At 36.1% G+C, this 57,671-nt stretch carries 38 protein-coding genes and 2 riboswitches (2 of these 40 cut by a window edge); of the genes, 13 read left to right on the top strand and 25 right to left on the bottom strand.

Going from position 1 to position 57,671, the window contains the following annotated elements:
• Positions 1 to 199: the beginning of a porin family protein gene (locus ACQKCJ_RS14265; protein WP_271336135.1), read on the bottom strand. Its footprint begins 368 nt before the window's first position; 199 of the gene's 567 nt are visible here — the first part of the coding sequence; the start codon lies at positions 197 to 199; the stop codon falls past the left edge of the window.
• A gap of 88 nt (positions 200 to 287) precedes the next feature.
• The gene (locus tag ACQKCJ_RS14260) at positions 288 to 1,043 is read right to left on the bottom strand and encodes a hypothetical protein (RefSeq protein ID WP_271336134.1); all 756 of its coding nucleotides are present in this window, start codon (positions 1,041 to 1,043) and stop codon (positions 288 to 290) included.
• A 303-nt stretch (positions 1,044 to 1,346) separates the two neighbouring features.
• Between ACQKCJ_RS14260 and ACQKCJ_RS14255 the strand changes: the two genes are divergently transcribed.
• The 3 genes from ACQKCJ_RS14255 to ACQKCJ_RS14245 all read left to right on the top strand — a co-directional run bounded on the left by ACQKCJ_RS14255 (position 1,347) and on the right by ACQKCJ_RS14245 (position 4,955).
• On the top strand, positions 1,347 to 2,444 hold the full coding sequence (locus ACQKCJ_RS14255) for a sensor histidine kinase (protein ID WP_427402259.1): 1,098 nt from the start codon (positions 1,347 to 1,349) through the stop codon (positions 2,442 to 2,444).
• Entirely contained in the window at positions 2,444 to 3,211 is a 768-nt protein-coding gene (locus ACQKCJ_RS14250) for a LytR/AlgR family response regulator transcription factor (protein WP_271336132.1), read from the top strand. The genes ACQKCJ_RS14255 and ACQKCJ_RS14250 overlap by 1 nt, the downstream gene beginning before the upstream one ends.
• A gap of 277 nt (positions 3,212 to 3,488) precedes the next feature.
• The gene (locus ACQKCJ_RS14245; RefSeq protein WP_271336131.1) at positions 3,489 to 4,955 is read left to right on the top strand and encodes a glycoside hydrolase family 130 protein; all 1,467 of its coding nucleotides are present in this window, start codon (positions 3,489 to 3,491) and stop codon (positions 4,953 to 4,955) included.
• Positions 4,956 to 5,030: 75 nt separating this feature from the next.
• Here ACQKCJ_RS14245 and ACQKCJ_RS14240 read toward each other — a convergent pair whose 3' ends face one another.
• The 3 genes from ACQKCJ_RS14240 to ACQKCJ_RS14230 form a co-directional block, all read right to left on the bottom strand.
• On the bottom strand, positions 5,031 to 6,365 hold the full coding sequence (locus tag ACQKCJ_RS14240; RefSeq protein ID WP_271336130.1) for an anaerobic C4-dicarboxylate transporter family protein: 1,335 nt from the start codon (positions 6,363 to 6,365) through the stop codon (positions 5,031 to 5,033).
• A 157-nt stretch (positions 6,366 to 6,522) separates the two neighbouring features.
• On the bottom strand, positions 6,523 to 7,572 hold the full coding sequence (locus ACQKCJ_RS14235; protein ID WP_427402258.1) for a type II asparaginase: 1,050 nt from the start codon (positions 7,570 to 7,572) through the stop codon (positions 6,523 to 6,525).
• A 31-nt stretch (positions 7,573 to 7,603) separates the two neighbouring features.
• Entirely contained in the window at positions 7,604 to 8,845 is a 1,242-nt protein-coding gene (locus ACQKCJ_RS14230) for a DcaP family trimeric outer membrane transporter (protein ID WP_271336128.1), read from the bottom strand.
• A 661-nt stretch (positions 8,846 to 9,506) separates the two neighbouring features.
• Here ACQKCJ_RS14230 and ACQKCJ_RS14225 point away from each other — a divergent pair.
• Positions 9,507 to 10,895: a S41 family peptidase gene (locus tag ACQKCJ_RS14225; RefSeq protein WP_271336127.1), complete on the top strand. Its 1,389-nt coding sequence runs from the start codon at positions 9,507 to 9,509 to the stop codon at positions 10,893 to 10,895.
• A gap of 67 nt (positions 10,896 to 10,962) precedes the next feature.
• Here ACQKCJ_RS14225 and ACQKCJ_RS14220 read toward each other — a convergent pair whose 3' ends face one another.
• Both ACQKCJ_RS14220 and ACQKCJ_RS14215 read right to left on the bottom strand, forming a co-directional pair.
• Positions 10,963 to 12,060, bottom strand: a complete 1,098-nt coding sequence (locus tag ACQKCJ_RS14220) for an SDR family oxidoreductase (RefSeq protein WP_271336126.1) — start codon at positions 12,058 to 12,060, stop codon at positions 10,963 to 10,965.
• A 95-nt stretch (positions 12,061 to 12,155) separates the two neighbouring features.
• Positions 12,156 to 12,728, bottom strand: a complete 573-nt coding sequence (locus ACQKCJ_RS14215; protein WP_427402257.1) for a Crp/Fnr family transcriptional regulator — start codon at positions 12,726 to 12,728, stop codon at positions 12,156 to 12,158.
• Between the two features lie 285 nt (positions 12,729 to 13,013).
• On the opposite strand from ACQKCJ_RS14215, the gene ACQKCJ_RS14210 reads away from it, so the two are divergent.
• The 5 genes from ACQKCJ_RS14210 (at position 13,014) to ACQKCJ_RS14190 (ending at position 22,463) form a co-directional block, all read left to right on the top strand.
• Entirely contained in the window at positions 13,014 to 15,122 is a 2,109-nt protein-coding gene (locus tag ACQKCJ_RS14210) for a M13 family metallopeptidase (RefSeq protein ID WP_427402256.1), read from the top strand.
• A 339-nt stretch (positions 15,123 to 15,461) separates the two neighbouring features.
• A complete protein-coding gene (locus ACQKCJ_RS14205) occupies positions 15,462 to 18,140 on the top strand; it encodes a T9SS type A sorting domain-containing protein (RefSeq protein ID WP_427402255.1) in 2,679 nt (892 codons plus the stop codon).
• 212 nt (positions 18,141 to 18,352) lie between these two features.
• Positions 18,353 to 18,946: a hypothetical protein gene (locus tag ACQKCJ_RS14200; protein WP_271336122.1), complete on the top strand. Its 594-nt coding sequence runs from the start codon at positions 18,353 to 18,355 to the stop codon at positions 18,944 to 18,946.
• A gap of 334 nt (positions 18,947 to 19,280) precedes the next feature.
• Complete coding sequence (locus ACQKCJ_RS14195) at positions 19,281 to 21,665, top strand: TonB-dependent receptor domain-containing protein (protein WP_427402254.1); 2,385 nt, start codon at positions 19,281 to 19,283, stop codon at positions 21,663 to 21,665.
• 60 nt (positions 21,666 to 21,725) lie between these two features.
• Positions 21,726 to 22,463, top strand: a complete 738-nt coding sequence (locus ACQKCJ_RS14190) for a hypothetical protein (protein WP_271336120.1) — start codon at positions 21,726 to 21,728, stop codon at positions 22,461 to 22,463.
• 127 nt (positions 22,464 to 22,590) lie between these two features.
• Here the strand turns inward: ACQKCJ_RS14190 and ACQKCJ_RS14185 are convergent, their stop codons facing one another.
• Positions 22,591 to 23,037: a VOC family protein gene (locus ACQKCJ_RS14185; protein WP_427402253.1), complete on the bottom strand. Its 447-nt coding sequence runs from the start codon at positions 23,035 to 23,037 to the stop codon at positions 22,591 to 22,593.
• Positions 23,038 to 23,108: 71 nt separating this feature from the next.
• Between ACQKCJ_RS14185 and ACQKCJ_RS14180 the strand changes: the two genes are divergently transcribed.
• Positions 23,109 to 23,438, top strand: coding sequence for a winged helix-turn-helix transcriptional regulator (locus ACQKCJ_RS14180; RefSeq protein ID WP_271336117.1), 330 nt, complete (start codon positions 23,109 to 23,111; stop codon positions 23,436 to 23,438).
• A gap of 168 nt (positions 23,439 to 23,606) precedes the next feature.
• On the opposite strand, the gene ACQKCJ_RS14175 is transcribed toward ACQKCJ_RS14180, so the two are convergent.
• The 7 genes from ACQKCJ_RS14175 to ACQKCJ_RS14145 form a co-directional block, all read right to left on the bottom strand.
• A complete protein-coding gene (locus ACQKCJ_RS14175) occupies positions 23,607 to 25,103 on the bottom strand; it encodes an aminotransferase class V-fold PLP-dependent enzyme (RefSeq protein WP_427402252.1) in 1,497 nt (498 codons plus the stop codon).
• A 14-nt stretch (positions 25,104 to 25,117) separates the two neighbouring features.
• Positions 25,118 to 26,578, bottom strand: coding sequence for an amino acid permease (locus ACQKCJ_RS14170; RefSeq protein WP_271336115.1), 1,461 nt, complete (start codon positions 26,576 to 26,578; stop codon positions 25,118 to 25,120).
• Positions 26,579 to 26,993: 415 nt separating this feature from the next.
• Positions 26,994 to 29,159, bottom strand: a complete 2,166-nt coding sequence (locus tag ACQKCJ_RS14165) for a S9 family peptidase (protein WP_427402251.1) — start codon at positions 29,157 to 29,159, stop codon at positions 26,994 to 26,996.
• Between the two features lie 18 nt (positions 29,160 to 29,177).
• Positions 29,178 to 30,419: a M14 family metallopeptidase gene (locus ACQKCJ_RS14160; RefSeq protein ID WP_271336113.1), complete on the bottom strand. Its 1,242-nt coding sequence runs from the start codon at positions 30,417 to 30,419 to the stop codon at positions 29,178 to 29,180.
• Between the two features lie 639 nt (positions 30,420 to 31,058).
• Complete coding sequence (locus ACQKCJ_RS14155) at positions 31,059 to 32,048, bottom strand: redoxin domain-containing protein (RefSeq protein ID WP_427402250.1); 990 nt, start codon at positions 32,046 to 32,048, stop codon at positions 31,059 to 31,061.
• Positions 32,049 to 32,127: 79 nt separating this feature from the next.
• Positions 32,128 to 33,585, bottom strand: coding sequence for a RagB/SusD family nutrient uptake outer membrane protein (locus tag ACQKCJ_RS14150; RefSeq protein ID WP_427402249.1), 1,458 nt, complete (start codon positions 33,583 to 33,585; stop codon positions 32,128 to 32,130).
• Positions 33,586 to 33,603: 18 nt separating this feature from the next.
• Positions 33,604 to 36,774 (bottom strand): SusC/RagA family TonB-linked outer membrane protein, encoded by a 3,171-nt coding sequence (locus ACQKCJ_RS14145; RefSeq protein ID WP_271336110.1) that lies wholly within the window; start codon positions 36,772 to 36,774, stop codon positions 33,604 to 33,606.
• A gap of 256 nt (positions 36,775 to 37,030) precedes the next feature.
• A riboswitch (SAM riboswitch) is annotated at positions 37,031 to 37,130 on the bottom strand.
• Between the two features lie 654 nt (positions 37,131 to 37,784).
• On the opposite strand from ACQKCJ_RS14145, the gene ACQKCJ_RS14140 reads away from it, so the two are divergent.
• On the top strand, positions 37,785 to 38,861 hold the full coding sequence (locus tag ACQKCJ_RS14140; RefSeq protein WP_427402248.1) for a BamA/TamA family outer membrane protein: 1,077 nt from the start codon (positions 37,785 to 37,787) through the stop codon (positions 38,859 to 38,861).
• 210 nt (positions 38,862 to 39,071) lie between these two features.
• On the opposite strand, the gene ACQKCJ_RS14135 is transcribed toward ACQKCJ_RS14140, so the two are convergent.
• The 7 genes from ACQKCJ_RS14135 to ACQKCJ_RS14105 all read right to left on the bottom strand — a co-directional run bounded on the left by ACQKCJ_RS14135 (position 39,072) and on the right by ACQKCJ_RS14105 (position 47,912).
• Positions 39,072 to 39,494, bottom strand: coding sequence for an MgtC/SapB family protein (locus ACQKCJ_RS14135; RefSeq protein ID WP_427402247.1), 423 nt, complete (start codon positions 39,492 to 39,494; stop codon positions 39,072 to 39,074).
• Between the two features lie 271 nt (positions 39,495 to 39,765).
• A complete protein-coding gene (locus ACQKCJ_RS14130; protein ID WP_271336107.1) occupies positions 39,766 to 40,986 on the bottom strand; it encodes an ABC transporter permease in 1,221 nt (406 codons plus the stop codon).
• Positions 40,973 to 41,734 (bottom strand): ABC transporter ATP-binding protein, encoded by a 762-nt coding sequence (locus tag ACQKCJ_RS14125; RefSeq protein WP_271336106.1) that lies wholly within the window; start codon positions 41,732 to 41,734, stop codon positions 40,973 to 40,975. The genes ACQKCJ_RS14130 and ACQKCJ_RS14125 overlap by 14 nt, the downstream gene beginning before the upstream one ends.
• Before the next feature lie 94 nt (positions 41,735 to 41,828).
• Positions 41,829 to 43,106 (bottom strand): efflux RND transporter periplasmic adaptor subunit, encoded by a 1,278-nt coding sequence (locus tag ACQKCJ_RS14120; RefSeq protein ID WP_427402246.1) that lies wholly within the window; start codon positions 43,104 to 43,106, stop codon positions 41,829 to 41,831.
• A gap of 10 nt (positions 43,107 to 43,116) precedes the next feature.
• On the bottom strand, positions 43,117 to 44,457 hold the full coding sequence (locus ACQKCJ_RS14115) for a TolC family protein (RefSeq protein ID WP_271336104.1): 1,341 nt from the start codon (positions 44,455 to 44,457) through the stop codon (positions 43,117 to 43,119).
• 455 nt (positions 44,458 to 44,912) lie between these two features.
• Complete coding sequence (gene mgtA / locus ACQKCJ_RS14110; RefSeq protein ID WP_427402245.1) at positions 44,913 to 47,465, bottom strand: magnesium-translocating P-type ATPase; 2,553 nt, start codon at positions 47,463 to 47,465, stop codon at positions 44,913 to 44,915.
• Positions 47,466 to 47,558: 93 nt separating this feature from the next.
• Positions 47,559 to 47,912, bottom strand: a complete 354-nt coding sequence (locus ACQKCJ_RS14105; protein WP_271336102.1) for a winged helix-turn-helix transcriptional regulator — start codon at positions 47,910 to 47,912, stop codon at positions 47,559 to 47,561.
• Between the two features lie 159 nt (positions 47,913 to 48,071).
• Here ACQKCJ_RS14105 and ACQKCJ_RS14100 point away from each other — a divergent pair, with 159 nt between their 5' ends.
• Positions 48,072 to 48,602: an NAD(P)H-dependent oxidoreductase gene (locus tag ACQKCJ_RS14100; protein WP_271336101.1), complete on the top strand. Its 531-nt coding sequence runs from the start codon at positions 48,072 to 48,074 to the stop codon at positions 48,600 to 48,602.
• A 427-nt stretch (positions 48,603 to 49,029) separates the two neighbouring features.
• Here ACQKCJ_RS14100 and ACQKCJ_RS14095 read toward each other — a convergent pair whose 3' ends face one another.
• From ACQKCJ_RS14095 to ACQKCJ_RS14085, 3 genes are all read right to left on the bottom strand, one after another.
• A complete protein-coding gene (locus ACQKCJ_RS14095; protein ID WP_271336100.1) occupies positions 49,030 to 50,241 on the bottom strand; it encodes a cell surface protein in 1,212 nt (403 codons plus the stop codon).
• A gap of 78 nt (positions 50,242 to 50,319) precedes the next feature.
• Complete coding sequence (locus ACQKCJ_RS14090) at positions 50,320 to 51,465, bottom strand: YncE family protein (RefSeq protein WP_427402244.1); 1,146 nt, start codon at positions 51,463 to 51,465, stop codon at positions 50,320 to 50,322.
• The gene (locus ACQKCJ_RS14085; RefSeq protein WP_427402243.1) at positions 51,462 to 53,510 is read right to left on the bottom strand and encodes a TonB-dependent receptor; all 2,049 of its coding nucleotides are present in this window, start codon (positions 53,508 to 53,510) and stop codon (positions 51,462 to 51,464) included. The genes ACQKCJ_RS14090 and ACQKCJ_RS14085 overlap by 4 nt, the downstream gene beginning before the upstream one ends.
• A gap of 110 nt (positions 53,511 to 53,620) precedes the next feature.
• Positions 53,621 to 53,824, bottom strand: a riboswitch (cobalamin riboswitch).
• Positions 53,825 to 54,109: 285 nt separating this feature from the next.
• Between ACQKCJ_RS14085 and ACQKCJ_RS14080 the strand changes: the two genes are divergently transcribed.
• Positions 54,110 to 57,671, top strand: partial view of a gliding motility-associated C-terminal domain-containing protein gene (locus ACQKCJ_RS14080; protein ID WP_427402242.1) — the 5' portion only. The gene runs 662 nt beyond the window's last position; the window shows 3,562 of its 4,224 coding nt (coding positions 1-3,562); its start codon is at positions 54,110 to 54,112; its stop codon lies off the right edge, out of view.

The raw sequence follows: 57,671 nt of genomic DNA, 5'->3' as shown, positions 1-57,671 counted from the left end.
ACACTTCTCCCTGAACACCTAAAAAATCACTAAAGTTCACATATGCGAAACCACCCAACTGATAACCCAATTCGAAATTACTATTAAAATTTTCACCATCAAGTTTATTCATATTAACCCCTGCTTTTGCCCCAATATGTACCTGACTATAACCAAACACAGACATACATAGCGCTGCTATAACAATTATTTTTTTCATGTTTTTAATTTTTAATTTTAAACTAAATATTCTTTTTTTATGCAAACAGCGGGTTTTAGTAACCCACTACTTTGCAAGAAGTCAGTGATTATTTTTTAGTATAATTAGAATATTCAGTAATCGTTTCTACATTGGCAGCCTGCCCAATAAATTTAGCTTCCATTGTAAGTTTTTCATGCACAGGAAGGTATTGTTTTGCCTGATCATCCCATTTGTATTTTACAACAAGATCAAACTTATCAGCGGTAAGAATAGCCACTTTTACCGGTTTCTCGTTAAGCGTTTGTATTTGATCCATTTTTTTAGATTTAACATTAATTGTCATATAAAATCGGCAATCTTTTATAAAACCATTTTCCTTATTAAGTGACGAAGGATCGAGTTTGTAACTAATAACAAGTTGATCTGCAGTCTCCTTTTCTATTCTAAAACTTGCATCCTCTGCCTTCAAAGCTGGAGACTCTTTACTCTGGTTCTTTCTAAAAGTATTTACGGCAGATTTAGAAGGATTTTTTCCGTCTACTGAAACAACCGTCCAGCGTTCTGCTCCTGAATTAGCAGGGTCGAATTTAGCAATTGTAACCGCCTCACTTGCGCTGGTTATTATAGTTTGCTTAAAATCGAATGCATAGTTATCCGGTCTTTTAGTTTTTTCAGGATTAAGAATACCAGAATCGATTCCGTATTTAAAAAAAGCATCCATTACCTTCGATTTCTGTGCAGAAACAGTAGCTGTAAATAGCACCAAAAAGAAAAGAATCAATGTATTTGTTCTATTCTGTGCTTCATTATTTGTTTTCGAATTATTAAAATCTGTCCGTGCCATTACTTTTGTTTTTTCCATTTTTAGATATAGTATTTGTTATTATTATGGCGCAAAATTATTGTTAACATCTCTTTTGCAGAGAAATTATTCAGTGAAGCGACGAATCTGTATGGTGAATTGTCAATTTGAGGTATTGAACTGAATTTGCATTGGCTGTTTTTACTAAAACCCCTTATAAATAGCACGTTCACATAGAAATAAATAAAAATTAGATTTTATAAAACTTACCCAATTTTAATTAAAACTGCTTCAAAATTCTTTTATTTGTACCCTCAAAAAGAAATAGAACCAATACTTGGTATCCAATAAAAAACAAATCTTGTGAATCGTCCCGAAGAAATAACTGTTCAGGTAAAAAAGAGTAAACTAAAAACGCTATTATTAATTACGTTTGTCTTTATAGGCTCTTATGCCAGTATATTTATCATATATCCTTCTTCATACTGGAATGCTTACATAAATATGCCACATCAAAATATCATTATAGATATATTGGCGAATCTCTTTTTTTGTGTCACCATATTGATGTTAAGTCTTTTTATCGACAGAATCCTGGAAAAAAAAATATCATGGATGATACATCCTCTAAGACGTTTATTGATTCAAATAATTTTTCAAATCTTAGGTGCCTTATTTATTATTATTAGTCTGGCTGTAATATATTATCTATTAGGAAAACCTTCAGTCACACCACATGCGAACGTAGGGCTTCGACAAGCCTTATATACAATGATTTCGATCATCCTTTGGTCCTTGATGATAAGTGCCTTGAATACAGGTGATTTTTTATTAAGAAACTGGAAAAATGCCACCATAAAAGCTGCTGAATACAAAGTAAATGCTGCCGAAAATAAGCAGTTAGCCGCCGAAATTGAATTGCAATCCCTTAAATTACAGCTTGATCCTCATTTTGTTTTCAATAATCTGAGTGTCCTTTCTGAATTGATCCTAAAAGACCAACAATTAGGATATGATTTTACAGAAAACTTCGCAAAAGTATACCGTTATCTATTGGTAAATTCAAAAAAACAACTGGTACAACTACACGAAGAACTCCAATTTCTGGATGCATATCTCTTTCTAATAAAAAACCGAATTGGTGACGGATGTACTTTCCTGATTGATATTGATAAATCGAAACTTAATATGTCGATCCCTCCTATTACACTTCAGCTTTTTATCGAAAATGCTTTAAAACATAACCGCACAGAAGAAGAAAATCCGTTGATTATTCATGTCTTTTCTAATGAGAATGATGAGTTAGTAATATCTAATAACCTTTTGCCACGTATAAAAAAAGCACCTTCTACAGGAATTGGACTCAAAAACATTATCAGTCGCTATGCTTTATTAAGTGACAGGAAAGTATCAGTAGAAGAGAACGATCAAACTTTCACTGTAAAAGTACCCCTTATATAATGAATACAATAAAAAAAATACTGATCCTCGAGGACGAAAAATTAAACTCAGAAAGAATAAAACGTTTGATTCTCAAAATAAGACCTGAAACAGAAATTCTTGATGTTTTGCCAAGCGTAAAAAAGACAGTATCCTGGTTGTCTGAAAATAAATGTCCGGACCTGATCCTGATGGATGTACAGTTGGCAGATGGTTTATGCTTTGAGATTTTTAATCTCGCTGAAGTAACTTGTCCTGTTATATTCACTACAGCTTATGATGAATACGCCATTAAAGCATTTAAGTACAACAGCATAGATTATCTCCTTAAACCTATTGAAAAAGAAGAACTTGAAACTGCTATAATCAAATTCGAAAATTCCTCAAAGAAACCTGCGGGCCAACAACCACAAATAGAAGAGCTTCTTGCTTATATACAGCCAAAAGAATATCGAAAACGCTTTTTGATTCCTTATCGCGATGGTTACAGAAAAATTAATACAGAAGATGTCGCTTATTTTTATTCGAATATGAATATTAATTATGCAAAACTGTTTAACAATGAAGAAGTTGTCGTATCACAAACCTTAGAGACGCTGGAACAGGAACTAGACCCGAAAAATTTCTTCAGGGCAAATCGCCAGTATATTATACATGTAAATTCGATAGAAAATCTACATAATTTTTTTAATGGTAAATTAAAACTCAAAATAAAACATAATAAAGAAGAAGATATTATTGTGAGCAGAACAAAAGCTCCTGCTTTTAAATTATGGTTAGATTACTGACAAATATTGTATTATAATTCTTGTCATAGTCTACATCAAAATACAATTAAAAGACCGGTATCGTTGGTATTTAGTGATTTAAAGCAAGTAATTATTTGAGCAACTAAAAATAAAAAGTTTTTTTTTCGTTAACAAAAATCACTAACTTGTATAGAATTAGTATTAAAATACAACCTTAATCCTACACTAAACAGGTAATAATGTGCGTTTTTCTAAAAAGAACATAACATAAAATTCCTGAAGTAACTTTTTCTAACACATAAAAAATATACTTATTATGCGAGTACCGGTCATCCGAAAAAATATAAAATTTACCCCAGATTCCAAAAGAGTTGTTGCCCGATATTTTATAAATGGTGATGAGCGAACCCAACAAATGGTTGCCCGAATAATGATGCTTGATGAAAAGCAGGTATTAGAAACACTGGAACAAACTCTACGCGAGTTTGCGAGACGCCATCGAAATATTTCGGCTATATTTTTTAGACACTGCGAAAAAATAAGACCCGTAATAGAAGGAATGCAAATAGATTATGAAGCCATTTCTCTGGATCGAAAAATGCTGATTGGTTCTTATTGTACAATGGAATATGCAATAGAATCTGCTGCAATTTTTAATCCCTCTATTATAGAAGATTTTGATCAGTCTGGTTTAGAATTGGGAGAAAAACGCGTTATAATTTCGTTTCGCGCAACCGGAGAAGGTCATATCTCATCAATTGTTTTTAGAAGAGGGATTCTTGACAAAGACAATAACCTTCAGGTAATGAAAATTGGTCATAACATTGATAAGGCCGAGATTGAGCATAAAACCTTATTTAATAAAGAGCGATTTCTATTGAAATTGTCTGAAATGCATACTCAGGATAAATACATCGCGCAAATCATGCAGGATCTGCCCGATGAATTTGAGTTTGCAGTATTAAAAAGTATGGTCAATACAACCCTAAGCGATCCATCGATTCGTCAGGAAAGAAGAACAGCGCTCGAAGAAATCATCTGGTTAGCCGATTCGTTTTATGACCTGCAATTCAAACATGATTCTGATATTACAGAACGTGTTATATTTCCGATATCAGACTCTGAAAGCCGTGGTATCGAAGATGCCCGTTTTGTACGTTTTACAGATGATGATAATTCGTCTCGTGTTATGGCGACCTATACGGCTTATAATGGTCATACAATATTACCCAAACTTATTTCTACCGAAGATTTTTACACCTTTAGAGTCATGCCACTACATGGTATTGGGGCACAAAATAAAAATCTTGCTTTGTTTCCCCGAAAAATAAAAGGCAAATATGCAATGCTTGCCAGAATAGATGGCGTAAACAATTATATTATGTACTCTGACAGAGTTACCCAATGGAATACGCCAATTCTTCTGCAAGAACCACGTTATACCTGGGAGTTTACACAAATAGGAAACTGCGGATCTCCACTATGGACCACAGAAGGATGGCTTGTTATTACTCATGGTGTGGGTACAATGAGACGTTATTGTATTGGCGCATCATTGTTTGATCTTGACGATCCGTCTAAAGAAATTGGAAGACTTGAAGAACCGTTGCTTTCACCGCTGGAAGATGAACGAGAAGGTTATGTGCCTAATGTGGTCTATTCCTGTGGTGCCATTATTCATAATAACAGCTTGATATTACCTTATGCCGTATCTGATTATTCCTCTACTTATGCTATAGTCGATATGGTGGATCTTATCGATGCTTTGAAAAAAAGCAAGTAATTAAATCACAAACAATAATAATTTGTTCTCCTGAAATTTACAGTTCAATTCAGGAAAAAAAATTATTAATTGATATTATAAAAACATACTTAGAAAAAAACCTGAAGCAATTGTAACAGCAACAGTAACAATACCGGGAATCATGAAACTATGATTCACTACATATTTGCCAATACGGGTTGTACCTGTACGATCAAAGTCCATGGCAGCAACCAAAGTAGGATAACCCGGTAAAATAAAATCTGAATTAACAGCAGGAAACATTGCGATAAGATGTGGCTGTCCAATTCCCAAAGACAATCCTATTGGCATCATGATCCTCGTAGTAGCGGCCTGACTAAAAGTCAATGCGCCCATAATAACTAATGCAAAGGTAAAAGTAAAAGGATACTCTGATGTAATATCCCTGAAAGTACTTTCTATCAAAGCTTCATTCGCGCCCATAAAAGTAGCACTCATCCATACGACACCAAGCACGGATACAATTGCGGTAGCCATTGAGGTAAACAAGCTCATTTTTGATACTAATACAGCAGATGTTTTTGTTATAATCATTATCAATGCCGAAGCTGAAAGTGTGATTATTATTATTAATGCCGTAAGATTAATTGCGCCATCTGCTCCTACTGCAAATCCTGCCGCGCCTGGACCAACATTTGGAAGAAATTGCGGAAAACCGCCAAAGAATATAATTAGTAATATGGCGCCTGCAAAAATAAAAACAGCCGTTTTGGCCCCGGGTTTTAATTCCCTGTTTGATTCTGATGTTTTGTCTATACTTTCTGCAAATTCAGGATCCTTCATTTTTTCGATAAATCCCGGATCTTCATCAAGCTCCCTGCCTTTCTTCCATACAGAAATTACACCGGCAATTATTCCTATCAAACAAGCAGGAATACATATTTTCATTATATCTACAACAGCTGTAGAATAAGCAAGTATCGCAGCCAATGATGCTGTTGCTGCGCTCATAGGACTTCCTGTAAGCGCCATATGAGATGCAATAACAGATATGCTCAACGGTCGTTCCGGTCGTATTCGTTTCTTGGCAGATACTTCGGCAATGATAGGAAGCAGCGAATATACAATGTGTGCCGTACCCGCAAATAAACATAAAAAATAAACCGTAAAAGGCGCTATAAATGTGATATACTTAGGATTGCGACGAATAATTTTTTCGGCAATGCTCACCAAATAATCCAAACCGCCTGCAGCCTGTAATGTAGCGGCTGTGGTAACAATGGCTAAAATAATAAGTAGTACTGCTATAGGCGGCTCTGCCGGACGCATATGAAAAAACAAAACAAAAATAAGCAACCCTACCATTCCCATAACCCCCAAACCTATTCCTTTAAGTCGCGACCCAATAAGGATCATTGCCATAAGTATTGCAAACTGTAATAGTATCATGAAGTGATAATTTAGGATTAATACGCTTTTTTTATAGGCTAAATAAGTAAAGTTGCTGATGCTGTACTACTGCCAATTGTACTTAAAACCTCTTTGGCCTGTATTCAGAAAAGTCATTTTGTTTACAATATTTACTCCACTGTTATTTATTAAATGATTAAAAACGGAAGAAATAATCTTGTATCTCTTTTTGATTTTTTGTTTTGGTAAGCCCAAGCATCAGTAATATTCTTGCTTTCTGCGGACTTAGATTGTCTGAAACTACAGTTCCTAATTCATTGTCATTCGTTTCGCCATCCAGCACCACTCTGCCTTCGATACAACGACTCGCACGACATACTGCAATATTCGCTTTAGTGGCTTTTTTTATAGCTTCAGTAAAAGCTTTCGAAAAATTTCCGTTGCCAACACCAGCAATTACAATACCGTCAACTTTTTGTTTCACCAGATAATCAATATAAGCAGGAGATGCATCAGCATACATATAAACGATTTCTACTTTAGGCAATTTTGTACTTGCATTTACCCCAAAAGGTCCTTCTTTAGCAATTTCTCTCACTGATGATTTATAATATACCACACGTCCGTCATATACCTCACCAAGCGGGCCAGAATCCGGAGACTTAAAAGCATTTACTTTTGTAGTGCTCGTTTTGGTAACTTCTCTCGAATCATAAATAGATTCATTAAAAGATACTAATACGCCACGTCCTTTACTTTTAGGATCAGCAGCAACCGTAATGGCATCAAAAAGATTTTTAGGCCCATCTGCACTAATAGCTGTTGCAGGGCGCATAGAACCTGTAATTACTACAGGCAATTCATGCGGTAAAACCAAATCAAGAAAATAAGCACTTTCTTCCTGAGTATCTGTACCATGAGTTATAACAACACCATCGGCCTCATTTTTACTAAATATTTCATTAATACGTACAGCTAGTTTTTTCCAAATTTCAAGACTCATATCCTGACTGCCTACAGATGATATTTGTTCCCCGCTAATATCTGCAATAGCATTTACGCTTGGGATACTGCCTATAAGATCTGACACAGGAATTTTACCAGCTGTGTATCCCGCTCTATCCGAAGATTTTCCTTCGCCGGCAATAGTTCCGCCCGTTGCAAGAATTATAATTCTTGGCTTTTGTTGGGCAAAAACCAGAGATGTTGCAATACACAACAAAAATACAAGTAGTAATTTTTTCATTTTTTCAATATTTATAAAGTTAATCCTGTTATTAGAAATTAAAAAGTATTCCAAAATTGATCCGGACAGCATTCGCTCCCTGCGTGCTGCCATTATCATACTGCAGTTCTTTGTAGCCAATTTGCGGCTCCAGCCCTATCGTGAGATAATCAAAGAAATCATAAGAGGCATTAAGTGTAAATTGGTAGTTGGTCATTTGATCCCAACCCGCCTGAGTACCTGCTCCTTCATAAAAATGATTATAAGATGTCATTATCATTGAGTGAAACTTTGTATTCCAATATTTCTGATAAGAAATAAATCCCGCATGTACCGGCAGAAGATTCAGTTTTCCTGAAAAATCAGATTTTGCGAAACCATCCAGACCCGAACCTCCTACGGCTAGAAAGTAGTCACTTATCCCCTTACCAATCGTCCATTGTGCTTGTAGATTATTTACTAAACCTGATTTTTTTCTAAAAAATATACTAGTAATAGCGGTAACCCCACCACCGTTTTTAGAAGCAAAATCAAAATCAGTTTCTCCTGTGGCAATATCCTGCGAATCATAAGCTACACTGCGATAAAGTCCCGCAAGTTTCATAAATCCAGCATTATCAAAAGTATATCGTATCCCTGCTACAGCATCAGGCGCCCTTGAAGGTGCATAATCAACCCCATAACCTGGGCTCAAAGTATAATCATACAAACGTCGCGGTTCCATGTACTCTGCCGAAAGTTCAAAAGAAGTATGACCATTTTTCCTGAAATTTGCTGTATATCGAACCTGAATCCTTCTGGAAAGTACCATTCCCGTAGGTCCATCCCAGTCTAATAATGATGCCGGCCATAATGAATAATCCCCAAAATTTGACCAGTTCTGACCAATCATCCAATGATCGTACTGAATCCAGGCGTGACGAAGCCTAAACTGAGAAGTATTGTTTGCACCCTCAAAATCAGCTTCTAACATTGATTTTAATTCTTTACCGTTACTTAATTGTATAGTGCTTACAAAACGCAATTGCGATTGTCTCATATCCATACTAAAAGCAGGTATATCAAGACCGGAAACATCGTTTTTATGAATAAGAAAAGAACTATTACCATTCAGACTTCCCTTAATATCGTAAATACCATTTAGTTTAAGCCTGCCTATAAGTCTTGCTGTAACTTTTGGTTTTCCATTCAGCGTATCTTTAGATTCAACCGCCATTAATTGCGCATTAACAGTATTGGATAATAAGATGCAGGAACAAAAAATGATCAACAGTAAAATTTTGTTTTGTTTCATAATCAATAAAAATTGAAGAAATAGATTAAATGACAGCTTACTGAAATTGATGGTAATTATAACGTCACTGCAAATTCAGAATATGACGCAGTATGAAGCTTATAAAGATTAAATTATTAGAATCGTAGAAGTGTAGATGTCACGCGGTACGAAGAATCTAATACGAATGCTGACCGAAGATTTAATACATTCAAAAGGAATGAATTTTATTTCCATTACTAAACGATTAGCGAAGACTAATGAAAACTGCCGATAAAATGATATCTTATTCATATAATTTCTAGTATTAGAATTTATTTTATAAAATCACTGATTACACAAATATAAAAAAAATACCGCAAAATCTTACAAAATATCATTTGTTTATTCTCAAATAATTGCGTACTATATAATTTATCCCTAGTTAAATTTCAAATAATTCATTTTTATTAAAAAAATTGAGTTAAAATTAAACATTTAAATAATCCAATCATTTAAAGTTGTTTTTGAAACTTGTCTATAATTGAAGCTAAATTTTTCTTTACTGTAACATCTTCTTTTATTTTATGTCTCTTTAAAAAAGAATATTCAATTACTTTTTTCAAATCACGATGATATTACTCTTTCGTTTTTCTTGTGATTTTAATAAAATAGTAATCATCTAATAATCAAAAAAGAATCTATGTCCTATTTCAAAAGAATTTTAGCTATTTCTACTTTATTATGCGGAGTTTCCGGATTTTCACAGCAAATCAATGTTGTACAAAATAGTTTCTGGCTGCAAGAAGGTTACGATCGTACCCTGACCATAAAAGATGCCGATTATGCTTATTATAATATCGACAATGCAAACTGCAAAGCATTTGTTGAAGGAAATTTTGCCGGTAGATTTTCCGTTGTTTCTGCAACAGACAGCTTGTTGGTACTAAATCCGGGCGGCATTGTAGATTATCGTTTTAGACGTATTAATAAACTGCCTGCTCTTTGTACAGAAACTGCAGTAAAAGACCCTTCTTTCGAAAAAAACTTTAAAATTTTCTGGCTTACTTTCAATGACAATTATGCCTTTTTTAAAGAGAGAAATATCAAATGGCAACAGGTTTACAAAGACTATTTGCCAAAAGTTGAAAAAGTTGAAACAGAACAGAAGTTTGCTGCAATACTTCGCGAAATTGTCCAGGAGATGAATGACGGACATATTCGTCTTGAAATCCCGAAAGCCTTAAATCCAAAAGTTACCCAGACCGTTACCAAACCTTCAAAATCCAAGAAAGAAGTCATTGCAGATTTACAGCAAAAATATGCTGAGAATATGAAATCCTATAATGATGGAGTTATACAATGGGGATTTTTGAAGAGTAGTAAGACAGGATATATAATCATTAACGACATGAATAATTTTGCAGATTATGTTCCTGCTTCAGAACAAAATTCTAAAGACTTTATCAAAAAATACGAAACAATTAGCACAACTAAAGTTCCCTTGAAAATGTTTGAAGATGAACTTAATGGTGTCGAAAAAATAATGAAGATTATTCTTGATGATTTAAAAAATACAGAATCGGTGGTGATTGATCTTAGATTTAATGGCGGTGGATATGAAACTGTTGCGCTTAAACTGTTAGGTCATTTTGTTTCGGACAACAAAACCATACTTTCAGTAAAGGCAAAAACTCGTCTGGGTTTCTCCGCCAGTCAGCACTACAATTTAGTTCCTGCACAAAATCCTTACCGTAAAAAAGTATATGTACTAACAAGTCATAATACGGCCAGTGCAGCAGAAATCTTTACACTGGGTACTTTAAGTTATCCTGAAATCGTGCGAATTGGCTCTCCGACAGCAGGAATATTTTCAGAGTTATTATGGAAAGAACTTCCTAACGGCTGGGAATTCAGTTTGTCTAATGAAGTCTATTCAGATAGTAAAAATAAAAGTTATGAGAGCGTTGGTATTCCTGCCAACTATGAAATAAATTACCCAAAAGAACGTACAGCTCTTTATGATAGTTTTTACTCAAGCAATGGTTTTACAGACAAAGCGCTTGAAAAAGTGTTTCTTTTAGAAAAGTAGTTTTTTTGTTTTTTTATAATTTTAAATACGAAACGCTCCATATTGTGGAGCGTTTTGTATTTAAAATTTACGGTATGATTTTATCGTTTCTTAATTGTGTAAACAACTCAAAAAACGAATCTTTTGTACTTTTATAGGCTGTAAATCCAAGTTTTCGGCTTTTCGACATATCTGTCATAACTTCTAACGGACGTCCCAGATCAAGATCGGTATGCCATGCAGAGGCTAACTTATTCAGATTTTTTTCCGTTAATTCATTCTCTTGCACAATTTCTGTCCAGATTGATTGTTTATCATTTAATACACTTTCAAGCGGCCTTATGGTTCCATTGTAACCTTCAAAATCAATTTCGAACCATTGCGCTATTTGTGGCCACAACCATTTCCAGCGAAAAACATCTCCATTTGTTATATTAAATGCCTCATTGTGCGCTTCGGGTGTTGTTGCTGCCCATATTAGCTGTTCTGCCAAAATTTTAGCATCCGTAACATCTGAGATTCCGTTCCATTGTTCAGCAGATCCCGGCCAGATCAAGGGTAAACCTTCACGCTTGCAAATACTTGCATACACCGCGAGTGTAGTCCCCATATTCATCGCATTGCCAACAGTTTTACCAATAATAGTATGTGGGCGATGTACATTCCAGGTAAAACCGTACAATGCAGCAGCTTCATAAACTTCGTCTTCCTGAGCATAGTAAAAATTTTCAAGGTCCAATCGGGGCATTTCCTCTCTCAGTGGTGTTTCCGGCAAAGTTCCTTTAGCATAAGAATCAAAAGGTCCCAGATAATGTTTTAAGCCCGTTACCAGCGAAACATGTTTAATACATTTTTTAGCAGATAAAACTTGTAATAAGTTACGAATCATGGCACTATTTACCCTGATATTTTCTTCTTCAGTATCATTTCGCATCCACGTAGTAAAAAATATATGTGTAGGAAAAACATCTTTTAATGCTGAAGATAATGGGTTACTGTCCAATAGATCAGCGGCGATTGGGGATAATCCCTCAATATCACTTTTTGGATTTCTGGCAAGACCATAAACTTTCCATCCTTTTTCTATCAATTTTGAGGCAAGATTACTTCCTGCAATTCCGGTTGCTCCAACTACCAGGGCTATGTTGTCATCTGTAGAAGGTGTAGCTAATTTTTGAGTATTCATAATTTAAATTTTTATCAAAATTACTTCTAAAACAACGCTCGGAAAGATGACCTAAAACAAGAAATTCGATTGATCTAAATCAAGTATTGTTGTCCCTACATTACATTCTTTTTTAAACGGCTTAAGGTTTCAGGAGAAAGTCCCAGATAAGAAGCCAGTAAATTTTGTGGTACACGCCTGATCAGATCGGGATTCTTTTCTACCATATGCTTGTATTTCTCTTCGGCAGTATGTGTATGAGAACTTATTAACCTTCTTTCTTTTGTAATTAAGCTGTTTTGAAAAAGCAAGCGGAAATACCGGTCCATGACAGGAACCTGCAACGTTAGGTTCTCAAAATCTTCACTGGTGATCACCAGCACTTCTGAGTCCTCCATTGCATCAATACTGTAAAATGAAATTTCTCCCCTGAAAAAACTATTCATATCTGATGTCCACCAACCTTCAGGCGTAAACTGATTGATGTGTTCATTGCCTTTTTCATCTGTATTATACGCTTTTAAAAGACCTTTTGTAACAAAACTTAAATATTTGCAAACATGCCCTTCCACAACCAAAAATTGTCTCCTTTTTAGTTTTTTAGGCGTAAAGAAGCTGGCTACAAGTTCTTTTTCGCCTGAAGTTAAGCTCACTTTTTCTTCAAGATGTTTGAAAAGTATATCGTACATACGGGATATTGTCTAATTGATTACTATAATAAACAAATGTAAGATATTTATTTTTCAGCTTTTTGTGATTACTAGCCTATACCACCTTGCCTCATACTTTTGAAATCACTATCATTTTCAATCAGTTATAACATTATTAACTTTTAAATAATATTTTTACATCAGTCGTAAGTTCAATTTCAGGCTTTCAACACAATAGATTAGTTAATTAAAAAAAATCTATTCGCATTTATACAATCATAATTCAAAATCGAAAGCTAGCTTTGGCGCGTTAAAAATCGTAAAATGAAATATAAGACCAAATTTTTAAAATTGTTTACTGCATCTAAATTCCAAAAAACTCCAGCTATAAAACTGATAGGGAAATTTAGTATTATTGTCTTCCTTTTTTCTAATCCCTATACTATAAAAGCCCAAACAACAGATGCTACAAATGGTAAAGCAACTTTTGGAGATTGGGGAATCGAAACTCAGTTCATAAGTAAGAAAGTATTACCGGGAAATGATTTTTATAAATACGTTAACGAAGGCTGGCTGGAGTCTAAAACGATCCCGGCAGGTGCTTCAGGATTTAGTAATTATAGCGAAGCTAAAAATAGAATTGACGAAAGAATAGCTTATATTATTCATGACGGCGCAGCCAAAATCAAGACGAGCAAAGGTGCAATAAAACAAGTAGGAGCGCTTTATCTGGGGTATACCGATACTGACAACATCGAAAAACTGGGACTTAAAACAATTCAGCAGGATTTAGAACAAATACTTGCTTTAAAAAGTTACGAAGACGTTGCTAAGTGGATGGCAAATCCAAAGTCTTTTTCGATTATCTCTATTCACACAGCTCCTGATATCAATAACAGAAGCCGATTTCTTGTTGCATTGGGTGATAGCGGTATAGGACTTCCCTCGCCGCAATGGTACGAAAAGCAAGATGGTCTTTATCCGGGATATCGCAAGGCATATAAAGAATATATTGCACGTACTTTTGAACTTGCCGGTATTTCTAATGCTGAAAAACGCGCTAATGATATTCTTGAAATTGAAACTCAGTTGGCAGCAGTACAATGGACACCTGCACAAATGCGTGACAGCAAGATTAATTCACGCTTGTTGCCCACATCAGAACTCTCTACTTATGCTCCGGGTTTTCCCTGGAAAGTTTTTTTGGCCAGCAGACAGGTAGACCATGTAAGTGAAATAATCTTGCAGGCCGACTCCGCAATAAAGGCAAAGGCGGCCTTATTTGCAAATACATCAACAGACATTTGGTCCTCTTATCTTGCGTTTCACTGGATTGTGAATCATTCTACTCTTTTACCCGAGCAATTCCGCAAAAATCAATTTGATTTTTATTCCGGTACTTTAAGTGGAATTACAAATGATGCTTCAAGAGAAAAAAAATCAATTTTATACGTAAACAATCGTCTGGGGCAAGTCGTTGGGAAGCTCTATGTCGAAAAATACTTTTCTTCTGAATACCTGAAAAATACTAAGGATTTGGTCGATTACATCCGAAAGGCATTTTCTATCAGACTGCAAAAACTGGACTGGCTGGACGACAGCAGCAGAAAAGAAGCAATAGCAAAACTAGACGCTGTGACGGTAAGAATAGGATATCCTGAAGTTTGGCGCGATTACTCCTCGTTAAAATTTGATATCAAAAATCCTATTGGTAATGAGCAGCTTATTGCACAATCGAACTGGGAGAATGAACGCTCGATGCTGCAAAAGGTTTACACTAGTAAAAATTGGTATCAGGTTCCGCAAACTGTAGATGCGACAAGCAGTAAACTATACAATTCGATCGAATTTCCTGCTGGTATTTTGCAGGCTCCATTCTTTGATCCCTTTGCTGATCCTGCAGTAAACTTTGGTGCGATAGGTGCAATAATCGGACATGAATTAGGGCATTGTTTTGATGACGAAGGCTCTAAGTTTGATGGTAATGGTATAATGCGTGACTGGTGGACTCAACAAACCCGAAAATCATTTGAAGAACGTACCACGAAACTTGTTGATCAATATAACGCTTTTTCGTCTGATGGAATTCATGTTAACGGAAAACAAACGCTTGGAGAAAACATTGGCGATCTGACCGGAGTAGTCGTTGCTTATGAGGCTTACCAACTTTATCGTGCCGATCATCAAAATATTCCCTCAGTTTTAAATGACTACACAGATGACCAACGCTACTTTTTATCTTTTGCCCAAACCAATCGGAGTCTTTACACTCCGGAAGCATACCGTATAACGTTATCGCAGGATTATCACGCACCTGCAGATTATCGTGTAAATGGTGTTGTTCGTAATGTTGATGCCTGGTACAAGGCTTTTAATATAAAACCGGAAGACAAACTTTATTTGTCACCGGAGGAACGGGTACGCATTTGGTAATGATAACAAAGTTCAACTCTACAGTCCTCACTCTAAAAATATAACCTGATAGAATATGTATCAAAAATTACAATCTTGTACCTGTCAGGCTACAACAAATTGTCTTGTTTTAAAGTTTGAAAGCTACTTCTGACTGATTTCACAGCCTGTCACAATTTAAAATGACAAAACAATAATTTTATTTTCATCAAAATTTCCATAAATAATAAACACAAAAATCAAACAAACCGATTCAAAATAATTAAATCGATTATTTTTTAACGTTATATTAATATTTTTCTTATCATTGTAGCACAGTATAGAATAGTACTGCATCTTAACTAATTATAATGAATTATTATGCAAGAAAAAATTACAAAAGAAAAATTATCATTTAAAATCTTCCTTACCACATTATTGCTGTTATTCGCAATATATGGCTCTGCTCAAACTTATGAATTCGAAAATGGTGTCCGCACTAATAGTGCCGATATACAAAACTGTGATTCCTGTTCAGGCAAAATAGTAGGCAATTTGGGCGGTACAAGCAGTGTTTCGGTAAACGTGAATGTTACGGCGAAAGGCTGGCACAATCTGCAATTATTCTATTGCACGGGCGACCCCAGAACTATTCGCTTAACAGCCGGATCAGCTACAACCATTGCTATTCCGTGTGAACCAAGTGGCGGATGGAGTACTGCTGCTTCAAAAAATATAAGTGTTTATCTTAACAGCGGAACCACTACCCTTCTCTGGGACAATACGAGTTCATGGGCTCCAAATCTGGACAAATTTGTTTTAACACCAATGGGTTCTTCCAATCTAAAAACAGTGCCTTTTGGTAATAATAATGCTATTGTCTATAACTTTAGCAATAAAACGTACAACATAAAATTCAATGGCAGTACGGTAATTACCAATGCGTCAGCGTATGCTTATAGCGATCAAAAATATGCGAGTGGTAACTTCGCCTCGGCAACTTACACCTCAGAATCTTTTACGGATAATATTGGCAGTGGAACTAAGCATATTTTTACTTTAAATGGAAATTACACATTGGGTATGCAGCAAATTTTTTATACCTATACTAATAAAAATTATCTGGCTGTACAGGTTGTCCTTACAGGAAACGGAGCTAACTGCTATAAAATGTCTCCATTGACGAGTTATCAGGTTACACCCAACTTTGGCAGTGGAGACACCAGGGCTCTTTTTGTACCTTATGACAATGATGCCTGGATTCGCTACAATGCCTTTCCCCTTAACTCAGCTGATTTTACAGCATCTGAGGTGACGAATATTTATAATAATAACAATCGCAAAGGTCTGGTTATTGGCTCGCTGGAACATACAAAATGGAAAACCGGCGTTACAGTAAGTGGCGGCGGCACATCATCAGCCTACGTTTCGGTAGTTGCAGGATGGACAAAGAAAGATGTTACCCGAGATACCCGTGATCATGGTTGGGTAAATGTTGGACAAACAAGCTGCCCCTCACCTAAAGTAATGATAAATGCAACTCAGGACTGGCGAACAGGTTTCGAGGAATTCGCGCAAGCCAACGCTGCCATGCAACCTAAATACATTTTTGACTGGACTGCTCCTAAACCTATCGGATGGAACAGCTGGGGCGCCATGCAGTCTAATATTACTCTGTCTAAGGCCAATGCTGTTGTAGATTTCTTTCATGATGATTGCCCGGCGTATAAAACCGAAGACAACACACTATTTATTGACCTCGACTCGTATTGGGATAATATGACGGATGCCCAGCTGGCACAGTTCGTTACCTATGCAAAAAGCAAAGGATTTAAAGCGGGTATTTACTGGGCGCCTTTTGTAGATTGGGGCAAATACAACCGCCAGGTCGAAGGAAGCTCTTACAATTATGATCAGTGTTGGACAAAGGTCAACGGGAATCCTTTTGAACTTGATGGCGCCTATGCCATGGATCCTACAAGTCCGGGAACGAAGTCCAGAATAAAATATTTTATAAACCGTTTTAAAGCGGCAGGATTCGAAATGGTAAAAATCGACTTTTTGACTCATGCGAGTATCGAAGCAGATGGTTTTGCGAACAATCAACTGCATACCGGTATGGAAGCGTATCAGGAAGGAATGAAGTTTTTGATCGATGAGATTAATGGGACAATGCTGGTTCAGGCAGCCATATCGCCTAATCTGGCAACAGGACCGTTTGTACATGTACGTCGGGTTGCCTGCGATGCTTACAGTAGTATTAGTGAAACAGATTATACACTAAATAGTACAACTTATGGTTGGTGGCAAAACCAAATATATGATTATCTCGATGCTGATCACGTGGTTTTTGGCAACGCTTCTATAGGAGAAAATCGTGCCCGACTACTAAGCAGCGTCGTAACGGGTACTATCACAAGCGGTGACGATTTTTCTGTGGAAGGAGCCTGGAAAGCTAAATCACAAAACCTTTTACAAAATAATGATGTTATGAATGTTGCCCGTGCAGATATGCATTTTATTCCTGCTGATGGAAATACGGGTTACAATGCAGCCAACATTTTCTCCGCCACGCATAACAATGTCACCTATGTAGCAGTGTTTAACTACAGTGATAATGCAATTACAAATACGATAAGTTTAAGTCGGCTTGGATTAGGTTCCGGAAATTATACAGTCAAAGAATTGTATTCCGGCACTACAAGTTCAACACAAGGAACGCTAAATATAAAACTGCCTAAAGCTGATGCGGCTTTGTATGCCATATCGCAAGGATCAAAATTCAATATTCCGTTCTGTAACTGGAATACAATCACCAATTATATTTTTCCGAATCCTGCATCATCAACCTTCAGGATAAAATTTGATCACCCTATAAATGGATCTGTCGCAATTGGGGTTTATAACATTTTCGGGAAAGAAGTATTAAAAACCACTACTGTAGTTCAGGACATGACGAGTTCAGAAGTACCTGTAAACAGCTTGCCTAAAGGAATCTATATGGTAAAGGTTTCCGAAACCGGAAATACGATACAATATTTGAAGTTCATTAAACAATAAATTCCAACAATGACATAAGAACCTGATTTTCAAGAACAATGAAAATCAGGTTTTTTATTACTGACACTTCAGATAAAATCAACAGTTCCGTAATACTCTTAAATAAATTTTAGGCGAGACAATAAATGATTGAATTAAATGTTTGTATGTAAGAATTAATCTGTTTAAATTTAAGGATTGATTGCTTTTATATATTAAAACATTTAAAGTTTATGAAAAGGATATTATTTCTGATTATTATAATGAGCACTGCTCTGCAAGGATATGCACAAAAAGAATTGAAGGATAAATACAAGCCTATCCCATCCAAAAATTCTGAAACCAAAGAAAGTCTGCCGCCACCAGAGACGCCACCAAACCCGGAAACGCCACCTCTGAAAGACGGGACGGTTTTAAAAATCAATCCGGATGATCTTTATAAAAATAACATTCTGTATAAACCGGAGGCCAATGTCGAGGGAATTTTTTACAGAAGAAATGAATACTTAGGAAGTTATGTAACCAATACAGCCACTTCTACAGTGCGTTATCGTGATGCAGCTTTTGTAGACGGGGATAAAATCAGGGTTTACCTGAATGATAAAGTTATTGAAACAGAAGTCACTTTAGAAAGTGCGTTTCAGGGTTTTAAAATAGATTTGGTTAAAGGAATTAATAAAATTGATTTTGAAGCGTTAAACGAAGGTTCCGCTTCACCAAATACAGCTGAATTTCAGGTTTTTGATGATAAAGGAGCGGTTATTAAATCCAGTCAATGGAATGTTGGAACCGGATATAAAGCTACAATTATCTTGTATAAAGAATAAATTTGGAGCTGTTTCAAATACAGTACCCTCCTGCACAATCTATTGTGCAGCACTTTTAGAAATTTTTCCAATGCCTTAAGTTTTCTCTCATCGAAAGAACTTAAGGCATTTTTTTTGTGATAAAATCAAATCGATTGTCACTGCTTTTCATTTTTATTTTGTCTTCTTTATTATACTTGAATATTTTCTAACAATCTCTCCTTTGCTTCTAACTTTCAACAACAGATGAATGTTAAATCTTTTGATGAATTAGTATTTAGAAACCTTTATCAAGACTAATTCTAAATAATTGTTTATTTTTGCGCCCATTAAATAAACACCTTATTTTAAATTTATGCACCATTTTTTACGTTGTTTTCTGGTAATGATTGTACTGGCAAACCTAAATACTGCTTACGCCCAAACTACGGGTACAATTTATGGTCAGATAAAACTTGTTGACGGACAACCATTTGCCTCTGCTTCGGTTTCTATTACAGAACTAAACAAATCTACTCTTACAGATGAAGAAGGAAATTATAGTTTTAAAAACATTCCACCTGCAAACTATCGTATCATGATACAGGTTTTGGGTTCTGCAGAAAAAATTATTGAAGTCACTGTAGTTTCAGGACAAATTACAACAGCAGATTACCAATTGCCTAAAGAAAACGTTATGGCATTGCAAGAAGTTACTGTTTCAGGAAATGTAAATAGGTTTTCTAAAAAAGAAAGTAAATATGTCGCTCGTTTACCTCTTAAAAATCTGGAAAACCCACAGGTCTACAATACTGTATCAAAAGAACTTATACAAGAACAATCTGTTGTTGACCTTGGAAGCGTCTCTAAGAATGTACCTGGTGCCGGTATCCCGATGATTGCCAATCAGGGACGTGTAACTTTTCGTTCCCGCGGTTTTGAGACAGAACCAAATGCACGAAATGGTGTAGCCGGACAAGCTTTTTCTTCTATCGACCCTGTTAATCTGGAGCGTGTTGAAGCTATCAAAGGTCCCTCGGCAACATTGTTTGGAGCAAGTGTCGCAAGCAGTTATGGCGGAGTTTATAATCGTGTGACCAAAAAACCTTATAACGATTTTGGCGGCGAAATAGCCTATGTTGGCGGAAGTTACAACTTTAATCGTCTTACAGTAGATGTTAATACTCCTGTAAACGAAGACAAAACAGCTTTATTCCGACTAAACGGAGCCACAACGCAACAAAAAAGCTTTCAGGATCTTGGCTTCTCAAAAAACATCAGTATAGCACCAAGTTTCTCTTATCAGATTACTGACAAGTTATCACTTTTGCTTGATGTTGAATTTGGTCAGGAAGAAGGAACATCTGTTGTACGTTTTAATCCGTATAACAAAAGCAATACAACAAGATCTATTGTAGATATCGCTTTTCCTTACAAAAGGACTTTTATGAGTAATGACCTGGTTTACAACACTCAGATGTTGAATATATTTGGACAAATTAATTATAAAATATCCGAAGAATGGACGTCTCAGACTATTTTCTCAAGAGCACGTTCTACGATCGATGGTAACATCACCGCAATAAACGCTTTGAGCGATACCACTGCCCGTGTTCAGGTTATATCAGGAAACACAAACTTTATTGCTACTGATATTCAACAGAATTTTATTGGTGATTTTAAAATAGGAAGATTTAGAAACCGTATGGTTGTGGGCTTAGATTATTATAACAATTATAATGATTTTGACCGACTTACAATCACTACAGATGCTTTTGATTTCATAAATCCACCCGCAAACTCTGGCGCAAACTTACAAACCGTAAATTCTCTTGCACAAGCAGGAAAAGGAGTATTACGCAAGGAGAAAAACAGGGACAATACATATGCTGCTTATGTATCTGATGTTTTTAATATCACAGATCGCTTATTGACTATGGTAAGTTTACGTGTAGATCGTTACGAATATCTTGGTGTTTATAATATTGCAACAGGTGTAACCGCTGGCGGAATTGGCGCTAATGGTACATCAGCAGGACCTTATAACCAAACTTCGCTATCGCAAAAACTTGGTGCTGTTTACGAATTAAGCAAAGACCATTTGTCATTGTTTACGAATTATATGAATGGTTTTCTTAACAAAAGCGGACAAGCGCTTGATGGTACGGCGTTTAAACCGGAGCATGCCAATCAGTTGGAATTTGGTGTAAAAGGTGACGTATTTAACCATCGTCTTGTGGGAACACTTAGTTATTATGACATACAAGTGGCTAACTCATTAAGACCGGATCCAACAGATACAAATTATTCGATACAAGACGGAACGCAACAAAGCCGTGGTTTTGAAGCTGAATTTACCGCAAATCCTTTCTCAGGTTTCAATGTGGTAGCGGGATATGCTTATAATGATAGTAAGTATACAAAAGCTGACCCAACTGTCAATGGCTTACGCCCTGCTCTTTCTGGTCCGGCAACTACAGTAAATTTCTGGTTGAGTTATCGTATTCCTGAAGGTAAGTATCAAGGTTTAGGCGCTGGTTTTGGTGGTAATTATGGTACTATGTCCTATGTTATCAATACTCAAACTACTAAAGTTACTATTCCTGAATATACGATGCTTGATGCTGCTTTATACTATGATCAGCCTAAATACAGAATAAGCTTGAAAGTAAATAACCTAACTAGTGAAAAAGCCTGGAACGTGAGACTTACTCCTCAAATGCCTGCTCAATTTTTAGGTAGTTTTGCACTGAGATTTTAAAACCTTTTATTTAAGAGCAAAACGGTATCAGATCAAAAATAATAAAAAGAGAATGTCTTTATGAAAAACAAATCTTTAACCCAATTTTATATCACATTTTGCTTGTGCCTGCTTTCTTCTGTTCCTGCAATGGCAAGCGCTTACTGGATCAATGTAAAAGGTTCCGGCAAGATAAATGAGCCTGTAAACATCGAATTATGTTATGGCAGTATGGATGAATTTGGGGTGAGACGCAGAGATGCAGGTAAAGAACTTGAACTGACAGGTGATTTTCAGATTAGGATTGTTGATCCAAAAGGCAACCAGCAACTACTTGAACTTATTATGCAAAAGGATCATTGGCTGGCTGTTTTCACACCTAAAAGCGAAGGTCAGTACAGGATTCTAGGAATAAATGACAAACATCCTGTAATTGATCGCTCTGCATCAAAAGGCGAAAATGTTCTCCCTATTGATTATATAGCATCAGTTTATAATGTTGGTACTTTGATTGAAACCAACAACAATTCTTTGCAGACACTTGATATCATAACTATTGTCGAGGAAAAAAAAGTAACGCTTAAAGCTTTTTTTCAAGGTAAAGCGTCAAAAGCAGGAACTAAACTTCGTGTTTTTAATCCTGAAAACTGGGAAAAAGAAATTGTGCTTGATAAAAATGGTGAAGCCGTATTTTATACTACGATGAAAGGTTTGTATATCATTCGACAAGATTGGATCGAACCCGTTTCAGGTGAATACAAACAAGTGAAATTTAATAGTAAACGCCACCGCTGCAATTACTATTTATTAGGACAATAGAAGTACTTTATAATACAAAAAAGCCATTCTGATAATTATTCGGAATGGCTTTTTTTTAGCATTTTGTGGCACTATAAAAGATTTTACGGCAAAATGTGTCAAGATTTAGGCAAAGTTTATAAGATTCCTAAAAAGCAACAGATTCCAGAAATTCAATAACTTCCCCATTCGGGCTATAAACCAGACTATTGCTAACGGTTACCGTTTTTATTTGATCTCTTAATTCTAACGTTTCTTTGGGAGACAAAGGTTTTGCACCATTTTCTATCGCTTCATCGTATGCTTTTTTGGCATCTCGAACTGTAAAACAAATATGCAAAAGAGAATTTTCGACATAAGGATCTCCTTGTTTTCTTTTGCGTCCCTGTGTAGGGAAATCAGCATTGCTGTCGCATATTTCGATATGGCAGTCAAATGCTTTATTCTTGAGCATTACACACTTTTCTAAATTAAATTCCGGTAAACTCCAACCATGCACCGCTTCAAAATTAAGTGTTTCGTAGAATTGTACTGTTTTTTCAAAATCCTGTGCCTTAATGGCAAAATGATGAAATCCTATTATGTTATTATTCATTATGATTACTTTTGTGATACAAATATAGTTTCTAATGGCTGTGACATGGCCACCTTACAAAATTGTTAGCGATGCGAAAAGAAAGTTCAACCAACTTTGAAAATCAACAAACTCTTACTGATTTCTGCAATGCTTCTAAAACCCTACTGCTTATTTCAGGGCGATGGAAGCTTTCTTTACTTTTTTGCTTATTGGAACATGATTCCAGAACATTTTCTGATTTTAAACAACTTCTGCCGTCTATAAGCGATCGAATGCTGGCACTTCATCTCAAACAATTAACGAATGATTTTTTGATCATTAAAGAGAAAAAACATGAATCAGTCTGTTATTCATTAACTAAAAAAGGAAGATCGCTTGAAGATATTCTATCTGGTCTGGCGCAATGGCAAATTAATTAATCGCATCAAGGAAACAGAATGGGCAAACACGAATTTCACGAATTTGAACTAATTCGTTTGTGAAATTAATTACACAAACTTGGCTACATCATTAAAAATTAGTGCAAATTCGTGAATCTAAACTGAAGCCGAACAGACGAAGTGGTTCGTGTTTATTATAAACCAAACCTATTCTAACCAAAACCATTCCTTTACATCCCTCTCGATACTTGATTCTGTTACAATACTTTCGTATTCGTTTGTAGCGCTATTGTGCTCGTAATCTCCCTGCCAGTTTTTATAATTTGAAACTACTTGTTGTATCGCATCACAAATAAACAGAAGTTCTTCATTAGTCATGATAGGATGCAACGACAAACGCACCCATCCCGGTTTATTACTCTGATTTTTTTGCAAAAGCTCTTCTGTTATAACATTAGATTCCGCTTCGTCAATATCAAACAAATAATGGGCATATGTACTTGCACACGACCAACCACCACGAACATGAATTCCGAAACGATCGTTCAGAAGTCGGACAATTAAATTATAATGAATATCCTTAATTATAAAAGAAACGCAACCAATTCGATCTGTTTCAAGATCTCCTAAAATAGATAAACCCGGAATTTTTTTAAACTCTGAATAACACAGGTCCAGCAATTCTTTTTCTCTTTTTCTGATGTTTTCAATTGCCATCTGATCTTTCAATTTCAGGGATAAAGCTGTTCTTATTACTTGCAAGAAACCCGGAGTTCCGCCATCTTCCTTTACTTCAATTGATTCACTATAAGAATAACTACCCCAAGGATTTGTGTATTTTACATTTCCTCCACCCGGATTGTCCGGAACATCGCTTTTGTACAAATTTTCATTAAAGACCAAAACACCGCAACTTCCGGGTCCGCCTAAAAATTTATGCGGAGAAAAGAAAATAGCATCCAATCGTTCTTCAGGATCTTCCGGATGCATATCGATTTGTACATATGGTGCAGATGCAGCGAAATCAACAAAGCAAAATCCATTGTTCTGATGCATAATTTTAGCCAGTTTATGATAAGGCGAAATAATTCCCGTAACATTTGAACAAGCCGAAAACGAACCAATTTTCAATGTTCTGTCTTTGTATTTTTCAAGTAATTCAGAAAGCTTTTTCGGATTTACTAAATTGTTTTCATCAGGCGGTAAAACTACCACATCGGCATTGGTTTCGTACCAGGAAACCTGATTCGAGTGATGCTCCATATGAGTGATAAAAACTACCGGTTTATCAATATTATCAAACTGAGCTTTAGATTTATTATCAGCAGCACGCAATCCTATATAACGCTGTAATTTTGATAAAGCAGCCGTCATTCCTGTTCCTGTGGTTACTAAAACATCTGATTCATTGGCATTGACATGTTTTTTAATCACTTGTCTGGCATGATTATAAGCATAAGTCGATGCTTTGCCTGTTTCGCTTGAAAAAGAATGTGTATTCGCAATCATTGGGCCTATTTTATTGAGCATAATATCCTCAATAGGCAGATATAATCTTCCGCTTGCGACCCAATCAGCATATAACAGTTTTTGTTCTCCGTATGCCGATTCGAATGTATGATTTACTCCAATTGTATTTCCTCTAAACTTAGAAAAATAGTATTCTAATTGACTTGGTTTCGTTTTCTTTTCAACTGCATTCATTTCCTTATCTTTAATTATTTCTTTAATTCCTCATTTTCTTTTCTTAATTTACTATGTCGTTTTCCGTATAAAAAATAGAACACGATACCTATTGCCATCCAGATAAACAATCGTTCCCAACTTTCAAGAGGAAGTCCCGTCATTAGGAATACACATACTCCAATACCTAAAATGGGTACAAAAGGCACGAACGGGACTCTAAATCCCCTTTTTATCTCAGGACTTGTTTTTCTCAGAATAATGATCCCCAATGCAACAAGCGAAAAAGCAAATAATGTTCCGATACTTACCATATGTCCTAAATCTGAAATGGGTACAAATCCGGCCAGAATACTCACAAATACCATAAAGAAAAGGTTGCTTTTCCATGGGGTTTTAAACTTGCTGTGTATATCGCTGAAAAAAGAAGGCAAAAGTCCGTCTTTAGACATGCTGTAAAAAACTCTGGATTGCCCCATTAACATCACAAGAATTACAGAAGTATAACCTGCCAAAATCGCAATAATCAGCGCACTATTCAGAAAATGATACCCTGTTACAGCAAAAGCTGTTGCAGCGGGACTGGCATCTCCTATAAAAGTTTTATACGAAACCATTCCGGTCATCACGTAAGAGAATGCAACATACAAAACGGTAGCAACCAGAAGTGATCCTATGATCCCGATTGGCATATCTTTCTGAGGATTCTTAGATTCCTGAGCTGCTGTCGAAACGGCATCAAAACCTATAAAACCAAAGAAAACTACTGCGGCTCCCCTAACAATTCCTGACCATCCAAAATGTCCAAATTCTCCCGTGTTTTCAGGTATAAACGGATGATAGTTTTCGTCCTGAATAAAAGACCAGCCTAAAACAATAAAAAGAACAATTACGCTCAGTTTTAGCAATACCAATAAATTATTCATTGTAGCAGATTCCTTTGTTCCTTTTGCAAGCACAAGCGAAAGCAACGCCACAATAACTATTGCAGGCAAATTGACGATACCTCCCGCTAAAGTTGATCCGTCAGCGAGCTTTACCGGATCAAATGGAGAACTTGTTAATTCCGGAGGTAAATTGATATGAAGCTGTGCCAGTAATTTTGTGGCATAACTCGACCAGCTTACCGCAACCGTAGCAGAAGCAAGCGCATATTCAAGAACTAAATCCCAACCGATGATCCAGGCCATAAATTCTCCCATTGTGGCGTAAGTATACGTATAAGCTGAGCCTGCAACAGGAATCATCGAAGCATATTCGGCATAACATAAAGCACAAAAAGCGCAGGCAACAGCGGCCAGAATAAACGACAGAATAACCGCAGGTCCAGCATTTTCTGCCGCTACAATTCCTGTAAGAGAAAATATTCCCGCTCCAACTATTGCACCTATTCCAAGTGCGACAAGATTTATTGGGCCAAGGGAACGTTTTAGTCCAGCTCCTTCACTTTGCTCATTCTCAGAGACTAATCTTTCTATTGATTTTTTGAATAACATAATTTTATTTTTGAATATAAACGATTCATTTAACTGATAAGAACATTTTTTCCAGGCACATAGAAACATAGCTTTTGAACCTTAAGAAGGTATTTCACTTTTTATAATTCACATAGCCAATTGCGCCGGAAAATCAGAACAAAGTTACGGAGGGGCGCCATATTTATAGCCAATTGACCCAATAAACCAACATAAATCTCCAACGTGGCGACATATTTATAGCCAAAACGACATATTTATAGTCAATTAACTTAAAACACCAACGCAAAGCCCCAGCGGAGCGACATAACGTTTTTTATTTATAACTAAATAAGACATCAGATGGGTTTTCTTAAATAATTTTCTATAAACATGTTGTCCGACTGGTACTTAAAAAATAAATACATTCAATGCGTATCTTGTTTACTCATTTTTACTAATAATTGAATCTTTCAAAGAATTCAAAAGTTCGAAGCAGTTGATCTATTCTTTGTCGGTTATCACCACTTCTGGTAATTTCATGGCTTGCGCCGGGTTGTCTTACATATTCGACAGGTTTACCAAGCACTTTCAGGCTTTTGTAAAGCATCTGGCTTTGCGAAACTCCTGTACGATTATCATTATCACCATGAATGATTAAAAACGGAATGTTGATATTTTCTACGTAATTAATTGGGGATTCACGTTCCAGAATTGCTTTTGTTTTTTCTTCCCACGGATATCCTCCAAAATATCTTGGAATCATGCGCCAAACATTGGCTTCTCCAAAGAAAGTCCCAAAATCATAAACACCACGCTGACTTGAAGCAGCTTTAAATCGTTGATCGTGACTGATAATCCATGTGGTTAAATAACCGGCATAAGATCCTCCTGTAATAAACAATCTGCTGGTATCTGCCCATCCCTGTGCAACCGTTTTATCTAATGCTATCAATACATCGCTGGCTGGTCCTGTACCCCAATCGTTGATGTTAGATCTCAGGAATTTTTCGCCATAACCTGATGATCCTCTCGGATTACTATAGACTACACCATATCCCTGAGCACAGAAAAACTGATATTCCAACCACATACTACCATCGCCAGGACCAAACATTGAAGCGGGTCCACCATGAATTTCAGTTAGTAACGGATATTTTTTTCCTTGTTCAAAATTGATGGGTTTCATAATCCAGTATTCTACTTCAAGACCTTTATCGTTTATAAAAGTGCCTTTTTCAGGAAAGCTGATTTCTTTATTTTTAAGCCAGAATGTATTAAAATCAGAGACTAATCTTGGTGCTTTCAACTTGAGATCAGACACATATAATTCAGATGGATTTTTGACATCTGTTTTAGCGAAAGCCACTACTCCATTATTAACATCATAATCTGTTATTCCCTGATCGACAGAACTCAATATTTCTGGTTTAAGTGTGTTTAGAGAAACGTTTACGAGAACATATCCTCCGTTACTTGACGAGATGAAATAAAGCTGTTTCTCGTCTTTAGAAAACCTTACATTGGTATTATTTCGATCGTAATCAATTACTTTAGTTTTGGCTGAAAGATTTTCTAAGTTGAAAATTTTTAGTACCGGAACAGACAAATTATTAATGGTACTTTCCTGATACGCCAATTGTTTTCCCGAAGGAGAAACCGCTAAAAGCTGAAACACCAAATTTTCTGCGCCCAGCAACTCCGTTACATTTGTTCCGTCAGTATTAATCGTGTAAATTTTAGTTTCTAAAATTCTGTCGGGATGTCTTTTTTCATTAAGATTTCCGTTGAAAGCAATTTTGGTATTGCTTACGAAATAAGGATTTGTGTACGAGTAAAACCCTTTTGAAATGGCGTATTCTTTGACTCCGGGTTTGGCATCTATAATGAAGACATAAGAAAACCTCAGTTCGCTGGTAAGTCCGGTTTCAGTTTGAAACTGTAACTTATCTATTACTTTTGCCTTTTTATCTTTTTCGTTAATTTCAAGATAAGCCCTAATCGCTTCAAGGTTTCCGTTAGGATCTGCTTTTATTTTGTTTACTTTCAGGTTTTCGTTCGCAGCAAAACCGGGTTTTTCGAAACTCCAGATTGGCAATTCTTTTTTAGGATTTAAAACCGAATCCTTAACTAATTCGTTGATTAGAATTGAGGCAGTAAACAAAAGCTGCTTACCATCCGGACTCCATTTTGGGTTTGATGCGCCGTATTTTGAATCGGTTAACTGAACGGCTTCTCCACCTTCATCTACCTTTAAAAGAAATACTTGCGATTTTCCTTTTACATTTCTCGTAAAGGCAATCTGTTTTCCGTCAGGGCTAAAAACAGGAGAACCCGATCCTTCTTTTCCGAAAGTTAGTTGTCTTGGTGCACTTTTATCTAAAGTTTTTGCTAACCAAAGTTGCGTATCGTAATCATAATCCAATGAATTTTCAGCATTTTTGATGATGCTTTTTACCGTAAATACGGCTGTTTTTCCATCTTTCGTTAATTCTACATCTCCAACTGTTTTGATTTTTAGAAGATCAGTAACCTGAATGGGCTCTTTTTTTTGCTGACTGAAACAACAGACAGAAGCAATCAGCGCTAAAACAATGTAAATTCTATTTTTGATTTTGTTCATCTCTATATAATTATAAAATTATTTGACAGTTGCCAATATTAGTTTCATAAATTCTTCTCCGGAAACTTCTCCTTTCTTTTTGATAAAATCCTTTGGTGTATTGTCTCCAATTTCAAATACCAATGCTTCTGTTTTATAGGTTTCAAACAAATAACTGAACAAGGTAAAAGTTGGAGGTTTGAAATACAAAGGTTTTACGTGAGGCGTATAACCCGGAATTCCATCTTTGACTTTATTTAGCCAGTTGGGTACAAAACCGGGAATATTTCCTTTTAAATTTGGATCAACTGTATAATAAATATCATCATGAGTAGAGTGAAAATCAATTGAAAACAATAGCTTATTTGAATCTTTGATTTCACGTTTCAAAAAATCACGAACTGCTCGGGTTTCGGGTTGATTGAATTCATTATAATCCCTGTTTAAATCGATTCCTCCCGAATTATGCCTCCAAAACCCTCCATCAACTCCGTCAGGATTTAATAACGGAATAACATATACCTGAAATTTGCTCCTGAATTTTTTTGCCAGCGGAGTATCTGCTGTTAACGATGCAACAAAAGCTTCCAGCGCATAATGTCCTGTAACTTCCGGTGGATGATTGCGTCCCGAAATCAGGATTTTATTTTTGGAAGAAGAATTTCCGATACTAAACACAGGTATTTTTCGACCTTCAGCAGTTAATCCGATAGACGTTTCTGCAGTATTATTTTTATTTTTTAATGTCGAAATCCATTCGTTTATATCTTTAGAGGTTTTAAGTTCCTGCGCAGCGATCCAAGTGGTGTCTTTGCTTACATTAACTTTTAAAACATAATTAGAATCTTTTTCTGTTTTTACAAAAGTTCCGTTTTCAGAAGCGATCCATTTTTTTCCATCTCCGCTGATTTTCGCATTATAGCGATGTTTTACATTGGGCGGATAATCAAATCTTATTTTAATTTCCTTATTAGTTTTAGACCAAACTTTAAAAGCATACCAAGGACTTCCGTTAATGGGCGTATTTTCAGGCGTAATCAAAACGCTGAACGTTGTATCATCAATTTTGACTACTCCGTTTAATCGCGCTCCGGTAAAATCATTTCCGAAAAAAACCTCATCACCCGTTTTATCAAAAACTCCTTTCCATTGTTTCTCAACCGGACGTGTTACGGTCGAAACCGCCGTAATAGGATCTTGCCCCTTAAAGCCGCCTTTGACTTGTGCATTCGCTGAAATAGCTAGTAACACAGCAGCTGAAAAAAATAATTTCGTTTTCATTTTTCTTGTTGTTTTGTATTTATTTTGAAATAGAGACTATGACTGTTTTGTATTTTAATATTTTCCGCATAATTATTTTAACACATAGAAACATAGCTTTTCTTTGTTTGTAAAGGCTTTTATTTAAAGCCACATCGCTATTTGTGAAAAACTACCAAGCTATGTTTGTCATTTCGACGGAGGAGACTCAAGCGATAGAGAACAGGCGAAGCAAATCACACTCGCTGATCGACAAAGACTTGTTCCTTTCTTTGTGGAGTTTCTCGTGTGATCCCTCGTTCCTCGGGATGACAAGATTGTGTTTTTGTCATTTCGACGGAGGAGAAATCACACTCGCTGATCGACAAAGATTTGTTCTTTTCTTTGTGGAGTTTCTAGTGTGATCCCTCGTTCCTCGGGATCACAAGATTGTGTTTTTGTCATTTCGACGGAGGAGACTCAAGCGATAGCGAACAGGCGAAGCAAATCACACTCTCTGATCAACAAAGATTTGTTCTTTCCTTTGCTGAGTTTCTCGTGTGATCCCTCGTTCCTCGGGATGACAAACTGTACGGTTACTTTATGAACAATCCTTTCCCTCTATACTCTTTGCTCTATACTCTATATTCTATATTCTTTTCCACTTTCCACTCTCCCAAACTAATTATTCTGATTCAAAAGTGATTTAAGAGTCGATTGTAATTCTTCTCCACGAAGATTTCTGGCTACGATTATTCCTTTAGAATCTACTAAATAGTTTGCAGGAATGGCTCTCACGCCATATAATTTGGCGATTTCGCTATTCCAGTAAATTAATTCTGAAACTTGTAACCAGTCTAAGTGATCGTCTTTAATCCCTTTGATCCAGTTTTCTTTCTTTTTATCCAGAGAGATTCCGATGATGTTAAATCCTTTATCGTGATATTCTTTATAGGCTGCTACGATATTCGGGTTTTCTTTTCGGCATGGCGCACACCACGAAGCCCAAAAATCAACTAACGTATATCCTTTTAGATTTTCTGAAAAACGAACTGATTTTCCATCAGGATCTTTAGACGTAAAATCCGGTGCTTTTTTTCCGACTTGTAATCCGTTTAGCACGGTTACCAATTCCTTTAATTCTTTTACGTAAGTAGAATTTTGCTGACTTTTATCTAATAGTGCAATATTCTGTAAAATTTGCTCCGGAGTCAATCGGTACGACCAGTTTCTATATAATACATAAGCTGAAACTATAGAGCTGGGATGTTCTGTGATAAATTTACTTATATCAACATTTTGTGTTTTCTTGTACACATCGAACAAATCCTGAGATGCGGAGCCTGATACAACTGAATTGCTGTAATATTTGGCAGGACTCAATTTTACGGTGATCGGTGCTTTTTCAAGGAATATATAAAGTGGGGTATTCGCTGTATTAACGCTTAATCCGTACAATTCAGGAAGTTTTACTTTTGTTTTAAAACTAAAATTTCCATTAACCACTTTTACTGAGTCTATAGTGGTAAACATCTTGTTATGGAATTTCTGCAAGTAAACATATTGGGCGACAGTATCTACAACTGTTCCTTTTAGCTGCACATTGGCTTCTTGTGCCTGAGTCGCTGTTGCTCCAAGGCAAAGCGTAAGAAATAATAGTATTTTTTTCATTTTATTTGAGTTTAAGTAAAACTTTGTCAAAGTTTTGAACTTTGACAAAGCCCACGGTTGATTATTATGAATGATTTTTTTAATATAATTTATTGGTTGCCAACTCTGTATTTGCCGGCGGAAATATATAATTAGCATCAGAAGGTGTTACTGCGGGAGTTTGTAATTTACTGTCGCCTTTGGCAGGAAGTGTCTGCAGATTTCTTAGCAAATCCGGTCCACGGAAACCTTCTCCCAATAATTCGATTCTTCGTTCTTTCAAGATGGCATTAATTAACTGGTTTGGATCTGAAAGTACTGTGGGAGCAAAAGCATACGAAGCATCTGAACGCTGGTGAACCGCTTTAAGGAGATTAGCCGAAAGGGCCAGGTTTCCGGTTTTTTCAGCAGCTTCGGCGTAATTCAATAATACTTCAGAATATCTAATTACTGGAATATAATCCAGGAATGGCGATGGTTTTGCGTACTTTTTAAAATATTGTTTTCCTGAAACTGTTCTGGTTAAGTCGCGGCGTTTATCAGTTGTTCTCCATTGCGCATCTCCCAAAATACCTGTTGGATTTAGATAATACTCTAAATTGGTATTGTAGATGTAAGCGATGGAAGATTGCCCTGTATAGGAATCTAAAGAACTCATCGGAATACTGAAAATAGATTCGACCGTTGCATAATTCGAAGAAAATAAAACCGTAATATCCGGCTGTAAAGTGTGTTTTACATCACTTGCAGTAGTAGAAAATGGTGCTTGTGCCTGAGGGGCTAATTTTACAGCTTCTTCAATTACTTTTGTCCAGTTGTTCATGGTCAGATATACTCTTGTTTTTAGGGCAATTGCGGTACTTACGTGTGCTCTGGTGGTATTAAGATCTGCCGTTGCATAACTTTGCGGCAATGCAGCTTCAGCTTCATCTAAGTCTTTCAATATCTGCTTGTAAATTTCTGCAACAGAACTTCTTGCGAGATTATTATTGGCTGCTCCTGTTTCTGCTTTTAAACGAAGCGGAACTCCTTTTGAGGCTCCGGCATCTTTATTATAAGGCTGTCCGTAGCTGATGATCAGACTGTAATAAGAAAGCGCACGAACCAATTTGGCCTCGCCAATGTATTGCTTTGCTTTTTCTTCTGTAATTACACCTTGGTTTATCGCCAGTCCTTCAATCAAAATATTAGCATTATTAATTGCTGAATAAGCTGATCCCCAAAGGTTATTAATATCATTTGAACCTGAACTGTATGAGTTATTCCAGCTTTCGTATCCTGTAAAGTTGTTGGCTGTAATATTGATAAAATCTTCTCCGCGCTGATCCTGATACAAAAGGAAACGTCCTCCGTATAAACTGGCGCCTTTAAAAGCTTTATAAATTCCGTTTACCAAACCTTCAATTCTTGCCGGAGTTTTAAAAATATCCTTATCAGAAACGGTTGTTTCCGGTGCTATGTTCAGGTCTTCGTTATTTTCACAAGAAGTAAAAGCAATCCCTGAAAGCAGTAATAAGGCAACAACTAGTTTTTTATATAATTTAAAATATGTTTTCATTTTGTTTTTTATTAATGATTAAAACCCGACGTTAAGACCAAATGTGAACGTTCTTCCCTGCCCTACAGAATTTTTCTCGACTCCCATAGAAGTTGTTGATGCTCCGTTTGAGGAGGTTTCCGGATCTGATCCCGTATAAGAAGTAATCAGGAAAAGATTGGTTGCCTGCGCATAAACCCTGATAGAAGATAATTGTGCTTTTTCAAGGATTTTTTTGGGAAGTGAAAAACCAACCGCCAATTGCTGTAATCTTAAGAAATCTGCTTTTTCGGCATTCTCAGAAATTGCAAAACCACTTGAACCATTCGAAATAACGTCGTTATAAACTAATTTAGGAATATCAGTTACCTGCCCCGGAGTTGTCCAACGGTTCAGAACATCCGTAGAGTTGTTGTAAAAACGCTGGTCTAAAAGTGTTCCTCTGGTATTATTCATTACTTTATTACCTCCTGAATACGTGAAACCAACCGTAAAGTCAAATGCTTTGTATTGAAATACATTTGTTAAACCTCCGTACCAAACCGGTAATGCATTACCCAAAACTTGATAATCTGCAACTGTAATGGCCGCCGCAGTTCTTCCGTCTAAATACGTCCAGTTGCTTTGCCCTGATGGCACTGCGGCACTGTATTGTACTTTTTCTCCATTTTTATTGATGAAAATTCTGCGCCCGTTGTCCGGATTTACGCCTCCGCTTACTGCTCCGTAAAGACTTCCGGCAGAATATCCTACTCTGGTAATATTATTGGCTTCTGTAGTTACCTGCGTGTAACCAATAATGTCTGTGTTTCCTTCGGCAAGTGCTGTAACTTCATTCTTTACGTGTGTGTAATTGAAGGACGCTTTCCATTGAAAATCTTCCGTATTTGCAATTGTCGCGGTAAGTCCAAGTTCGATTCCTCTGTTGTACATTGATCCAACGTTAGAAAGAATGGCGTCTCCGGGAATTCCTTTTGAAGGTGATTGAGGAGTACTTAAGATCAATCCGTTTACATTATTATTGAAATAATCAGCGGTAAATTGCAATCTGTCTTTAAAAAATCCTGCTTCAAGTCCAATGTTGGTCTGATCGCTGGTTTCCCAACCCAGATTCTCATTTCCTGCCTGAGAAATTGCCCAGGTCGATGCTGATCCATAAATGGATGCGCCGTAAAGATTTTGTGAAGCATACGCTGATGAAAGGTTTCCGTTACCTACTCTTCCCCAGCTTCCTTTTAGTTTAAGTGAACTTACATAATCTGTAATTTGACTGTCTTTAAAAAAAGATTCTTCACTTATGGACCATCCGGCAGAGATACCTCCAAAATTTCCGTATTTATTATTTAAACCTAAAGCTGAATTTCCGTCTTTTCTGAAATTTCCTGTAATGAAATATTTTCCACCATAATCATACGATAATCTAAAAAAAGAGGAAAGAAAAAGTCTTTCTGACAAGCTGTTTCCGGAAGACCTGATTGTTCCCCATGTTCCCTGATAGTATTCAAAGAAAGGATCAGAAACGTTGGTTTGATTGGCTCCCCACGAAGAGTTTTCATATTTCTGAACATCATATCCTGCCAATGCTGCAATGTGATGTTTGGCTCCAAAACGCCTGTCGAAAGTAAAACTGTTGGTAAAATTGTAATTGTTTCTTAGTGCAGCAATATTAGTTGCAGAACCACCTGTAGAAAATGCAGAAGATCCAAGATTAGGACTTAAATAGGTAATATTCTCGGCTCTTAATCTGTCGATTCCGTAATTACTGTCGAATTTAAATCCGTCGAAAAAGGTAATCGTAGCATGAATATTCCCTACCATATGATCGTTTGAACTGGTATATTTACTGTTTTCAAACAAGGCGCCGGGATGCCATAATGTATTGGTAAATAAGTTATTTCCCGAACTTGCAGTTCCTGTCGAACTTAAATTATAAGAACCATCAGCATTATAAGCTGCAACGTTTGGAGGCAATACCAATGCAAGACGTGCTGCACCAATCAATAACAAACCGCTGCTGCTTAATGATCCTGTATTTTGAGCCTGATTGAAAGTATTGTTATACGATAGATTTCCTCCCAGTTTCAACCAGCTGTTTACATCGTGATCGATATTAAACCTTGCTCCTTTTCTTTCGAACTCATTATCTTTTGTAATTCCTTCCTGTTTAGAATAATTGGTAGAGAAAAAATACCTTGTTTTGTCTGTTCCGCCGGAAATACTTAGGTTATGATTTTGAGAAACCGCGTCGCGATATACCTGATCCTTCCATTTTGTATTGACACGTGTACCATCTGCGTTGAAAGACGGAAAGAAAAGTGCTGAGGCTACAGCAGGATTATTTTCATTTCCGCTTAATATTTTGCTATTCAGTACGGCTTCATTTTTAATGTCTTCGTATTGTGTATTGTTTAAAAGGTCAGGTAATCTGGTGGCTCTTGTAATCCCTACCCAGGCATCATAATTTACTTTAGCTTTTCCTGCTTTTCCTTTTTTAGTAGTTACTAAGATTACTCCACCAGCTGCACGTGAGCCATAAATTGAGGTAGACGCTGCATCTTTCAAAATATCTATCGATTCAATATCTGATGGATTAATATCGGATAACGGATTATTGGCTACTGAATTTGTTGTAGAAACATCACCGGAATTAACCGGTATCCCGTCAATAACAATTAATGGAGAAGTACTTAACGAAATTGAATTTACCCCTCGAATTCTAATTACCGGAGGATCGTTTAATACCCCACTTGGCGTAGAAACATTTACTCCGGAAGCTTTACCAATAAGTGCCTGCTCAAAACTTTGCACGGGAATGTCCTTAATTGTTTTCGAGGTTATTCTTGCGGCTGATCCTGTAAATTCTTTTTTACTTTGAGTTCCGTAACCTACGACTAAAACTTCTTTTAAAGCAGTATTAGAGGGATTAAGCCGAATGTTGCTAAAGGATGAACCGGCTCTTTTTTCGAGTGTTTCATAACCAACATAATTGATAGAAACTGTATTGTCTTGTGGCGTTATCGAAAGAGAAAATTTTCCGTTTCCGTCACTAATAGTAGATTTACCACTTTCTGTGGCAATGATTGTAACTCCGGGTAACGGTTCTCCGGTATCAGAACCTCTGACGGTACCACTGATCGTTCGGTCCTGTGCGTGTAACACACTGGGAAGTATGCTAAACAAAAAAATTAAGCTGAGTAAGATTTTTTTCATTTTGGTTGGGTTAATTAAAAATTGGACATAGAAATTCCCGGACCACTCTTAGAATGGCCTATCATTTTATTGATAAAAAACAGGAGATTGGTTAATTAAAAGCTAAGTGTATTGCATTCGGAAAACGTGGACATGGTTCTCCTCTTTCGAAAATTCAGGTTGTTCTGATTGGGCGTGTAATATTAGTTGCGTTTTCATTCTAAAAAATAAATGACTTTAATAATAATGATCTTACTCAGATTTTCTAAAGAAATCTTTCTTATCTGTCCACCGCAGCGGAAGGATTTAGCACCTTATTGAGTAACAGGTTGCTAAGACATCATCGGGCCTAATCCCTCAGTCTTTCTGGATAAGTTCACGTAGATTTTTTCTACTCTGCAAATATATATATAAATTCTATGTAATTAGTAGAGTTTAAATTTATTTTTTAGAAAACAGAACTTAATAAGCAGTAAAATTAGTTGCAATCTCCCTTTATACAGTTAAAAATAAATGCTCTTAAAAAACAAATAAAACACACAAAATCAAAACATTACAACACTACAATACGTTATTTTTTTTTACAGATACATACTTTTGTAGCTTTATATATTTTTTTATTTAATTTTTAAAAGCTGAATTCAAAGCAAAAAAAAGATTACAAAAATTTACTTTTCGCTAATAATTTCATCCGGTAATACCACGTTATTTCTTAATAAAGCCATATCTAAAAGTCGTCTAAAGAAGAAATAAAACGATATTAAAAACTGCTTTTCTTGTTATGCACTTCTACCCTTTTGTCATATTAACAAATTTTTTTTTTTCTTTAAGTACTACAAAATGTAATTATACAAATAGAGAAAGCGAAAGAAATCCTGTTTTTTATTTACTTTTTTAAGGCATACCCTAAAAAAATGCATCGCGTAAAAGCAATACATTAAAAAAATTTACCATAGCAGTATTATTTTTTGACATACATTCTGAGAATACATTTACCGGTTTATAATGCATAACTTAAAAATAAATCCACAATGCAGAAAAATTCATTTTTTATATTTCTATTCTTATGCTGTTCTCTGGCATGGTCTCAAACAAAATTGGCTGATAGCACAGCAACGACACCTAAACCAAAGGTCAAAAATATTGATTTCAATATAATGCCTTACCTTAATTACAACAGAACTCTGGAATTTATGTTTGGTGCGATCCCAATGATGATGTACAAGGTGAACAAAGCAGATACAATTTCGCCTAAATCGTTATCCGGTATTTCTGCCGTTTATAGTACCAACAAATCTTATTTTATTGCCTCTTTTAATAAATGGTACATTAAGGAAGATAGCTGGAGGGCACAACTTTTTTTCGCAACAGGCAATCAAAACGCACAATTTTATGTAGATGATATCGACGTACCTGATTTTTACGATTATGGAACTAAAGCGTCGATGGTAAACTTTATCCTGCAGCGTAAGGTTATAAAATCCTTATACGCCGGTATTGGTTATGCGTATGCGCATTATGACACAAAATATGAAGATGACATAAAACCCTCTTCTGTGACTCACACAAATGGCCTGCAATTTAATTTGATGTATGATACCCGTGATGCTGTTTATTATCCTACCAAAGGTGATAAAATAAAGCTGCGATGGCTTACGTATCCGGAATGGTTTGGCAATGATGTGAATGCCAATAAAATTCTTTCTGAGTACAATACGTATTTCCCAATGCGACACGGAACAGATGTACTGGCCGCAAGATTTTCAGGTAAATTTGGCTTAGGAAATATTGCTTTCGAACAACAGGTTACGATTGGTAATGAAGATATCAGGGGATATTCTGAAGGGAAATATCGTGGCGACGGACTTATGGCGATACAAGGCGAATACCGATATAATTTTAATAAAAAAATGGGATTGGTTGGATTTGCAGGAGTAGCGACAATTTACGGTTCTGACACATCAAGTTTTAACTGGGGTTTATATCCCGGAGCTGGTGTAGGATATCGCTACAGGGCTTTTAAAACCGAAAAATTCAATATAGGATTAGATGCCGCAGTAGGAAAAGGAGATTGGGGACTTTATTTCCGTATTGGAGAAGCTTTTTAAGGGGAAATAATTTTAAAAATTTTACCAAATACTTGTTTGTCTTAAAAAGTGCTTCCGTAAACATTACCAATAAGAGATAATCCCTCAGGATTTACATATTGGTAACAAAACACCTACCAGATAAAACTATCCTCTTTATTCTATAATCTTTATTCTATCCTCTTTATTCTTTCCTCTTTATTCTATAATCTTTATTCTATTCTCCATTCTCTACTTCCTATTTCTCAACCATTTATCTACAGGTTCTAAAACAGTATTCACAGTTGTTACTAAAAAAGTACAAATCAAAGCTTCAATAAAATAACCTGATGCAGCAATACAGCCAATTGCGGCACTGCACCATATTGTGGCGGCAGAATTTAGGCCGTGTAAATTGGGTCCTTCTCTAAAAATAACTCCCGCTCCCAGAAAACCAACTCCCATAACTACTTGGGCCGTAATACGTGTAACATCTATATTGGGTTCTGTTGCGGCAACTTTTATAGACAATAATACAAAAGTAGCTGCTCCTGTTGCTACCAGCATATTGGTTTTTAATCCGGCTTCTTTATGATGCCATTGTCTCTCAAAACCTATAATTAAGCCTGCGAATAAAGCGATTATAAGTCGGGTAAAAAATTCTGTTGTACTCAAAATTATTGTTTTATATTATTAAATATTCTTATTCCCTTTTTTTAATAAAGAAATACAAATTGTTGTTGGTAATCATTTTAACACATAGAAACATAGCTTTTAGAATCCTGTAAAAGACCGTTTCACTTTCAATATTACCACATAGCAATGTGAAGCAAATATTTGCTTATTTTGATCTTTATTCAAAATAGAAAAAAATCTATGTTTTTATGTGTTATTTCTTTACTCTCAATGAGCTTATTCAAAACAACAAATATAAGAATTTTCAGCATTATTCAAAATGCAAAGCTTCAATTGGATCTAGTTTGGATGCTTTTAATGCCGGATAATATCCAAAGAAAATACCGGTTATCGCACAAACCAGAAAAGATAGTATCACCGAAGATTCTGAAATCAAAGTAGGCCAATGCAAAAAGAATTGTATTAACTCAGAAGCTACTATTCCTAATACAATCCCGATTAATCCTCCGGTAAGGCTGATTAATATGGCTTCGACTAAAAATTGCAATAAAATATCTCTTCCGTTTGCGCCTATCGACATACGCAATCCTATTTCTTTGGTTCGTTCTGTAACCGAAACATACATAATATTCATAATGCCGATTCCGCCAATCAATAGCGAAATTCCTGAAATAGCGGTTAACAATACGGTCAATAACTGACTGGTAGAACTAAAAGTATTGATTAATTCGGCTTGTGTTCGTACGGAGAAATCGTCTTCATCTTTTGCTTTCAATCGATGTGCTGTGCGCATAATTTGCTCAATTTCATCTGTTGCCAGTTGTGTCTGACTTTCATCGACTGTCGAGGCATAAATGTTTTGAAGATAAATTGAGTTGGTTATCCTTTTTTGTACGGTGCTGTAAGGAGCAATAATGATATCATCCTGATCTTGTCCAAACGCATTTTCTCCTTTTGATTCTAAAACCCCAATAATCCTAAACGGAATTTTATTAAACCTAATAATCTGCCCGATTGGATCTACGCCATACGGAAAAATATTATCGACTACGGTCTGACCAATCAAACACACTTTATTTGCCGTATGCACATCTGATTCTCGAAAAGCGATCCCTTCTTTTAGTGGCCAATCTCTAATTTTGAGGTAATCAACACTTACGCCCTGCATACTTGTTGGCCAGTTCAAAGCACCATTAATCGCTTGCCCTTTACTGGAAACGGCAGGAGAAATCGCATTAAGATGTACCGATTCTTTTTTCAGGGCTTCTACATCACTAAGTGTCAGCGTTTGTACGCTCGAAATATCCAGACGCGCTCCGGCAGTAACATTACTGTTTGGACGAATGGTGATCATATTAGATCCCATACTTGATAGTTGATCCTGAATGCTTTTTTTAGAACCCTGACCTATGGCAACCATTGCAATTACAGATGCTACACCAATAATGATTCCGAGCATGGTTAGTAATGCACGAAGCTTATTACGGCGTAAAGCCTTTAAGGCGATGAGAAAAAGATTAGCTATTTTCATATTTATAATCTTCATCTACATGAAAATCTGCGAGCATTTGTTTGGCAGATTTTATGCTTTGGTTATTAAAATCTTTCATTATTCTTCCGTCTCTCAGTGTCACAGTTCTATTGCTAAAAGCAGCGATATCAGGTTCATGGGTTACAAAAATGATTGTTTTTCCCTGTGTATTCAATTCCTGGATCAACGCCATGATTTCATAAGAAGTTCTGGTATCCAGGTTTCCCGTAGCTTCATCGGCAAGGATCATAACCGGATCGTTTACTAATGCTCGCGCAATTGCTACCCGCTGTTGCTGTCCTCCGGAAAGCTGATTGGGAAAGTGATCCAGACGATCTGCTAACTTGACGGCTTCTAAGGCATGAATGGCTTTTTCTCGTCTTTCTTTTGTAGAAACACTGGGATTATACAGTAAAGGCAGTTCTACATTTTCTATTGCAGAGGTACGCGCCAAAAGATTATACGATTGAAAAATAAAACCAATCTTGGTATTACGTAGTGCCGCCAATTCATTTTTAGATAATGATTTAACGTTGACTCCGTCTAATAAATAATTCCCGTCTGATGGTTTATCCAAACAGCCTAAAATATTAAGCAAAGTCGTTTTTCCGGAACCGCTACTTCCCATAATGGTCAGGAATTCGCCTTCCATAACATCAAAAGAAATCCCTTTTAGTGCTCTGACGGTTTCAGATCCCATCGTGAATTCTCTTTTCAGGTCTTGTATTTCAAGAATCTTTTTTCCCATTACAATTTATTTTTTCTCAATGTATTTAATACTTTGGGCATAATTATTTTAACACATAGAAACATAGATTTTATAAATAAAAATCTATTATAATTTATCTTTTTCCGCCGCCTCCACCACGTTTTGGCATAAACGGACTTGATTCTGTTGCTTTGGTGCTTTTGGATTGTTTTAAGGAATTGACTCCGGTAACAATTTCATCTTGTGCTGTTATTCCTTTAATAACCTGCACATTGATGTCATCATCCAATCCTATTCTGATATGTTTGGGAATTATAGAATCTCCTACCCTTTTCCAGACAATCGCCTTTTTATGATCGATAGTATCCGGAGCTTTATTATTGGATTGTGAGTTACTTCCATATTTATTTCCATTCCCACCGTTATGGTTTTCTTTGTGTTTTCCTTTATCATTTCCTAAAGACAATTTTCTGATTTTAAATTGCTTTCCTAAAGTAGAATCAGGCTGAAATGCCACTGCTTTTGCAGAAATCAGCAAGGTGTTTTTTACTACATTGGTGTAAATAATGATATTGGCCGTCATTCCGGGCTTGAGCTTTAAATCATCATTTGGAGCGTTGATAATAGTGGTATACGTCACAACATTTGATGAAATCGTGGGTTGCAAACGCACTTCGATCACGGTCCCTTTAAACACATCATCCGGAAAGGCATCTACGGTAAAACTTGCATTTTCTCCCACCTTTACGTTTCCAACGTCAGCTTCATCTACAGATGCCTGAACCTGCATCTTGGTTAAATCTTTGGCGATACTAAATAATGTTGGCGTATTTAAACTTGCTGCTACAGTTTGTCCTTCGCTTACTTTTCGCGATAAAACAGTACCGTCTATTGGCGAAAAAATATTGGTAAACGAAAGGCTTTTTTGTACTGATTTTAATTGTGCGGCAACGCTGTTTACATTGTCTTTTGCCACTTCATATAGGTTTCTTGCTGTTTCATAATCGGCTCTGCTGATTCCTCCTGCTTTGTATAATTCACTCTGTCTGTTGAAATTAGATTGCTGGTAACTCAGGTTATTTTTTGATAATTGTAAATTGGCTGCAATTTGCTCTACTTGTGCCATCAATAATGATTGATCTATCTGGGCTAATAATTGCCCTTTTTTTACAACGGAATTAAAATCTACAAATACCTTTTGTATTGTACCTGAAACTTGTGTTCCTACTGCGACAGTATCTACGGGCTGAATTTTTCCTGTGGCTGTTACACTGGTCGCGATATCTCCATAATGAGGGTTTTCGGTAACCAATTCTACTTTATTACCCTCTTTATGAAAAATAAAGTATCCTATACCTCCTATAACTAACAACCCAATGATGATAATGATTATTAATTTATTTTTTTTCATTTTGCTCTTTTTATAGTTTGATTGGATCTCCTTTAAAGAAATCGTATATTTTTAAACTCACGATCGCATTGTATTTCGATTGTATAAAATTTTGAAATGCCTGAATGTACAGATTCTTTTCCAGCAGATAATCTACAGTACTGATTCCGCCTAACCTTAATTGTTCGTTTGCGATTCGGTAATTTTCTGTGTTCGCATCGAGTTGCTCTTCAGCAGCCGTAAACTGAGATTGCGCATTCAATACATTTATATACGCTTGCTCTACTTTTTGAGAAAGTATGGTTTGTGTATTGGTAAGATCGAGTTTGGACTGATCAATTGCGATCTTCGATTTTTCGACACCGGTTTTGGCTATTCGGTTATTAAATACCGGAATGGTCAGTGAAAGCCCCAAACGCTGGTAAAAATTATTGTCGATCTGTGTAGGATATGGCGTGTTCTGATTATCCGAATATCCTGATGCCAGAGTTCCGCTTGCTGCAAGTGTAGGTAAAAAACCTGCTTTTGCTTTTCGTAATTCCAGATCAGCAGCTTCTTTTTCTAATTGACTGCTTTTTATTTCCGGTCTTTGTTCTAAAGCTATTTTTTGAGCATCTTCTAAATTTACAACCGGTAAAGTAGTTTCTAAAGTTCCCGGTTTCTGAATATTCAAATTATATCCTGACGGCAGCTGTAGTAACTGTTTTAAGGTCAAAATATTCTGGCGCTCGGTGTTCTGAGAAGCAATCAGATTATAATTGTCTGTTGCGACTTGTGCTTTTAATAAAACAAAATCTTTTTTGGCAATACTTCCGGCGTTGTATTTTAATTCTCCTAATTTGAGCTGTGCTTTAGAAGTTTCTAAAATCTCACTCAAATAAACACTGTTTTCTTTGGCTAAAAGAATGGTTAAGTACGATTGTGTGATCAACACCGTAACATCATTCTCAGCAGCTTCGGCATTAAATTGTGCTGATTTAATAAAAAGTTCTTTCTGTTTTATGTCATTATTCAGATACCCTCCGTTGTATAAAACCATCGAGGAATTTAAAGCATAATTACCTGCAAAACTTGCTTGTGTCTGAAAACCACCCACAACTACATCTGCATTTTTGGCATTAGTAAATGTTTGCGACGCACTCCCAAGAAGATTAGGGAATTTAGCGGCTTTTGATAACAATAAATCCTGTTCTGTAGATTTTGTTGTTAAACGCAATGTGTTAATTTGAATGTTTTGCTCTTTTGAATAGGCAATACATTGTTCAAGACTCCATACTGTTGGCAGCTTATTTTGTTCAATCGTTTGTGCAGAAACATAAACTGAATGAACAATAAAAACCACCATTAAAGTATTTATCATAAATGATCTCATACCTGAATTTAATTTAAATTAAAAAAATAAATTGTAACGTGAGTATTAGACAACAAAAAATGCTTTATGCGTATTGTGGATTTGTATAAAGGGGATTTGATACGTTATTCATAGTAATGGTAGCTAAAACGAATAAGTATATCAAATATAACGATTATTTTAACGCTTTTACCGAAGCAAACCTTATTTTAATCATAAATAAAAGATAAATTATTTCATAAAACCCGGTGATCCTAACAGGTTTCCAAAACCTGTCAGGTATTGAATCGATTTTTAAAATACTAAGAAAATTGGCCCTTATTAATTACTTAATATCAGTTAAACGTTGAGACTGCGATATACGAATACCTAACAGGTTTTGGAAACCTGTTGGGATAATCTAATGTAATAAAATTTGGTTAATTTGATATGGGATACCTAACAGGTTTTGGAAACCTGTCAGGACACAAAAATCTTTATCGATGTTTTCGATGTTTTTTCATCATTACTTTATAGAACTTATGCTTTACAAGCTCGGCAGATACGATATAGGTTGCTATTAATAAGAACATCCACACATAAAGCATAAAGGGTAATTTTACAAAATCAAACCATCCTGCAAATGGTGTAAAAGGCAATGCCAGAACAAACAATACAATTATTGCTGTTGCGATTGACAAATATTTACCGGGCAAGCTCTTAAAAAATGGTAATCTGGTTCTAACAACAAGTACGATTAAGGTTGCTGAAATTACTGATTCTATAAACCATGCGGTCTGAAATTCTTTTTCTTTGGCATGAAAAATAAACAATAAAACACCAAACATCAGAAAATCAAATACAGAACTTAATAATCCAAAAACAACCATAAATTTTCTGATGAAAGAAATATCCCAACGTTGCGGTTCTTGTATATTAAGATCATCGACACGATCTGTTGCGATTGCCATTTCAGGAAAATCAGTCAACAAATTTGTCAATAGAATTTGTTTGGGTAATAATGGTAAAAAAGGAAGAAATAACGAAGCTCCTGCCATACTGAACATATTTCCGAAATTGGCGCTTGTTGCCATAAAAATATATTTCATGGTGTTGGTAAACGTTTTTCGGCCTTCGACGATACCATTTGTCAAAACATCAAGATCCTGGCTTAGCAATACAATATCTGCGGCTTCTTTGGCCACATCTACTGCTGTATCTACAGATATACCCACATCTGCGGTATGCAGCGCCGGAGCATCATTGATCCCGTCCCCCATAAAACCTACTACATTACCTCCGCTTTTCAGGATCGAAATAATACGTTCTTTTTGGTTGGGTTCTACTTCTGCAAAAATATCGGTATGAATCGCCTGATGCATTAATGCGGCTTTGGTCATTTTTTGCAATTCGGCACCAGTTACTATTTTTGGATCTTTAATCCCTACCTGCAACGCCAGGCTTTTTGCTACCAGGGCATTATCTCCTGTAATAATTTTAAGCTTTACGCCTAGTGTATTCAGTTTGTTGATTATCGCTTCGACATTTGGTTTTGGAGGATCAAATAATGTGATGAATCCTAAGAAAATCATATCTTTTTCGTCGTCGCGATTAAAATCACCTGCATCTTTAACGGGTTTGTATGCGACACCTAAAGTTCTAAAACCGGCTTCGCTTAATTTTTCATATTGCGCCTGGATTGATGCTTTAGAATCTGCAATATTGGATAATTTTCCTTCGGCCAATTCAGCCTGACTGCAAATTGATACTATAGAGTTCAAAGCGCCTTTGGTAATCGCCAGATTTTCTTTTTCTCCTTTGACTACTATGGTAAGACGTTTTCGGATAAAATCATACGGGATCTCTGATTGTACCGTAAAAGTTTTCGCTGTTTCTTTATAAGCCAAAACTATGGCCTCGTCTATAGGATTTTTAAACCCTTGCTGAAGGGAAGCATTTAGCCAGGCATATTCTAATACTTTATCATTATGGTTTCCGTTGATGTCTAATGTATCTTTTAAGCTTACTTTTCCTGCGGTAATTGTACCTGTTTTATCTGAACAAAGAATGTTCATGCTGCCAATGTTTTCTATAGAAGAAAGACGTTTTACAATAACCTGTAATTTTGCCATTCTTTTTGCTCCTGTCGAAAGATTGACACTGATGATAGCGGGAAGTAATTGTGGTGTCAAACCTACAGCAAGTGCGAGAGAAAATAAGAAGGAATCAAGAATAGGTTTATTAAGAAATACATTGACACCAAAAATAATAATGACCAGAACTAATGTTACTTCCATCAACAAATAGCCAAACTTGCGAATTCCGAGTTCAAAATCTGTTTCGGGTGCTTTTGACTGAAGTGTAGTGGATATTTTACCGAATTCTGTTTGTTTTCCGGTTGCCATTACAAGTGCTGTTGCTTTTCCGCTTATGACACTGGATCCCATAAACAAGGTATTGCTTCTTTTAGAAAGTACTGTATTTGCCGGAAGCGGATCGCCACTCTCCTTTTCTACAGGAAAGGTTTCTCCGGTAAAAGCGGCTTCATCAACAAATAATTCTTTGGAATCTAATAAAAGACAATCACCGGGAATAATATCTCCGGCTGATAAAGTAACAATGTCTCCGGGAACAACTTCTTCGACAGCAATTTCTTTTGAAGTTCCGTTTCTGATTACCCGACATTTTAAGGTAACCATTTTCAATAATTCTTTTACTGCATTGGCTGCTCCTTTTTCCTGCCAAAAACCAAGAAGACTGCTTAATATTATGATACAGAGAATAATTACTGTATCTGAAATATCTCCTAAACCTGCTGATAAAATGGCTGCAACAATAAGCAGAATGGTAATTGGACTTTTAAACTGCGAAAGAAACAGAATAAACATGGAGGTATTTGCATTATTTTTTAAGGTATTGGGACCGTATTGCTTTAATCTTCGGGCAACTTCTGTATCATCCAGTCCTTTTGAGTTTGCTGCTAACTTACGATAAGCATCATCAATACTTAAATTCCAAAAACTATTTTCGGAGTCAGAATTACTTTCCATAAAACGTTTTATTATATGTTTTATATAAAGGTAATCAATAACTTACTACTATTTAAAAATAATAAGCTCTGCTATTCGAAGGGATTTAATCTTTTAATCTTCTGTTTCTAAAATCTTTTTTAACTGAGGTGCAAATTCTAATCCCCATTTATCAATAGCGACAATCAAGGGCATAAGAGATTCTCCGGATGCTGTTAGAAAATATTCTACCCGCAAAGGAATTTCTGTATAGATTGTTTTTCCTAAAAGTCCGTGAAATTCCAGTTCTTTTAATTGATTTTGCAATACTCGTTTTGTAATTCCATTTACAGCGTTAACAAGGTCTTTGGGGCGTTTTGTCCCTTTTGAAATTTCATCCAGTAAACAAAATTTCCATTTAGAACCTACTACTTCCATAGCTACATTGAGTCCGCAATTATAATCAATTGGTATTTTTCGCTGATACATCTTTTATCTCTTTTAGAAATACAAAAGTAAAGACAAAAAAGAGTTTTCCTGTAGATTCATTATGGTGATTAATTTATCACTGTATGATTAATTCGCCCCTTATTGTTGTATTTGTTTATCAGCCCGACCTTTGCATCTCTAAATTTTAATACTTATAAAATGAAAACTCTTATCATTATAATTCATCCAAACCTTGAAAACTCATTAATAAACAAAAGATGGATCGAAGAATTGAACCAATATCCTGACCAATACACTATACATGATTTATATGCCTTATATCGGGATGAAAAGATTGATATTGAAAAGGAACAGCAATTAATAGAAAACCATGATACGATTGTATTTCAGTTTCCGTTTTACTGGTTCAATAGTCCGCCTTTACTAAAAAAATGGCTGGATGAAGTTCTAACGCATGGATGGGCTTATGGTAGTAAAAGCGGTTATAAGGTTGCTGCAAAAAAAATTGCATTGGCCATTTCTGCCGGTATTAACAAGGAAGATTATAGCGAAACCGGAAGATACAAATACACTTTAGAACAACTTACGACTCCGTTTGAAGTTACTTTTGATTATATCAAAGCGGCTTATAAACCTTTGTTTGCTTTTTATGGTGCGGAGCATGATGCTTCTCCTCAAAGAATTGAAAAAAGCACGCAAGAGTATCTTTCTTTTCTTGAATCTCTATAAAATAATTAATTCAAGTTGCTCGTTAATCATGTGTAGTCCTACAGGCAACAATATTAAGTTAAAGGATTTCTGAATACGGATTAACTATTTCTATATCAATAACTCTATCAGAATCCGCTAGATTGTCATCTCGACGAAGGAGAGGTCGCAAAAGAAACTCGACAAAGATTGGCGAATATCTGAACGGAAATACTAGTGTGATCTCCTTCGTCGAGATGATAAGATTGTGTTTAAACTTTGCAACTTTGAAGTAAAAATTATGATCAAAAAAGCTTAACTTAGTGACATTGCCTGCAGGGATTATACTTAAATATCTTTTAAAGTCAGTTCATTTGCTGAATTGTTAAATTAGCAACTTTAATTAATTATAATGATCCTTCTTTTAATATAAAAACCCCTTTACTAAAACTAGTAAAGGGGTTTTCGATTATTTAAAATATAGGTCATAAGCTCCTGAAACTTCTGTAGAAACTTCTCCTAACCATCCGGCTTCCTGATTGATTCCGGTATATACTTTTATAAAATCTATTCCAGGAAGTTTAACGTATTTTCCGTTTTTATCTACTGCCCACGAAATATCGATATTAGATGCTTCATCATTATTTGGAGCGTTATCAGCATATCCAAAATCAAAAGATTTACCTACCCAATAATTTCCTGTACCGCTCTGATCGTAAAAATTGTCTTTTATTTTTGTTCCCTTTAAACTGTACGAGGCTTCAGCAATCCATAATGGATAATAGCTTTGATCGTGAAATGCATTTTGTGTTTTATATCCTGAAGCACCCTGATTATCCTGCCATTTAATATATTCTATATTCGTCTGCCAAAACTCATCTCCTGCAACGGGTAGTTTATTGGGATCGGGTTTAAAGTATGTGATGCTGTAATTCTTTACTGTTGTATTTTTAAAATATTCACTTCCTGCAATTTCATACCATTCATCTTCATCGGGTTTTCCGTTTTTGTTTTTATCATAAGCCACCAGAATAATTCCGGGTTCACAAGATCCAAAACGCTCCTCATTTGCTTCACTTCCAAAAAACGCATTACCTAAAATCTTAAAATCCCTGCCATCCAAATTTGGGATCGTATGGTCAAAACCAAATACGACATATCCGCCAAAACCTCCTAAAGATATCATACTGCTATTTGGTCCAACGATTGCTTTTTTTGCTGCGCTGATAAGATTTGCTTCGGTATTTCCTGGTAAATATTCCGGAATTCCATTAGTAAACTGACCTATTGCAGGGCGAAAATCAAATACATTTGATATGTATTTGCTATAATTTCCCGGCTCTTTTGTTACATTTATTAAAGATGAATATGTTTTTACTGCTCCATTTGTCGTGACCTTTAATGTCAGTGGATAATTCTTTAGATAAGGAGTGATAAAATCCAACTCGGCATTTTGTGAAATTACTGAATCATTTACACTCCATGTCAATTGAGAGTTGGCAGGAACTTTCGGGACAATATTTAGTACTTTAAAACGATCAATTGTATATGATTCTTTGAGTATAACGGTGGGATCTATAATTCCCAGATCATCTTCTCTATCAGTTCCACATGCAATAAATCCCAGTAAGAGAGTTAAAGACAATGTGGCTTTTAAAATTTTAAAGTGTTTTTTTTTCATAGTATTTAAATTGGGTATTTATTACAAATGCAATTGCACGTAATAGGAAAGGATTAAAAAAATGTGGTTTTTATTGTTCTAATTTGTGGTTATAAAAGCGATATGTGCCGGAATGTTTCCTGCTGTAGTTTTCCATTTTAATTTTCCATCGGGAGTAAAACAATAGATATAACCTGTTACTACATAATTTTGTGCATCGGTAATGTATATTTCTTTTGTTTCGGGATTTACCTGAAGTCCATACGGAATCATTATTTTTTTGTCTGTACCGTCTGTGATTACTTTATCACTAATTACTTTTTTTGTTTTGGTATCTAAAATTCCGTACGTAACTTTATTACTATTGGTGAGATAACTCCAGGAAACACTATAAAAATAAAGCAGATCATCTACAAGGCACATTCCTGAAACGGGAATATCAAGCTGCATTTTTTTCTCATCTGTCTGGCTGTCTATCACAAAAAGATTAGAAGGTGTATTGTAATAATCTCCTCTTGAACTTACATAAATATCTCCTCTGCTGTCTATTTGCATACCATAGAGATTGATTCCCACATCTATTTTTTTAGTTTCGGTAAAGGTTTCCAGATCAATAACGGAAACTGTTCTGTCGTAATTAGGAACTCTGTAACCTCCTGAATTTGCTACATAAAGTTTGCCGTTACGTATTACCATTTGTTCAGGTTGATATCCAACTGTTACTTTTCGTTTTATTTCTAATGATGTTGTATCAATTTCAGCAACAAAACCTATCTCAGCATTGGGATCAATGGCTACAGGACCTGCGTAAGAACTGATATAAGCTTTGTCTTTATAAAAGGCTACATATCTACAATTGGGAATGTCTATTTTCTTGATTCGTTTTGCTGTCCATTTGTCTATAACCTCAACTTTGTTTGAGCAATTGATTACTGCATACACTTTATTGCCGTATATTTTTATATCATTACCCACATCTCCCAGTTCTTTGACAACTGTAGGATTGCGTTCTGAATAAATATCTGTGGTATAATTTCCGGTTCTGTAATTGAATACATCAATACTGGCACGATTCATTCCCATATTACCCTCGTTAAGAAGATAAAAACCTTCGACTTTACCACCGCTTCTGGGTGCAGCAACGCTTTTATCTGAGGATGGAAAAACTGTTTCTTCTTCTCTGCAGGAAACAAAAGCAACGGCTATAAATAAACTAAGGACTAATTTTGTTGTTATCTTTTTCATAGCTCAATACTGATTGTAAATTTTAATGTACGGCCCGGCATTGGATAATTATAAATTACCTCGTATTGCTGATTGAGGACATTATTAAGTTCTACTGATCCTTTCATTTTATACTGTTGAAATGCAAAAGATTTTTGTACCGCTAAATCGTGGGTGTACCAAGGCTGAACTTCATTTACTTTTATATTGTTGACATTACCATTGTATCGCTTTCCTACATATATAAAACTATAATTGAAATTCCAGGTTTTATAATCAGCGTTTAATATTCCGGATCCGCTGTGCCAGGGTGTATATGGAATCTGATCTCCATAAGATGATAATTCTAAACCTGCGAATTTTGTATAATCCCTACTTTGTGAATACGTATAAGTAAGATTTGTGGCTAGATTTACCTGACCAAAATGTATTCCCATATTCACTACAGATTCTATTCCTTGTCCTTTTACCTGCCCTATATTGGTCATCATCCATCGGAATAAGTTTCCGGTTGGGGCTGCTACTATTTTGTCTTTGGTATTGGTATAATAACCATCAACCTGAAAAGATAATTTATCGAAAAAACCTTTTTCTATTGGCAAATTATAAGTAAAACCAACATCATACTGATTCATGTATTCCGGTTTTAAAGTACTGGAACCAACCATTGTATAATACAAATCATTGAAAGTGGGCATTCTGAAAATACGTTTTGCAAATGCTCTTACAGTAAAATCATATTGCTTAAACGGTGTGTAACCTATAAATAATGCAGGCGTAAACTCTTGTTTGTCGGGAGCTTTTGCATTGTATCGCACTTCTTCCTGAACATAAGTGCCTACAACATTTCCCAAAACTTTAAATCCTCCAAATCTGTAAGAACTTGCGAGAGAAAATAACGCTGTATATCGCTGTGGAAATGAAAATTGGGTTTGTATCCCTCTTCTTGTTGCGTTTAACTTGTTGTACTGAAAATCTGTAGACAGCGAAACATCCCAGGTTGGTAATATGCTGTACATATTTACTGCTGAGAAATAATATTCCTGTTGATAATAGCTGTCGTCTGATTGTGCGCCTTCGGTAACCGTTTCACCTAATATATTGGTAGTGTCTCTGGCCACATAATGCGTGTAATCGTAAGCATATTTTGCCTTTGCCTGAAATTTATATTTATCTGTAAAATCTTTCACTAGGGTACCTTGTGCGAAAAAATTCTTATCGTACTGTCTAAAGCCGTCAGAAAACTTATTCTCGACAATCGCTCCCGGTGCTCCTCGATCTGAATCGTAATAATATACTTTAGCATCCCAGGAACCATTATTTATTTTTCCGTAAAGCCCGGATTCAAATCGTAGTGCTTCTATATCGCTGTTATGTCTGGTGGCAGTCGTATCATATGCAACAGATCCGTCTAGATTGTTTCTTTTGTACCTGTATTTGTATTCACCATTAGATTTAATGTATTCAGAGCTTACACTCATACTTACTTTGTCGCTCAATTTTTGCTCCCACCTAAATGAAGGATCAATATAATTGATAGACATTGTTTTATATCTTACTAATAAATTTGTTTTTTTTGTACCAACAAAAACAGGACGTTTTGTCCTTAAATAAATAGTAGAAGCAGCGGCAAAATCTTTGGCAGATTGGAAAATTTCACTTTTCTGTCCGTTATACATCGTCAGTGATTCCATATCATCTAAGGAGTATTTTCCCAAATCTGTTACGCCATTCTGAGCATTTCCTAATTGTATCCCATCATAAAAAACACCTACATGATGTGTTCCCATATTACGGACATCTACTGTTTTGAGTCCGCCAAGACCACCATAATCCTTAATTTGAGTTCCCGCAAAATACCGAAGAGCATCTGCAACGTTGTGACTTGCCAAATTTTCGAGCAATTTTCCTGAAAGGGACTGTACCGGAATTACTTCCTGATAAGGTTTTCCTTTTAATATTACTTCTTTTAAAACCCGCAAACTATCATTTGATACTTGTGAATGAAGCAAAAACGGAGCAAACAATATAAAAATGAAAAAGAGTATTTTTTTTGTATTATACATCACTGATTTAATTAAATAAACTCCAGAATAATAATCAAAAGCAATAAGAGAGAATCCCATTATAAATAACAGGTCAGTTCTTGTTGTTTGACTTTATTCCACGAAAGTCTTAAACTATGTGATTTGTGGCAGGTCTCCTGACTTGTTCCATCTTTAAACAACCTTCTCATCCGGCTCAGCGAACAATGGCATTAGTAACGTTTAAAGACTTGTGTAGAACTTACAGTAGCGGGTCTGTTCAGGATTTGCACCTGATTCCCTTTTAACTATTTTCTTAAAAACTAAAAAAATAGACCAAAATCTGGTGCAAAGATAGAATTATCTTTATAAAGAAGAGGTATTATCAAATGCAATTTATGTTTATCGCAATAAATGAAGAATTAAATACAATATCACATTAAAAAGTTAATTGACCAGTACTAAACTTCGGACGTTAACAAATTATATAGATAATTGATCAACACCTTAAATTCATGTCATAAAATCACAAAAACCACTAACAATCAATAAATTAACACTTATTCTTGTTAATAATTAATTAAAAAAAATTAAATTTAACTATTGTTTTAAAATTACTATCAACTAAATCCAATTTTGATATGAATTTAAGATCTCTACACTCCCCTTATTTCTATTTATTTGTATTGTTTTTTTTCTGTAGTTCAAACGTTTTTTCTCAATGTTTTGAAATCCAGAGTATCTTGGTTGATGCTTGTGGGGTCCAAGAAGGGCGTAACGAAATGGTACGCTTTAAAGTTGGTAGTGCTCCATTAAACATAAATACCTTAACAGTAACATGGCCCAATAATGCTTGGCAGGGCATTGTTCAGGATTTGACAACGGCAGCTGTTGTCGCTCAATTAAATACTGATATAAGTGCTGCAGGCGGATGCGGACAAATACTAGAACCTCCCGGAGGAATATTACCTGCTAATGCAACCGCTATATTAGTTACTAGTTATCTGATGGTTACTAGTGATAATTCATTTGGTCCTTTATCCGAAAATATATATATGGTTTTTCAAGATGCTACAACTACTGTTGGGCACTTTGCCAACCAATCTATCGCACCTCCTAATGGGAGAACGCTTGTGATGAATTTTAGTGGTTGTTTGGATACTGTTACCTATGACAAATCAATGTTGACTAATACAAGTGGGGCAAATACTCCCGCTGACGGTGCTACAGTAAATTTTACCCCAGCCGGACTTGCCACTTACACCAATAACGGTTGTAAAGCACCTGTACCACCTTTTACAGTTGATGCCGGACCTCCTACCTTAACGGCTTGTGCAGGAGCAACAATTACTTTGAATGGTACTGCAGTAGGGCAAACTTCAGTTGCCTGGTCTGCGTCGTCGGGTTCTTTTTCTCCATCAACTACAACTACAACCGATTATACAGTTCCGACTGCAGCGGGTGGAACAACTATAGTATTGACGCTAAAAGCTACTAATAGTTGTGGGCTAGATATTACTGATACTATTAATTTATTAGTAACGTCCAACACAACACCAAACTTTGCAACAACTTTGACTTTGTGTAGTAGTGATACTGCACCAACTTTGGCTCTGACTTCTCCAAACGGAATCACAGGAACATGGAGTCCAAACATTATTGACACTGCAACAAGTGGCAACTATACTTTTACTCCAAATACAGGACAATGCGGCACAACCGCAACTCTTGCAGTGACCATAACTCCACCAACAATTCCTGATTTTGCTACAACTTTGACATTGTGTAATGGCGATACTGCACCAACTTTGGCTCTGACTTCTCCAAACGGAATTACGGGAACTTGGAATCCTGCAGTAGTCAATACTACAACAAGTGGCAATTATATTTTTACTCCAACTGCGGGATTGTGTGCGACAACTACTAGTTTAGCCGTTACCATAAATCAACAAATAACTCCTGATTTTGCTACGAGTTTACCGTTGTGTAGCAGCGATACTGCGCCAACTTTGGCTTTAACCTCCCCAAACGGAATCACAGGAACCTGGAGTCCTTCGGTAATCAATACTACAACAAGTGGCAATTATATTTTTACGCCAAATGCGGGACAATGCGCAACAACTGCTAGTTTAGCCGTTACCATAAATCAACAAATAATACCTGATTTTGCTACGAGTTTACCGTTGTGTAGCAGCGATACTGCGCCAACTTTGGCTTTAACCTCCCCAAACGGAATCACAGGAACCTGGAGTCCTGCGGTAATCAGTACAACAACAAGTGGCAATTATATTTTTACTCCAACTGCGGGACAATGTGCGACAACTGCAACTTTAGCCGTTACCATAAATCAACAAATAATACCTGATTTTGATACAACTTTGACATTATGTAATAGCGATACTGCGCCAACTTTAGCCCTCACCTCTCCAAACGGAATTACGGGAACCTGGACTCCTTCGGTAATCAATACTACAACAAGTGGCAATTATATTTTTACGCCAAATGTGGGACAATGTTCGACCACTGCTAGTTTAGCCGTTACCATAAATCAACAAATAACTCCTGATTTTACTACGAGTTTACCGTTGTGTAGCAGTGATACTGCACCAACTTTGGCTTTAACCTCCCCAAACGGAATTACGGGAACCTGGAGTCCTGCGGTAGTCAGCACAACTACAAGTGGCAATTATATTTTTACGCCTAATGCAGGACAATGCGCAACAACTGCTAGTTTAGCCGTTACCATAAATCAACAAATAATACCTGATTTTGATACGAGTTTACCGTTGTGTAGTAGTGATACTGCACCAACTTTGGCTCTAACCTCCCCAAACGGAATTACGGGAACCTGGAGTCCTGCGGTAATCAATACTACAACAAGTGGCAATTATATTTTTACGCCAAATGCGGGACAATGTGCGACAACTGCTACTTTAGCCGTTACCATAAATCAACAAACAATCCCTGATTTTGGTACAACTTTGACATTATGTAACAGCGATACTGCGCCAACTTTGGCTCTAACCTCCCCAAACGGAATTACGGGAACCTGGAATCCTGCGGTAGTCAGCACAACAACAAGTGGCAACTATACTTTTACGCCTAATGCAGGATTGTGTGCAACAACTGCAACTTTAGCCGTTACCATAAATCAACAAATAATACCTGATTTTGATACAACTTTGACATTATGTAATAGCGATACTGCGCCAACTTTAGCCCTCACCTCTCCAAACGGAATTACGGGAACCTGGAATCCTGCGGTAGTCAGCACAACAACAAGTGGCAACTATACTTTTACGCCTAATGCAGGACAATGCGCGACAACTGCAACTTTAGCCGTTACCATAAATCAACAAATAATACCTGATTTTGATACAACTTTGACATTATGTAATAGCGATACTGCGCCAACTTTAGCCCTCACCTCTCCAAACGGAATTACGGGAACCTGGAATCCTGCGGTAATCAATACTACAACAAGTGGCAATTATATTTTTACGCCTAATGCGGGACAATGTGCGACAACTGCTACTTTAGCAGTTACCATAAATCAACAAATAACTCCTGATTTTACTACGAGTTTACCGTTGTGTAGCAGTGATACTGCACCAACTTTGGCTTTAACCTCCCCAAACGGAATTACGGGAACCTGGAGTCCTGCGGTAATCAATACTACAACAAGTGGCAATTATATTTTTACGCCTAATGCAGGACAATGTGCGACAACTGCTAGTTTAGCCGTTACCATAAATCAACAAATAATACCTGATTTTGCTACGACTTTGACTTTGTGTAGTAGTGATATTCCACCAACTTTGGCTTTGACTTCTCCTAACGGAATAACGGGAACCTGGAGTCCTGCGGTAATCAATACTACAACAAGTGGCAATCATATTTTTACGCCTAATGCAGGACAATGTGCGACAACAGCTAGTTTAGCCGTTACCATAAATCCGCAAATAATACCTGATTTTGGTACAACTTTGACATTGTGTAGTAGTGATATTCCACCAATTCTGGCTTTGACTTCTCCTAACGGAATTTCGGGTACATGGAATCCTGCGGTAATTAACACAACTACAAGTGGCAATTATATTTTTACTTCAAATTTGGGGCAATGTGCTTCTATTGTAACTTTGATCGTTACCATTACACCTGCAATCGTGCCTGATTTTCCTGCTAAGCTTAATTTCTGCGACG

It is taken from the genome of Flavobacterium sp. NPDC079362, from assembly GCF_050267765.1.
Lineage (GTDB): Bacteria > Bacteroidota > Bacteroidia > Flavobacteriales > Flavobacteriaceae > Flavobacterium > Flavobacterium azizsancarii.
This window is presented reverse-complemented; position numbering and strand designations above follow the sequence as displayed.

Excerpts from the sequence above, each read along its gene's own strand:
- ACQKCJ_RS14105 (WP_271336102.1), bottom strand. The coding sequence starts at position 47,912 with ATGTATCAGCGAAAAATACCAATTGATTATAATTGCGGACTCAATGTA.
- ACQKCJ_RS14205 (WP_427402255.1), top strand. The coding sequence starts at position 15,462 with ATGCAAGAAAAAATTACAAAAGAAAAATTATCATTTAAAATCTTCCTT.
- mgtA (WP_427402245.1), bottom strand. The coding sequence starts at position 47,465 with ATGGAAAGTAATTCTGACTCCGAAAATAGTTTTTGGAATTTAAGTATT.
- ACQKCJ_RS14120 (WP_427402246.1), bottom strand. The coding sequence starts at position 43,106 with ATGAAAAAAAATAAATTAATAATCATTATCATCATTGGGTTGTTAGTT.
- ACQKCJ_RS14100 (WP_271336101.1), top strand. The coding sequence starts at position 48,072 with ATGAAAACTCTTATCATTATAATTCATCCAAACCTTGAAAACTCATTA.
- ACQKCJ_RS14140 (WP_427402248.1), top strand. The coding sequence starts at position 37,785 with ATGCAGAAAAATTCATTTTTTATATTTCTATTCTTATGCTGTTCTCTG.
- ACQKCJ_RS14210 (WP_427402256.1), top strand. The coding sequence starts at position 13,014 with ATGAAATATAAGACCAAATTTTTAAAATTGTTTACTGCATCTAAATTC.
- ACQKCJ_RS14245 (WP_271336131.1), top strand. The coding sequence starts at position 3,489 with ATGCGAGTACCGGTCATCCGAAAAAATATAAAATTTACCCCAGATTCC.
- ACQKCJ_RS14160 (WP_271336113.1), bottom strand. The coding sequence starts at position 30,419 with ATGAAAACGAAATTATTTTTTTCAGCTGCTGTGTTACTAGCTATTTCA.
- ACQKCJ_RS14235 (WP_427402258.1), bottom strand. The coding sequence starts at position 7,572 with ATGAAAAAATTACTACTTGTATTTTTGTTGTGTATTGCAACATCTCTG.
- ACQKCJ_RS14195 (WP_427402254.1), top strand. The coding sequence starts at position 19,281 with ATGCACCATTTTTTACGTTGTTTTCTGGTAATGATTGTACTGGCAAAC.
- ACQKCJ_RS14170 (WP_271336115.1), bottom strand. The coding sequence starts at position 26,578 with ATGTTATTCAAAAAATCAATAGAAAGATTAGTCTCTGAGAATGAGCAA.
- ACQKCJ_RS14240 (WP_271336130.1), bottom strand. The coding sequence starts at position 6,365 with ATGATACTATTACAGTTTGCAATACTTATGGCAATGATCCTTATTGGG.
- ACQKCJ_RS14155 (WP_427402250.1), bottom strand. The coding sequence starts at position 32,048 with ATGAAAAAAATACTATTATTTCTTACGCTTTGCCTTGGAGCAACAGCG.
- ACQKCJ_RS14090 (WP_427402244.1), bottom strand. The coding sequence starts at position 51,465 with ATGAAAAAGATAACAACAAAATTAGTCCTTAGTTTATTTATAGCCGTT.
- ACQKCJ_RS14175 (WP_427402252.1), bottom strand. The coding sequence starts at position 25,103 with ATGAATGCAGTTGAAAAGAAAACGAAACCAAGTCAATTAGAATACTAT.
- ACQKCJ_RS14125 (WP_271336106.1), bottom strand. The coding sequence starts at position 41,734 with ATGGGAAAAAAGATTCTTGAAATACAAGACCTGAAAAGAGAATTCACG.
- ACQKCJ_RS14230 (WP_271336128.1), bottom strand. The coding sequence starts at position 8,845 with ATGAAACAAAACAAAATTTTACTGTTGATCATTTTTTGTTCCTGCATC.
- ACQKCJ_RS14185 (WP_427402253.1), bottom strand. The coding sequence starts at position 23,037 with ATGAATAATAACATAATAGGATTTCATCATTTTGCCATTAAGGCACAG.
- ACQKCJ_RS14145 (WP_271336110.1), bottom strand. The coding sequence starts at position 36,774 with ATGAAAAAAATCTTACTCAGCTTAATTTTTTTGTTTAGCATACTTCCC.
- ACQKCJ_RS14180 (WP_271336117.1), top strand. The coding sequence starts at position 23,109 with ATGCGAAAAGAAAGTTCAACCAACTTTGAAAATCAACAAACTCTTACT.
- ACQKCJ_RS14095 (WP_271336100.1), bottom strand. The coding sequence starts at position 50,241 with ATGAAAAAAAAACACTTTAAAATTTTAAAAGCCACATTGTCTTTAACT.
- ACQKCJ_RS14215 (WP_427402257.1), bottom strand. The coding sequence starts at position 12,728 with ATGTACGATATACTTTTCAAACATCTTGAAGAAAAAGTGAGCTTAACT.
- ACQKCJ_RS14260 (WP_271336134.1), bottom strand. The coding sequence starts at position 1,043 with ATGGAAAAAACAAAAGTAATGGCACGGACAGATTTTAATAATTCGAAA.
- ACQKCJ_RS14200 (WP_271336122.1), top strand. The coding sequence starts at position 18,353 with ATGAAAAGGATATTATTTCTGATTATTATAATGAGCACTGCTCTGCAA.
- ACQKCJ_RS14085 (WP_427402243.1), bottom strand. The coding sequence starts at position 53,510 with ATGTATAATACAAAAAAAATACTCTTTTTCATTTTTATATTGTTTGCT.
- ACQKCJ_RS14190 (WP_271336120.1), top strand. The coding sequence starts at position 21,726 with ATGAAAAACAAATCTTTAACCCAATTTTATATCACATTTTGCTTGTGC.
- ACQKCJ_RS14115 (WP_271336104.1), bottom strand. The coding sequence starts at position 44,457 with ATGAGATCATTTATGATAAATACTTTAATGGTGGTTTTTATTGTTCAT.
- ACQKCJ_RS14150 (WP_427402249.1), bottom strand. The coding sequence starts at position 33,585 with ATGAAAACATATTTTAAATTATATAAAAAACTAGTTGTTGCCTTATTA.
- ACQKCJ_RS14220 (WP_271336126.1), bottom strand. The coding sequence starts at position 12,060 with ATGAATACTCAAAAATTAGCTACACCTTCTACAGATGACAACATAGCC.
- ACQKCJ_RS14165 (WP_427402251.1), bottom strand. The coding sequence starts at position 29,159 with ATGAACAAAATCAAAAATAGAATTTACATTGTTTTAGCGCTGATTGCT.
- ACQKCJ_RS14225 (WP_271336127.1), top strand. The coding sequence starts at position 9,507 with ATGTCCTATTTCAAAAGAATTTTAGCTATTTCTACTTTATTATGCGGA.
- ACQKCJ_RS14130 (WP_271336107.1), bottom strand. The coding sequence starts at position 40,986 with ATGAAAATAGCTAATCTTTTTCTCATCGCCTTAAAGGCTTTACGCCGT.
- ACQKCJ_RS14250 (WP_271336132.1), top strand. The coding sequence starts at position 2,444 with ATGAATACAATAAAAAAAATACTGATCCTCGAGGACGAAAAATTAAAC.